This is a genomic window from Loktanella sp. DJP18, assembly GCF_049310965.1.
Taxonomy (GTDB): Bacteria; Pseudomonadota; Alphaproteobacteria; order Rhodobacterales; family Rhodobacteraceae; genus Loktanella.
In genome coordinates this window covers 1-55,449 of sequence record NZ_JBMERN010000008.1, presented here as the reverse complement: position 1 = coordinate 55,449, position 55,449 = coordinate 1, and the positions used below count along the sequence as shown (strand labels likewise).

General features: G+C 64.6%; 59 protein-coding genes and 1 pseudogene (1 of these 60 only partly in view). 48 read left to right on the top strand and 12 right to left on the bottom strand.

Translation table 11 applies throughout. The features are described from left to right. The 15 genes and pseudogenes from ACOI1H_RS03945 to ACOI1H_RS03875 form a co-directional block, all read left to right on the top strand. Positions 1–660, top strand: partial view of a carboxyl transferase domain-containing protein gene (locus ACOI1H_RS03945; protein ID WP_422435421.1) — the final stretch only. 900 nt of this gene lie to the left of the window's left edge; 660 of the gene's 1,560 nt are visible here — the last part of the coding sequence; its start codon lies off the left edge, out of view; its stop codon occupies positions 658–660. A gap of 45 nt (positions 661–705) precedes the next feature. Continuing rightward, complete coding sequence (locus tag ACOI1H_RS03940; protein ID WP_422435420.1) at positions 706–2,619, top strand: acetyl/propionyl/methylcrotonyl-CoA carboxylase subunit alpha; 1,914 nt, start codon at positions 706–708, stop codon at positions 2,617–2,619. Continuing rightward, a complete protein-coding gene (locus ACOI1H_RS03935; protein WP_422435419.1) occupies positions 2,616–3,272 on the top strand; it encodes a glutathione S-transferase family protein in 657 nt (218 codons plus the stop codon). Before ACOI1H_RS03940 ends, ACOI1H_RS03935 begins: the two co-directional genes overlap by 4 nt. 131 nt (positions 3,273–3,403) lie before the next feature. Further along, positions 3,404–3,760 carry an NADH-quinone oxidoreductase subunit A gene (locus ACOI1H_RS03930; RefSeq protein ID WP_422435446.1) on the top strand — a complete coding sequence of 119 codons (357 nt, stop codon included), beginning with the start codon at positions 3,404–3,406 and terminating at the stop codon, positions 3,758–3,760. Next, positions 3,751–4,281, top strand: coding sequence for a NuoB/complex I 20 kDa subunit family protein (locus ACOI1H_RS03925; protein WP_422435418.1), 531 nt, complete (start codon positions 3,751–3,753; stop codon positions 4,279–4,281). Before ACOI1H_RS03930 ends, ACOI1H_RS03925 begins: the two co-directional genes overlap by 10 nt. 9 nt (positions 4,282–4,290) lie before the next feature. Then, positions 4,291–4,923 (top strand): NADH-quinone oxidoreductase subunit C, encoded by a 633-nt coding sequence (locus ACOI1H_RS03920; RefSeq protein ID WP_422435417.1) that lies wholly within the window; start codon positions 4,291–4,293, stop codon positions 4,921–4,923. After that, positions 4,920–5,114 carry a hypothetical protein gene (locus tag ACOI1H_RS03915; RefSeq protein WP_422435416.1) on the top strand — a complete coding sequence of 65 codons (195 nt, stop codon included), beginning with the start codon at positions 4,920–4,922 and terminating at the stop codon, positions 5,112–5,114. Before ACOI1H_RS03920 ends, ACOI1H_RS03915 begins: the two co-directional genes overlap by 4 nt. After that, positions 5,111–6,349, top strand: coding sequence for an NADH-quinone oxidoreductase subunit D (locus ACOI1H_RS03910; RefSeq protein WP_422435415.1), 1,239 nt, complete (start codon positions 5,111–5,113; stop codon positions 6,347–6,349). The genes ACOI1H_RS03915 and ACOI1H_RS03910 overlap by 4 nt, the downstream gene beginning before the upstream one ends. Beyond that, positions 6,346–6,681, top strand: a complete 336-nt coding sequence (locus ACOI1H_RS03905; RefSeq protein ID WP_422435414.1) for a hypothetical protein — start codon at positions 6,346–6,348, stop codon at positions 6,679–6,681. Before ACOI1H_RS03910 ends, ACOI1H_RS03905 begins: the two co-directional genes overlap by 4 nt. A 72-nt stretch (positions 6,682–6,753) precedes the next feature. Further along, positions 6,754–7,983: pseudogene (gene nuoE / locus ACOI1H_RS03900) on the top strand (NADH-quinone oxidoreductase subunit NuoE). 135 nt (positions 7,984–8,118) lie between these two features. Then, entirely contained in the window at positions 8,119–9,150 is a 1,032-nt protein-coding gene (locus ACOI1H_RS03895; protein WP_422435413.1) for a hypothetical protein, read from the top strand. A gap of 3 nt (positions 9,151–9,153) precedes the next feature. Further along, positions 9,154–9,369: a DUF5337 family protein gene (locus ACOI1H_RS03890; protein ID WP_422435412.1), complete on the top strand. Its 216-nt coding sequence runs from the start codon at positions 9,154–9,156 to the stop codon at positions 9,367–9,369. Between the two features lie 56 nt (positions 9,370–9,425). Further along, positions 9,426–10,709 carry an NADH-quinone oxidoreductase subunit NuoF gene (gene nuoF / locus ACOI1H_RS03885; protein WP_422435411.1) on the top strand — a complete coding sequence of 428 codons (1,284 nt, stop codon included), beginning with the start codon at positions 9,426–9,428 and terminating at the stop codon, positions 10,707–10,709. Positions 10,710–10,874: 165 nt separating this feature from the next. Beyond that, complete coding sequence (locus ACOI1H_RS03880) at positions 10,875–10,997, top strand: hypothetical protein (protein WP_422435410.1); 123 nt, start codon at positions 10,875–10,877, stop codon at positions 10,995–10,997. Between the two features lie 15 nt (positions 10,998–11,012). Beyond that, on the top strand, positions 11,013–11,462 hold the full coding sequence (locus ACOI1H_RS03875; protein WP_422435409.1) for a DUF3291 domain-containing protein: 450 nt from the start codon (positions 11,013–11,015) through the stop codon (positions 11,460–11,462). 3 nt (positions 11,463–11,465) lie between these two features. On the opposite strand, the gene ACOI1H_RS03870 is transcribed toward ACOI1H_RS03875, so the two are convergent. Next, positions 11,466–11,645 carry a hypothetical protein gene (locus ACOI1H_RS03870; RefSeq protein ID WP_422435408.1) on the bottom strand — a complete coding sequence of 60 codons (180 nt, stop codon included), beginning with the start codon at positions 11,643–11,645 and terminating at the stop codon, positions 11,466–11,468. A gap of 191 nt (positions 11,646–11,836) precedes the next feature. On the opposite strand from ACOI1H_RS03870, the gene ACOI1H_RS03865 reads away from it, so the two are divergent. The 14 genes from ACOI1H_RS03865 (at position 11,837) to ACOI1H_RS03800 (ending at position 26,140) form a co-directional block, all read left to right on the top strand. Continuing rightward, the gene (locus tag ACOI1H_RS03865) at positions 11,837–12,232 is read left to right on the top strand and encodes a DUF5333 domain-containing protein (RefSeq protein ID WP_422435407.1); all 396 of its coding nucleotides are present in this window, start codon (positions 11,837–11,839) and stop codon (positions 12,230–12,232) included. A gap of 126 nt (positions 12,233–12,358) precedes the next feature. Next, complete coding sequence (nuoG, locus tag ACOI1H_RS03860) at positions 12,359–14,377, top strand: NADH-quinone oxidoreductase subunit NuoG (protein WP_422435406.1); 2,019 nt, start codon at positions 12,359–12,361, stop codon at positions 14,375–14,377. 11 nt (positions 14,378–14,388) lie between these two features. Continuing rightward, entirely contained in the window at positions 14,389–14,763 is a 375-nt protein-coding gene (locus ACOI1H_RS03855; protein ID WP_422435445.1) for a hypothetical protein, read from the top strand. A 22-nt stretch (positions 14,764–14,785) separates the two neighbouring features. Continuing rightward, positions 14,786–15,823 carry an NADH-quinone oxidoreductase subunit NuoH gene (gene nuoH / locus ACOI1H_RS03850; RefSeq protein ID WP_422435405.1) on the top strand — a complete coding sequence of 346 codons (1,038 nt, stop codon included), beginning with the start codon at positions 14,786–14,788 and terminating at the stop codon, positions 15,821–15,823. 2 nt (positions 15,824–15,825) lie between these two features. Beyond that, positions 15,826–16,314 (top strand): NADH-quinone oxidoreductase subunit NuoI, encoded by a 489-nt coding sequence (gene nuoI / locus ACOI1H_RS03845; RefSeq protein WP_422435404.1) that lies wholly within the window; start codon positions 15,826–15,828, stop codon positions 16,312–16,314. Beyond that, positions 16,311–16,712: a carboxymuconolactone decarboxylase family protein gene (locus ACOI1H_RS03840; RefSeq protein WP_422435403.1), complete on the top strand. Its 402-nt coding sequence runs from the start codon at positions 16,311–16,313 to the stop codon at positions 16,710–16,712. Before nuoI ends, ACOI1H_RS03840 begins: the two co-directional genes overlap by 4 nt. Next, the gene (locus ACOI1H_RS03835) at positions 16,709–17,314 is read left to right on the top strand and encodes an NADH-quinone oxidoreductase subunit J (protein WP_422435402.1); all 606 of its coding nucleotides are present in this window, start codon (positions 16,709–16,711) and stop codon (positions 17,312–17,314) included. Before ACOI1H_RS03840 ends, ACOI1H_RS03835 begins: the two co-directional genes overlap by 4 nt. 146 nt (positions 17,315–17,460) lie before the next feature. Beyond that, the gene (nuoK, locus tag ACOI1H_RS03830; RefSeq protein WP_090187326.1) at positions 17,461–17,766 is read left to right on the top strand and encodes an NADH-quinone oxidoreductase subunit NuoK; all 306 of its coding nucleotides are present in this window, start codon (positions 17,461–17,463) and stop codon (positions 17,764–17,766) included. Positions 17,767–17,770: 4 nt separating this feature from the next. Then, complete coding sequence (gene nuoL / locus ACOI1H_RS03825; protein ID WP_422435401.1) at positions 17,771–19,939, top strand: NADH-quinone oxidoreductase subunit L; 2,169 nt, start codon at positions 17,771–17,773, stop codon at positions 19,937–19,939. Further along, entirely contained in the window at positions 19,939–21,480 is a 1,542-nt protein-coding gene (locus ACOI1H_RS03820) for an NADH-quinone oxidoreductase subunit M (protein ID WP_422435400.1), read from the top strand. Before nuoL ends, ACOI1H_RS03820 begins: the two co-directional genes overlap by 1 nt. Before the next feature lie 12 nt (positions 21,481–21,492). Then, a complete protein-coding gene (gene nuoN, locus ACOI1H_RS03815; protein WP_422435399.1) occupies positions 21,493–22,929 on the top strand; it encodes an NADH-quinone oxidoreductase subunit NuoN in 1,437 nt (478 codons plus the stop codon). Beyond that, entirely contained in the window at positions 22,919–23,680 is a 762-nt protein-coding gene (locus tag ACOI1H_RS03810; RefSeq protein WP_422435398.1) for a biotin--[acetyl-CoA-carboxylase] ligase, read from the top strand. The genes nuoN and ACOI1H_RS03810 overlap by 11 nt, the downstream gene beginning before the upstream one ends. A 10-nt stretch (positions 23,681–23,690) precedes the next feature. Next, a complete protein-coding gene (locus tag ACOI1H_RS03805) occupies positions 23,691–24,464 on the top strand; it encodes a type III pantothenate kinase (protein WP_422435397.1) in 774 nt (257 codons plus the stop codon). Continuing rightward, positions 24,461–26,140 (top strand): ribonuclease J, encoded by a 1,680-nt coding sequence (locus tag ACOI1H_RS03800; RefSeq protein WP_422435396.1) that lies wholly within the window; start codon positions 24,461–24,463, stop codon positions 26,138–26,140. Before ACOI1H_RS03805 ends, ACOI1H_RS03800 begins: the two co-directional genes overlap by 4 nt. Before the next feature lie 148 nt (positions 26,141–26,288). On the opposite strand, the gene ACOI1H_RS03795 is transcribed toward ACOI1H_RS03800, so the two are convergent. Together ACOI1H_RS03795 and ACOI1H_RS03790 are read right to left on the bottom strand one after the other, a co-directional pair. Next, positions 26,289–26,903, bottom strand: coding sequence for a hypothetical protein (locus ACOI1H_RS03795; protein WP_422435395.1), 615 nt, complete (start codon positions 26,901–26,903; stop codon positions 26,289–26,291). A 98-nt stretch (positions 26,904–27,001) separates the two neighbouring features. Further along, a complete protein-coding gene (locus ACOI1H_RS03790) occupies positions 27,002–28,654 on the bottom strand; it encodes a DEAD/DEAH box helicase (RefSeq protein ID WP_422435394.1) in 1,653 nt (550 codons plus the stop codon). Between the two features lie 196 nt (positions 28,655–28,850). On the opposite strand from ACOI1H_RS03790, the gene ACOI1H_RS03785 reads away from it, so the two are divergent. Next, entirely contained in the window at positions 28,851–29,276 is a 426-nt protein-coding gene (locus ACOI1H_RS03785; RefSeq protein ID WP_422435393.1) for an OsmC family peroxiredoxin, read from the top strand. Position 29,277: 1 nt separating this feature from the next. On the opposite strand, the gene ACOI1H_RS03780 is transcribed toward ACOI1H_RS03785, so the two are convergent. From ACOI1H_RS03780 to ACOI1H_RS03760, 5 genes are all read right to left on the bottom strand, one after another. After that, complete coding sequence (locus tag ACOI1H_RS03780; RefSeq protein ID WP_422435392.1) at positions 29,278–29,892, bottom strand: hypothetical protein; 615 nt, start codon at positions 29,890–29,892, stop codon at positions 29,278–29,280. A 9-nt stretch (positions 29,893–29,901) separates the two neighbouring features. Then, positions 29,902–30,366 (bottom strand): hypothetical protein, encoded by a 465-nt coding sequence (locus tag ACOI1H_RS03775; RefSeq protein WP_422435391.1) that lies wholly within the window; start codon positions 30,364–30,366, stop codon positions 29,902–29,904. 63 nt (positions 30,367–30,429) lie between these two features. Then, positions 30,430–30,975 carry a GIY-YIG nuclease family protein gene (locus ACOI1H_RS03770; protein ID WP_422435390.1) on the bottom strand — a complete coding sequence of 182 codons (546 nt, stop codon included), beginning with the start codon at positions 30,973–30,975 and terminating at the stop codon, positions 30,430–30,432. Further along, entirely contained in the window at positions 30,972–32,120 is a 1,149-nt protein-coding gene (locus tag ACOI1H_RS03765) for a DNA cytosine methyltransferase (protein ID WP_422435389.1), read from the bottom strand. Before ACOI1H_RS03765 ends, ACOI1H_RS03770 begins: the two co-directional genes overlap by 4 nt. Positions 32,121–32,186: 66 nt before the next feature. Beyond that, on the bottom strand, positions 32,187–33,782 hold the full coding sequence (locus ACOI1H_RS03760; protein ID WP_422435388.1) for a peptide chain release factor 3: 1,596 nt from the start codon (positions 33,780–33,782) through the stop codon (positions 32,187–32,189). A gap of 182 nt (positions 33,783–33,964) precedes the next feature. Here ACOI1H_RS03760 and ACOI1H_RS03755 point away from each other — a divergent pair, with 182 nt between their 5' ends. The 3 genes from ACOI1H_RS03755 (at position 33,965) to ACOI1H_RS03745 (ending at position 36,104) form a co-directional block, all read left to right on the top strand. After that, entirely contained in the window at positions 33,965–34,627 is a 663-nt protein-coding gene (locus ACOI1H_RS03755) for a hypothetical protein (protein WP_422435387.1), read from the top strand. Between the two features lie 145 nt (positions 34,628–34,772). Beyond that, positions 34,773–35,432 carry a hypothetical protein gene (locus ACOI1H_RS03750; protein WP_422435386.1) on the top strand — a complete coding sequence of 220 codons (660 nt, stop codon included), beginning with the start codon at positions 34,773–34,775 and terminating at the stop codon, positions 35,430–35,432. 84 nt (positions 35,433–35,516) lie between these two features. Next, complete coding sequence (locus ACOI1H_RS03745; RefSeq protein ID WP_422435385.1) at positions 35,517–36,104, top strand: hypothetical protein; 588 nt, start codon at positions 35,517–35,519, stop codon at positions 36,102–36,104. Between the two features lie 6 nt (positions 36,105–36,110). Here ACOI1H_RS03745 and ACOI1H_RS03740 read toward each other — a convergent pair whose 3' ends face one another. Continuing rightward, on the bottom strand, positions 36,111–37,112 hold the full coding sequence (locus ACOI1H_RS03740; protein ID WP_422435384.1) for a Hint domain-containing protein: 1,002 nt from the start codon (positions 37,110–37,112) through the stop codon (positions 36,111–36,113). A 149-nt stretch (positions 37,113–37,261) separates the two neighbouring features. On the opposite strand from ACOI1H_RS03740, the gene ACOI1H_RS03735 reads away from it, so the two are divergent. Both ACOI1H_RS03735 and ACOI1H_RS03730 read left to right on the top strand, forming a co-directional pair. Beyond that, positions 37,262–38,041, top strand: coding sequence for an SDR family oxidoreductase (locus ACOI1H_RS03735; protein WP_422435383.1), 780 nt, complete (start codon positions 37,262–37,264; stop codon positions 38,039–38,041). Positions 38,042–38,107: 66 nt separating this feature from the next. Beyond that, the gene (locus tag ACOI1H_RS03730; protein WP_422435382.1) at positions 38,108–39,190 is read left to right on the top strand and encodes an ABC transporter ATP-binding protein; all 1,083 of its coding nucleotides are present in this window, start codon (positions 38,108–38,110) and stop codon (positions 39,188–39,190) included. Between the two features lie 26 nt (positions 39,191–39,216). On the opposite strand, the gene ACOI1H_RS03725 is transcribed toward ACOI1H_RS03730, so the two are convergent. Genes ACOI1H_RS03725 through ccmI form a run of 3 tightly spaced genes read right to left on the bottom strand, consistent with a single transcriptional unit; the run spans position 39,217 to position 41,125 of the window. Then, positions 39,217–39,468, bottom strand: coding sequence for a DUF1289 domain-containing protein (locus ACOI1H_RS03725; RefSeq protein ID WP_422435381.1), 252 nt, complete (start codon positions 39,466–39,468; stop codon positions 39,217–39,219). After that, entirely contained in the window at positions 39,465–39,941 is a 477-nt protein-coding gene (ruvX, locus tag ACOI1H_RS03720) for a Holliday junction resolvase RuvX (RefSeq protein ID WP_422435380.1), read from the bottom strand. Before ruvX ends, ACOI1H_RS03725 begins: the two co-directional genes overlap by 4 nt. Next, entirely contained in the window at positions 39,938–41,125 is a 1,188-nt protein-coding gene (gene ccmI, locus ACOI1H_RS03715) for a c-type cytochrome biogenesis protein CcmI (RefSeq protein WP_422435444.1), read from the bottom strand. The genes ruvX and ccmI overlap by 4 nt, the downstream gene beginning before the upstream one ends. 208 nt (positions 41,126–41,333) lie before the next feature. Between ccmI and ACOI1H_RS03710 the strand changes: the two genes are divergently transcribed. From ACOI1H_RS03710 to ACOI1H_RS03650, 13 genes are all read left to right on the top strand, one after another. Then, entirely contained in the window at positions 41,334–42,578 is a 1,245-nt protein-coding gene (locus tag ACOI1H_RS03710) for a sarcosine oxidase subunit beta family protein (RefSeq protein WP_422435379.1), read from the top strand. Positions 42,579–42,696: 118 nt separating this feature from the next. After that, the gene (locus ACOI1H_RS03705; protein WP_422435378.1) at positions 42,697–43,050 is read left to right on the top strand and encodes a hypothetical protein; all 354 of its coding nucleotides are present in this window, start codon (positions 42,697–42,699) and stop codon (positions 43,048–43,050) included. A gap of 123 nt (positions 43,051–43,173) precedes the next feature. Next, positions 43,174–43,503: a sarcosine oxidase subunit delta gene (locus ACOI1H_RS03700; protein WP_422435377.1), complete on the top strand. Its 330-nt coding sequence runs from the start codon at positions 43,174–43,176 to the stop codon at positions 43,501–43,503. Then, positions 43,500–46,505: a sarcosine oxidase subunit alpha family protein gene (locus ACOI1H_RS03695; RefSeq protein ID WP_422435376.1), complete on the top strand. Its 3,006-nt coding sequence runs from the start codon at positions 43,500–43,502 to the stop codon at positions 46,503–46,505. The genes ACOI1H_RS03700 and ACOI1H_RS03695 overlap by 4 nt, the downstream gene beginning before the upstream one ends. Continuing rightward, positions 46,498–47,064, top strand: a complete 567-nt coding sequence (locus ACOI1H_RS03690; RefSeq protein ID WP_422435375.1) for a sarcosine oxidase subunit gamma — start codon at positions 46,498–46,500, stop codon at positions 47,062–47,064. Before ACOI1H_RS03695 ends, ACOI1H_RS03690 begins: the two co-directional genes overlap by 8 nt. A gap of 79 nt (positions 47,065–47,143) precedes the next feature. After that, positions 47,144–47,743: a superoxide dismutase gene (locus tag ACOI1H_RS03685; RefSeq protein WP_422435374.1), complete on the top strand. Its 600-nt coding sequence runs from the start codon at positions 47,144–47,146 to the stop codon at positions 47,741–47,743. A 69-nt stretch (positions 47,744–47,812) separates the two neighbouring features. After that, positions 47,813–48,784 (top strand): threonine ammonia-lyase, encoded by a 972-nt coding sequence (locus ACOI1H_RS03680; protein ID WP_422435373.1) that lies wholly within the window; start codon positions 47,813–47,815, stop codon positions 48,782–48,784. Positions 48,785–48,845: 61 nt separating this feature from the next. Next, positions 48,846–49,298, top strand: a complete 453-nt coding sequence (locus tag ACOI1H_RS03675; protein ID WP_422435372.1) for a host attachment family protein — start codon at positions 48,846–48,848, stop codon at positions 49,296–49,298. Positions 49,299–49,410: 112 nt separating this feature from the next. Beyond that, positions 49,411–50,313, top strand: coding sequence for an EamA family transporter RarD (gene rarD, locus ACOI1H_RS03670; RefSeq protein ID WP_422435371.1), 903 nt, complete (start codon positions 49,411–49,413; stop codon positions 50,311–50,313). 143 nt (positions 50,314–50,456) lie between these two features. Continuing rightward, positions 50,457–51,797: a LysM peptidoglycan-binding domain-containing protein gene (locus ACOI1H_RS03665; RefSeq protein WP_422435370.1), complete on the top strand. Its 1,341-nt coding sequence runs from the start codon at positions 50,457–50,459 to the stop codon at positions 51,795–51,797. A 59-nt stretch (positions 51,798–51,856) separates the two neighbouring features. Continuing rightward, on the top strand, positions 51,857–53,683 hold the full coding sequence (locus ACOI1H_RS03660) for an ABCB family ABC transporter ATP-binding protein/permease (RefSeq protein WP_422435369.1): 1,827 nt from the start codon (positions 51,857–51,859) through the stop codon (positions 53,681–53,683). Further along, positions 53,680–54,021: a hypothetical protein gene (locus ACOI1H_RS03655; RefSeq protein ID WP_422435368.1), complete on the top strand. Its 342-nt coding sequence runs from the start codon at positions 53,680–53,682 to the stop codon at positions 54,019–54,021. Before ACOI1H_RS03660 ends, ACOI1H_RS03655 begins: the two co-directional genes overlap by 4 nt. A gap of 91 nt (positions 54,022–54,112) precedes the next feature. Then, positions 54,113–55,309 (top strand): multidrug effflux MFS transporter, encoded by a 1,197-nt coding sequence (locus ACOI1H_RS03650; protein ID WP_422435367.1) that lies wholly within the window; start codon positions 54,113–54,115, stop codon positions 55,307–55,309. Positions 55,310–55,449 lie beyond the last annotated feature (140 nt).

Below are 55,449 nucleotides of genomic sequence, written 5' to 3'. Positions count from 1 at the left end.
GATGAATTCAAGGCGCGCTTCGGGGACACGCTGGTCACGGGCTTTGCGCATATCGACGGCTGGCCCTGCGGGATCGTGGCGAACAACGGCGTGCTGTTTTCGCAGGCGGCACAGAAGGGCGCGCATTTCGTGGAACTGTGTTCGCAGCGGCGGATCCCGCTGATCTTCTTGCAGAACATCACCGGCTTCATGGTGGGGCGGGAGTACGAGAATGAAGGCATTGCACGGCATGGGGCCAAGATGGTGACGGCGGTGGCGACGACGGCAGTGCCGAAGATCACACTGGTCGTGGGCGGGAGCTATGGTGCCGGAAATTACGGCATGGCGGGAAGGGCTTACAGCCCGGACTTCATGTGGACATGGCCCACATCGCGCACCGCCGTCATGGGGGGAGAGCAGGCCGCGGGCGTGATGGCCACGGTCAGGCGCGACGCGATGGAGCGGCAGGGACAGGCGTGGGCAGAGGAGGAGGAGGCGGCGTTCAAGCAGCCGATCCTCGATCAGTTCGCGACGCAGTCGGACCCGCTTTATGCCGCTGCCCGGTTGTGGGACGACGGGGTGATCGACCCGCGCGCCAGCCGCGCCGTGCTGGCGCTGTCTCTGGCGGCCAGTTGCAACGCGCCCATCGGGGAGACACGCTTTGGCGTGTTCCGCATGTGACGGTATCTCTGCGAAAAATCAGCGCCCAGTCGCAAAGGTGATCCCATGTTCGACCGCATCCTGATCGCCAACCGGGGCGAGATCGCCTGCCGGATCATCCGCACCTGCCAGCGCCTGGGAGTCGGGACGGTGGCCGTCCATTCCGATGCCGACGCGGGCGCCCTGCACGTACGGATGGCGGATGTGGCGGTGCGGCTGGGGCCGGCCCCTGTCGCGGAAAGCTATCTGCGCGGCGATCTGATCATCGCGGCGGCGCAAGAGATGGGCGCGCAGGCGATCCATCCGGGCTATGGCTTTCTGTCGGAGAACCCCGATTTCGTGGATCAGGTCACGGCGGCGGGGCTGGTGTTCATCGGCCCCTCGGCCGACGCGATCCGCGCGATGGGGCTGAAGGACGCGGCGAAGGCGCTGATGGACCGGGCGGGCGTGCCGGTGGTGCCGGGGTATCTGGGGGCCGATCAGGACGCGGGCGTGCTGGCAGCAGAGGCTGCGAAGATCGGGTTTCCGGTGCTGATCAAGGCGGTCGCCGGCGGCGGCGGCAAGGGGATGCGGCTGGTCACGGAGGCTGGCGGCTTTGCCGAGGCGCTGGACAGCGCCAAGGCCGAGGCGCGGACCGCCTTTGGCAACGCGGATGTGCTGATCGAGAAATACGTGCAGCAGCCGCGCCATATCGAAGTGCAGGTCTTTGGCGACGGCACGGACGCGGTGCATCTGTTCGAGCGCGATTGCTCGCTGCAACGCCGCCACCAGAAGGTGATCGAGGAGGCACCCGCACCGGGCATGACCGATGCGGTCCGTGCCGCGATGGGCGATGCGGCGGTGAAGGCCGCCCGCGCGATCGGCTATGCGGGGGCGGGAACGATCGAATTCATCGTGGATGCCAGCCGCGGGCTGCGCACCGACGGCTTCTGGTTCATGGAGATGAACACCCGGTTGCAGGTCGAACATCCGGTGACCGAGGCGATCACCGGCGTCGATCTGGTGGAATGGCAGTTGCGGGTGGCCAGCGGCGAGCCGCTGCCGATGTCGCAGGACCAGTTGGCCATCAGGGGCCACGCCATCGAGGCGCGGCTTTACGCGGAAGACGTGCCGGCGGGGTTCCTGCCCGCAACGGGCACGCTCGCGCATCTGGCGTTTCCGGCGGATGCACGGATCGACAGCGGGGTCGAGACGGGAAGCGAGATCTCTCCCTGGTATGACCCGATGATCGCGAAGGTGACGGTGCATGGCGCGGACCGCCCGGCGGCGCTGGCGGCGATGTCACGGGCGCTGGCCGGGACAGAGGTGGCGGGGACCGTCACGAATCTGGGGTTCCTGCAACGGCTGGTCGCGGTGCCCGATTTCGTGGCCGGCCACATGGATACCGGGCTGATCGGGCGGACTCCGGGTCTGGCCGAGGCGGTACAGCCGGATGCGGCGCGGCTGGCGCTGGCGGCGGTGGTGGCGGCCGGACTTGACGTAGAGCAACCCTGGCAGGGGTTCGCGCTGTGGCAATCGCTGGGGCAGACGGTTCTGATCGGCGACCGGGTCGTCACGCTGACGGCGGCGGCGGGCGGCTGGGACGTGCGCGTTGACAACGTGACCGTGGCCCTGCGCCGCGACGGGCAGGGCTGGCGTGCGGGCGGCGTGCTGATGCCGGGAGCGATGCGGCACGGCGACGGCGTGACGGTCTTCGGGGCAGAGCCTTTCACGCTGACCTTGCCCGATCCGCTGGCGCGGGGCGGGCAGGGGATGGGCGGCGACGCGGTGCTGTCGCCGATGCCGGGGCTGGTGGCGCAGGTCAGCGTCATGGTGGGCCAGCGGGTCGCTGAAGGCGACCGGATGGTCGTGCTGGAGGCGATGAAGATGGAACATGTGCTGCGCGCCCCCCGCGACGGCGTGGTGGCGCAGGTCGCGGTGGCGCCCGGCGATCAGGTGAAGGCCGGCGTGGCGCTTGTGACGCTTGAGGTCGAGGCGTGATCCGCCTGCACCATTGCCCCGGCACGCGGTCGATGCGCAGCCTGTGGCTGCTGCACGAGATCGGCGTGGACTTCGACCTGAAGGTCTGGCCTTTCGACAGGACCCTGCGCGGGCCGGACTACAAGGCACTGAACCCCACTGGCCGAGTCCCGGCGCTGGAGATGGACGGCGCGGTGATCGTGGAGAGTGGCGCGATTGCAGAAGTGTTGTGCGAACGGTTCTCGCCCGAGGACCTTGGCCGTCCCGCAGGCCATGCGGAGCGGGCGAAGTGGCTGGAGTGGGTGCATTATGCGGAAACCATCAGCCAGCATTGCGCGAACCTGACGCAGCAACACGTTATGCTGCGCGATGACACGATGCGCAGCCCGATCATTATGCAACTGGAAGCAAAGCGTCTGGCGATCACCCTGCGCACTGTGGACGCGGCGCTGACGGGGCGCGACTGGCTGCTGGCGGGCGGGTTTTCCGCCGCCGACATCGGGGTCGGGCAGGCGGTCGAGATGGCGCGCCGCTTTGTCCGGCTGGACGAGCTGGCGCATCTTTCGGACTGGTTTGCGCGGATCACGGCGCGACCCGCGTTTCGGGCCAGCCTGCCGGAGGGCGCGGGGCTGTATGACCGCGACTTCTACGCGCCCTGGACCAAGCCCGAGTGACGCCCGCGACAAAGCGGAGCGGAGCGCCCTGCGTCGGTTGACCCTGCGCAGGCCCCGGTTTAAGTGTGCGACCAGCCGCGCCCGGACGACGCCACCGGATGCCACGCAAAAGGATCATCCCCTTGGACACGATGCTGAACGAATACCTGCCGATCATGATCTTTCTGGGCCTGGCCATCGGCCTTGGCCTGATCCTGATTCTGGCCGCTGCGCTGATCGCCGTGCGGAACCCCGACCCGGAAAAGGTGTCGGCCTATGAATGCGGCTTCAATGCCTTCGACGACGCCCGGATGAAGTTCGACGTGCGCTTCTACCTCGTGTCGATCCTGTTCATCATTTTCGACTTGGAGGTCGCGTTCCTGTTTCCCTGGGCCGTGGCGTTCCAGCACCTTTCGATGACCGCATTCTGGTCGATGATGGTGTTCCTTGGCGTGCTGACCGCAGGCTTTGCATATGAGTGGAAGAAGGGAGCTCTCGAATGGGAGTGATGACCGGAACGCAGGTCGGGCCTGACCGCGAGGTCGCGACGCAGGCGTTGAACAAGGAGCTGACCGACAAGGGGTTCCTCGTCACGTCGACCGCCGACATCGTGAACTGGGCGCGCACCGGCAGCCTGCACTGGATGACCTTCGGTCTGGCCTGTTGTGCGGTCGAGATGATGCACACTTCGATGCCGCGCTACGACCTCGAACGCTTCGGCACGGCACCCCGCGCATCCCCGCGCCAGTCGGACCTGATGATCGTCGCGGGCACGCTGACCAACAAGATGGCCCCGGCGCTGCGCAAGGTCTACGACCAGATGCCGGAACCGCGCTATGTGATCTCGATGGGGTCCTGCGCCAACGGCGGCGGGTATTACCACTACAGCTATTCCGTTGTGCGCGGATGCGACCGAATCGTGCCGGTCGACGTCTACGTCCCCGGCTGCCCGCCGACGGCAGAGGCGCTGCTGTACGGAATTCTTCAGTTGCAGCGCAAGATCCGCCGCACCGGCACCATCGTCCGCTAAGGGGGTCCCATGTCCGAAGCACTCAACGAACTCGGCCAGCATCTGGAAACCCGGCGCAATGATTGCGTGCTGGGGTGGGAGGTCGCGCATGGCGAGCTGACCGTCACCGTCGCCCTGAGCAACATCGTCGGTTTCGTCGATTTCCTGAAGGTCGATCCGGCCTGCCGTTTTTCGTCGCTTGTGGACATCACCGCTGTCGACCATCCGGCACGCCCCAAGCGGTTCGAGGTCGTGCATCACTTTCTGAGCATGTATCAGAACCAGCGCATCCGCCTGAAGGTCGACGTGCGCGAAGAGGACATGGTGCCGTCGATCATCAGCGTGCATCCCTCTGCCAACTGGTTCGAACGTGAAGTCTTCGACATGTTCGGCATCCTGTTTTCCGGCCACCCGGACCTGCGCCGCCTGCTGACGGACTACGGGTTCCGCGGCCACCCGCTGCGCAAGGACTTTCCGACCACCGGCTATACAGAGGTGCGTTATGACGAGGTGCAGAAGCGCGTCGTCTACGAACCCGTGAGCCTTGTGCAGGAATACCGGCAGTTCGACTTCATGAGCCCTTGGGAAGGGGCCGAATACATCCTGCCCGGCGACGACAAGGTTGCACCCGACGGCCACGTCTCGAAAGGACCGGCGAAATGAACTGGTTTGATCCAATGTCAGAACTTGGCGCTCTGCTGACGGGACTAGCTGCAATGCTGTTGGCGTCATGCAGCATTTTTAAAAATTCCGCTGGCCCGAAGGCAGCGCTCTATCGTCGTCAAAGTACTGTGACAGATAATGGATTTAATTCTGATTTAGCTTTCGTAACAGTTTTAGAGGTACGGATATGATGGACGGCGATATCCGCACGAACACCTACGACGACGGGTCCGTCGATGCGCGCACCGGCGAGCAGAAGATCCGCAACTTCAACATCAACTTCGGCCCGCAACACCCGGCGGCGCACGGCGTGCTGCGCTTGGTGCTGGAGCTGGACGGCGAGATCGTGGAGCGGTGCGACCCGCATATCGGCCTGCTGCACCGTGGCACCGAAAAGCTGATGGAAAGCCGGACCTATCTGCAGAACCTGCCGTATTTCGACCGGCTGGATTATGTGGCACCGATGAATCAGGAACATGCCTGGTGCCTGGCGATCGAGCGTCTGACCAAGACCGTGGTGCCGCGCCGCGCCTCTCTGATCCGCGTCCTCTATTCCGAGATCGGCCGCATCCTGTCGCACCTGCTGAACGTCACGACGCAAGCGATGGACGTCGGCGCGCTGACGCCGCCGCTTTGGGGGTTCGAGGAACGCGAGAAGCTGATGGTCTTCTACGAACGGGCCTGCGGCGCGCGTCTGCACGCGGCATACTTTCGGCCCGGCGGCGTGCATCAGGACCTGCCCGACCAACTGGTCGAGGATATCGACACCTGGGTCAAGGGATTTCCGGCGTTTCTGGACGACATCGACGGCCTGTTGACCGAGAACCGCATCTTCAAGCAGCGCAACGCCGATATCGGCGTGGTGACGGAACAGGACATTCAGGACTGGGGCTTTTCCGGCGTGATGGTGCGCGGATCCGGCCTTGCTTGGGACCTGCGCCGGTCGCAGCCCTACGAGTGCTACGACGAGATGGAATTCCAGATTCCTGTCGGCAAGAACGGCGATTGCTACGACCGCTACCTCGTCCGCATGGAGGAGATGCGCCAGTCAGCCCACATCATGCGTCAGTGCTGCGACAAGCTGCGGGTCGAAAAGGGCGAGATCATGGCGCGGGGCAAGATGACCCCGCCGACGCGGCACGCGATGAAGACCGACATGGAAAGCCTGATCCATCACTTCAAGCTGTATACCGAAGGCTTTCACGTGCCCGAAGGCGAGGTCTATGCCGCCGTCGAGGCCCCGAAGGGGGAATTCGGCGTCTACCTTGTGGCCGACGGCAGCAATCGTCCCTATCGCGCCAAGCTGCGCGCGCCGGGGTACCTGCATCTGCAGGCGATGGACTACATCGCGACCGGCCATCAGCTGGCCGATGTGGCGGCCATCATCGGCACAATGGATATCGTCTTTGGAGAGGTCGACAGATGATCACGCGCATTCTGACTGTTACCGCCGTTCTGGCGCTTGCGGCCTGTTCCAGCAATGGCTCTGGCATCAGCCGTCTGGGCAATGACCTGCCGGCCAACCCGGTGCCGCGTGCCACGGCGCAGCCGGCGGTGCTGACCGCCAAGGAACGGCTTGTCGGCGCAATCGAGGCGAACGGATGTGCGCTGACCGCCGACAACGTCGGTGCGGTGCTGACACAGGCCACGATCAGCCGCGAGGAGCTGATCAACCTGACTCCGCAGCTTCAGGCCGAGGGCCGGATCGAAACCGCCGGAGACGGTGCCATCCGCGTGATGAGCGACCGCTGCATCTGACACCATCGCCGCGAGGCATCTGATTCTGCCTGCGCGCCCGTGGCGCGACGACTAGCCCGAAAGACCTGATCCATGCTGCGACACCTTTACCACGACCAGCCCGAAAGCTTCGAGTTCACGCCAGACAACCTTGCCTGGGCGGAAGGTCAGATGACCAAGTTTCCGCAGGGCCGGCAGGCATCGGCGGTGATTCCGCTGCTGTGGCGCGCGCAGGAACAGCACGGCTGGCTGACGCGGCCCGCGATCGAATATGTGGCCCGGATGCTGGACATGGACTACATCCGGGTGCTGGAGGTCGCGACCTTCTACTTCATGTTCCAGCTGCAACCCGTGGGGGCCGTGGCCCATATCCAGGTCTGCGGCACCCTGTCCTGCATGATCTGCGGGGCAGAGGACCTGATCGGCGTCTGCAAGAACAAGATCGCCGCCAAGCCGCACATGCTGTCGGCGGACGGCAATTTTTCGTGGGAAGAGGTGGAATGTCTCGGGTCCTGCGCCAACGCCCCGATGGCCCAGATCGGCAAGGATTATTACGAGGACCTGACCGCAGAACGTCTGGCCGAGATCATCGACGAGATGGCGGCGGGCCGCGTGCCGCTCCCCGGCCCGCAGAACGGACGCTATGCGGCGGAACCGCTTGGCGGTCTGACCAGCCTGAAGGACCATGAGAGCGGCAGGCAACAGTATAACGCGAGCGTGCAGCTGGCGGTCGATATCGGCGACACGATCAAGCGCATCGACGGCACCGAAGTGCCGCTGCTGATGCCTTGGAACGTGTCGCAGTCCGACAGCGAGGCCGACAAGACCGCCGCGCGCGACGATCTGATGGCCCCAGAAGGCCCGGATGGCAAGCAGGGCGGCCGCACGAAGGGCGAAGAGGATGCGCCCCGTGATGTGGGCGATTCCTCGGACGGCGTGTCAGAGACCGAAGGCGAGGCGCGCGGCGTCGCCCGGCCCGGCCGTCCCGAAGAAGGCAGCGTCGCCCCTGCGTCCAGGACCGACACCAAGGCCGAAAGCGGCACGGAACGGCCCGCCACACAGACCGGCGCGGAAGCCCCGGCAGATGCGGTTCCAGAGGCGAAGCCAAACACGCGGTCCGGCCCGCGTGGCGGGCAGGCGGACGATACGTAGCACGATGACGGGATTGGTCCCAGGATCGAGGGCCATCAGCATGACCTCGGCTTTTCCGCCGTTGATCCAGTCGCGGCCCTGACCGAGGCCCAGGCGGATGGGGTGAACAGGCGCTTGAAACTCACGGGCCGCATCCGGCGCGAGGGCTGTATGGCGCTGGCGCAGGGCTGAAATCCCGTCTCGTGCGAAAATCTTTGTGACCTGCGGCAATTGCGCTAACATCCCCTTGGGACTGCCCTTGCGTCGCGCGGGCTGTCCGAACGCAATCTCGTGACAGGCCGATCGGGCCGTCGGACGGAGGGACAGATGAAAGATACCGCACCCAAGGAACAGGGCATCCTGTTGATCGCCGCCGTGTTCGGATTCATCGGCGGGGCCGTGGCCTATGTCGCCTACGGCTGGGGGCTGGCCAGTGCCGGGCTTGTGGCGCTGCTGGTCGCGCTGGTCGTCGCCGTGGCACTGTGGCTGGGCTGGCGCGAGCCCAAGGGCCTGCCGAAGGGCCCGGTCAACCTGGACCCCAAGGCACCGAACCGTGGCGGTGGTGCTGCCCCGACGCAGACGCATGGCGGCGGCGCTGCGCCGACACAGACGCATGGTGCTGATCCTGCGGGCAACACACCACCGGCGGCGACCCCGGCCGCCCGCGGGAACGAAACCGCGGGCGAAAAACGGGCCAGGCCCGTTGCAAGCGCTGCTGCACCGGCCGCTGATGCACCGGCACCGCACGCTGCCGGTGATGCTGCCGCCCAGGGTGGCGCAGGGCGCGGTGACACCGCTGCCGCAGGTCTGAAGCCCTCGGCTCGTCTGGCCGGGCAGGAGGATATGGCCAGTCGCAAGGGGAGCTGGAAATATGACGCCAAGCCGGGCGCATCGGAGGCCGATGCGCGGCCCGATGCCGCGACGGGTGCCACGGCCCATCCGGGTGCCGCCGGTGCATCGGTTGCCGACACGGCAACCCCCGTCGGCGCGATGAACGGCGAGCAGGCGGCGGCGATTGCCGCGCGAGAGGATACGCCCGATTCCGACGGCGACACCACCGCGCCGGATGTGGGCGACAAGCCGCAGATGTTGTCTGCCCCCCGTGAAGGCGGGGCAGACAACCTCAAGGAAATCAAGGGTGTCGGGCCGAAATTGGAGAATACGCTGCACGAGCTGGGCGTCTATCACTTCGACCAGATCGCGGGGTGGTCCGCGACCGAGGTGGCGTGGATGGACAACAACCTGCGCGGCTTCAAGGGGCGGGTCAGCCGCGACGGCTGGACCGAGCAGGCCAAGATCCTCGCCTCTGGCGGAGAGACGGAATTTTCCACGCGGGTCGACAAGGGCGGCGTCTACTAGATCATGGCGGACCGACATGACCAAGAAACGGCACGACAGGGGCGCATCGCCGCTATCGTCATCGCGGCGGCAGGGGTGCTGGCGATGCTGGCCCCCTGGATCGTGGCCCGCACCGGGTTGCCTGCGAAATACGAGATCCTGATGTATCTGGTGTCGATGGCTGCGTTCATTTGGTCACTGGTTGTCACCCTGAGAATCTGGCAGAAGACCCGTCAATAGCGGTGCCCTGGCGCGCCGCTCTCCAGCTTTCAAGGCCCTCGTAAGGAACACTTCCCATGCTGAAAGACCAGGACCGCATCTTTACCAACCTGTACGGGATGCACGATCGTTCGCTGAAGGGCGCACAGGCGCGCGGCCATTGGGACGGGACGAAGGATATCCTGGGCAAGGGTGCGGGCTGGATCGTGGACGAGATGAAGGCGTCGGGTTTGCGCGGACGCGGCGGGGCCGGTTTTCCGACGGGTCTGAAGTGGTCCTTCATGCCCAAGGAAAGCGACGGGCGCCCGTCCTATCTGGTCGTGAACGCCGACGAATCGGAACCCGGCACCTGCAAGGACCGGGAGATCATGCGCCACGATCCGCATACGCTGATCGAAGGCTGCCTGATCGCCAGTTTCGCGATGCAGGCGCACGCCTGCTACATCTACATCCGTGGCGAATACATCCGCGAGAAGGAGGCGTTGCAGAACGCCATCGACGAGGCCTATGCCGCCGGGCTGGTCGGCAAGAACGCCTGCGGGTCGGGCTGGGATTTCGACATCTACCTCGCACACGGGGCAGGTGCCTATATCTGTGGTGAGGAAACAGCCCTTCTGGAAAGCCTTGAAGGCAAGAAGGGGATGCCGCGCATGAAGCCGCCGTTCCCGGCGGGTGCCGGCCTTTATGGCTGCCCCACGACCGTGAACAACGTCGAATCCATTGCCGTGGTCCCGACGATCCTGCGTCGGGGCGGCGCGTGGTTCGCGGGCATGGGCCGGCCGAACAACGCCGGCACGAAGCTTTTCGCGATCTCGGGCCACGTCAACAATCCCTGTGTGGTCGAGGAGGTCATGTCGATCCCCTTCAAGGAGTTGATCGACAAGCATTGCGGCGGCATCCGGGGTGGCTGGAATAACCTGAAGGCCGTGATCCCCGGCGGGTCGTCCGTGCCGTGTCTGACGGCGGACCAGATGCAGGACGCGATCATGGACTTCGACTGGCTGCGCGAACAGCGCAGCGGGCTGGGAACGGCGGCGGTGATCGTGATGGATCAGTCCACCGACATGATCAAGGCGATCTGGCGTCTGTCCAAGTTCTACAAGCACGAAAGCTGCGGCCAGTGCACGCCCTGCCGCGAAGGCACCGGCTGGATGATGCGCGTCATGGAACGGCTGGTCCGCGGCGATGCGAACGTGGCGGAAATCGACATGCTGCTGGACGTGACCAAGAAGGTCGAAGGCCACACGATCTGTGCGCTGGGTGACGCCGCTGCCTGGCCGATCCAGGGCCTGATCCGCAACTTCCGCGATGAAATCGAGGACCGCATCAAGCACAAGCGCGGCATGATCGCGGCAGAGTGATGCCGTTCTGCCGCAGGTGCCGGACGGGCGTAGGCGGCAGGCTCGACTTGTGACAGCAGCGGTTTAGCTGTTTATGTGACGATCGCCCTTGGTGCCGTCCACGCAGTCCGGTGCGGCCGGTCAATCGAACGGCGTGTCATCACAGACCGGATCGAGGATGTTAGCATGATGAAATTCGTGATGATGGCGGCACTGGTCGGCGTGTCCGCCTGTGGCCAGCGCATGGAACCCGCTCCCATGCAGGTCGCACCACCGGCCACCCCGGTTTACGATTCCGGCATGAAGTGATCGCGTGGACGCCTGATGCCGCTCGCAGAGTTGAACATCGGGCGTCTTATCGCCCCCACCGACGACCCGCGCGTCGCGGAATTCATGGGCGCGCTTGACCGGATCAACGGGCTGGGCAAACGGATGCCGGGCTTCGTGTGGATGATGGAAGGGTCGGGAGAGCCGGGGACCGGCAACACTGACGCCAAGATCGACGGCGATCCGCAGTTGGTCAGCAACCTGACGGTGTGGCAGGATATCCCGAGCCTGCACCGTTTCGTTCACCACACCCTTCACGCCCGGTTCATGGCGCGGCGGCGCGAATGGTTCGAGATGCTGGCCGACCAGCACTTCGACATGTGGCACGTGGCGGAGGATCATCGCCCGACACTGGGCGAGGCGCTTGCCGTGCTGGACCTGCGCCGCCGCCAAGGTGACACGGCGCAGGCGTTCGGCTGGGACTGGGCAAAGGCCAATCTGGTCTGAGCGTCAATCCTTCAAGGTCTTTTTCAAAGTGTCCTTGTCGCTTTCGGGCATGTTTTCGGTCACATGCTCTGATGTATCCGTGGCGTGGTCATCGTGGGTCTGGCCCGTCTTCTGAAACTTTTTCGTCTGGTGTTCTGCCGTGCTGGCCGTCTCGGACAGGTCGGTCTTTTGGGTGTCAGTCATGGCGTGCTCCTCCTCTGGATGATGACAAAACGCGGCGTCGGAGGAGCGGGTTCCTGTGTGCGTGGTCGTAGAACAAGCAAGACCATGCGCGGCTAGACACAAACCCGTGCCGGTTATTGCATAACCGTGCGCCCGTGCCGATGTTGCGGGCTAAAGGGATGACAAGGTCCCTCGCGACAGGAGCAGAAGAGATGCACAAGATACTGATGACCGCCGCGTTGCTGGCCGGCGCATTGACCGGCACGGCACAGGCCGCAGGGTTGAAGGACGAGGCGGAAATCCGCAACGGCCTGCTGGTGGTCGGCATGGCCTATGAGATCAGCGAGAAGTGCGAGAGCATCGATGCGCGCTGGATCGCCGGGGCCTCGACCCTGCTGAACCTGAAAAGCCGGGCGCGGCAACTGGGCTACTCCAATGCCGAAATCGATGCCTATGTCGACGACAAGGTCGAGAAGGCGCGACTGGAGGGGATCGCCCGCGCGCAGCTTGTGCAACTTGGCGTGACACCGGGGGTCGAGGAGACCTATTGCACCGTCGGGCGCGACCAGATTGCCAAGGGCACCGGGGTCGGTCGGCTGCTGCGCTAGGCCGCAGCCGTCCGGCGTGAAAAAAGCGCGCTGGCGTCTGGCATAGGGCGGGCCAAAGGGTTAGAACGCCCTCCAAACGCCCGGTCGTGCGCGACAGGGCAATGGGTCCGGAAGCCGGAGGCGTTCATGTCCGATCTGCGCAAAATCAACATCGATGGTCAGGTGATCGAGGTCGAGGGGGCGATGACGCTCATTCAGGCCTGCGAGATCGCGGGCATCGAGATCCCGCGCTTCTGCTACCACGAACGGCTGTCCATCGCGGGCAACTGCCGCATGTGCCTGGTCGAGGTCGTGGGCGGGCCGCCCAAGCCGACCGCATCCTGTGCCATGCAGGTCAAGGACCTGAGGCCCGGCAAGGACGGAGAACCACCGCTGGTCAAGACCAACTCTCCGATGGTCAAGAAGGCCCGCGAGGGTGTCATGGAATTCCTGCTGATCAACCACCCGTTGGATTGCCCGATCTGCGATCAGGGCGGCGAGTGCGACCTTCAGGATCAGGCGATGGCCTATGGCGTGGATTTCAGCCGCTTTCGCGAGCCGAAGCGCGCGACCGAGGACCTGAACCTGGGTCCGCTGGTCGAGACCCACATGACGCGCTGCATTTCCTGCACCCGCTGCGTCCGTTTCACGACCGAGGTGGCGGGCATTCATCAGATGGGCCAGACTGGCCGCGGCGAGGATGCGGAGATCACGTCCTATCTGGGCGAAACGCTGTCCAGCAACATGCAGGGCAATATCATCGACCTGTGCCCGGTGGGCGCGCTGGTCAGCAAGCCTTATTCCTTTACCGCCCGCCCGTGGGAGCTATCCAAGACCGAATCCATCGACGTGATGGACGCGCTTGGCAGCAACATCCGCGTGGACACCAAGGGGCGCGACGTCATGCGCATCCTGCCGCGCAACCATGACGGCGTGAACGAGGAATGGATCAACGACAAGACCCGCTTCGTCTTTGACGGCCTGCGCCGTCAGCGTCTGGACACGCCCTATATCCGCGAGCACGGCAAACTGCGCAAAGCCGACTGGCCCGAGGCGCTGGCCGCCGCCGCCGCCGCGATGCAGGGCAAGAAGATCGCCGGACTGGTCGGCGATCTGGCCCCGGTCGAGGCGGCCTTTGCCCTGAAGCAGCTGATCGAAGGGCAGGGCGGTCACGTCGAATGTCGCACCGACGGCGCGCAGTTGCCCGCCGGCAAGCGCGGTGCCTATGTCGGGACCGCGACCATCGCGGACATCGATCATGCGGACAAGATCCTGCTGATCGGTACCAATCCCCGCGCCGAGGCACCAGTCCTGAACAGCCGCATCCGCCGGTCGTGGTCGCGCGGTGCCGACGTGATCCTTGTCGGCGACGCTGTCGATCTGACCTACGATTACGAACACATGGGCACCGACCGCGCGGCGCTGGCCCATTTGGCCGACCTCGACATGACATCGCTGGCCGACAAGAACTGCCTCGTGATCGTGGGCCAGGGCGCGCTGACCGGCGACGACGGTGCCGCCGTTCTTGCCACCGTTCAGGGCATCGTCGCGAAGTCGAACGCGAAACTGCTGATCCTGCACACCGCCGCGTCGCGCGTCGGTGCGATGGATGTGGGGGCCGTGACCGAGGGCGGCATGACCGCCGCATTGGACGGGGCGGACGTGGTGTTCAACATGGGCGCGGACGAGATCGAGGTGCCGGCCGGCCCCTTCGTGATCTATCAGGGCAGTCATGGCGACCGGGGCGCGCACCGCGCCGACATCATCCTGCCTGCCGCCGCCTATACCGAAGAAAACGGTGTTTTTGTGAACACCGAAAGCCGCCCGCAACTGGCCCTGCGCGCCAGCTTTCCGCCGGGACAGGCGAAGGAGAACTGGGCGATCCTGCGCGCACTCTCGGCAGAGATCGGGTCGGTTCTGCCCTTCGATTCGCTGGCGGCCCTGCGCCGGACGCTGATCGCGGCGCATCCGCATCTGGGCCAGATCGACGTCGTGGCGGAAAACGAGGCCGCGTCGCTGGACGAAGGCACGCTTGGCAGCGGCAATTTTTCTAGTGCAGTCAAGGATTTCTACCTGTCGAACCCGATCGCCCGCGCCTCGACCCTGATGGCGGAGTTGAGTGCCAACGCGAAGATGCGCGTCACGGACAAGATCGCGGCAGAGTGACGGGCGTGCGGATGGGCCTGCTGGCGACGTCGCTGCTGGCCGGCTGTGCCGGCGGCCAGGCCACGGATGCGCCGCAGCGGCCGACATATCTGGGGGTCAAGACCAGCTTGCTGGACGGCGATCTGGTGAACTTCGACGTGGCGCTGACCGGGGCTGCAACACCCGAAGCGGTGGAGACATACGCGCAGTGTGCGGCGGCACAATATGCGTTGATCAGGGGTTACAGTTTTGCGCGTCTGGTGCGCACCAACGTGACCGAAGAGGGTGGCACTTGGCGCGCGGATGCTGTTTACACCATCTCGCCGGACCTGCCGCCTGGATTGGCCACCATCGACGCGGTGGTCACGGTTGCGGATTGCGGCACGTCGAGCATACCGACGGTCTGAGGACGAAGGGTCAGAGAGAACTATGGTCAACTTCTTCACCACGACGAACACGGGCAATGTCCTGCTGATCCTGGCGCAGTGCCTGCTGCTGCTGGTCCCGTTGCTGCTGGCGCTGGCCATGCTGATGTATGCGGACCGCAAGGTCTGGGCGGCCGTGCAGATGCGCCGAGGCCCCAACGTCGTCGGCCCCTGGGGGCTTCTGCAGTCCTTTGCGGATTTCCTGAAGTATATCGTCAAGGAGATCGTGGTGCCTGCTGGTGCCGACAAGGCGGTCTATTTCATCGCTCCGCTGCTGGCCTTCGTGCTGCCGGTGATTGCCTGGTCCGTGATCCCCTTCAACGACGGCTGGGTGCTGTCAGACATCAACGTCGCCATCCTCTTCGTCTTCGCCGTCTCCTCGCTGGAAGTCTACGGCATCATCATGGGCGGCTGGGCGTCGAACTCCAAGTATCCGTTCCTGGGATCGCTGCGCTCTGCGGCGCAGATGATTTCGTATGAAGTCTCGCTGGGCCTCATCATCATCGGCATCATCATCTCTGCGGGTTCGATGAACTTCGGCGACATCGTAGAGGCGCAACGCGGCGCTGGCCTGCTGTCGTGGTTCTGGGTCGCGCATTTTCCGATGCTGTTCCTGTTCTTCATCTCGGCGCTGGCGGAAACCAACCGCCCTCCCTTCGACCTGCCAGAGGCGGAATCGGAACTGGTCGCGGGCTATCAGGTCGAATACTCGTCCACCCCGTTCCTGCTGTTCATGATCGGCGAGCTGATGGCCGTCGTGCTGATGTGCGCACTGGTGTCGCTGCTGTTCTTTGGCGGCTGGCTGTCGCCGATCCCCGGTCTGCCCGACGGCATCCTGTGGATGGTGCTGAAGATGGCACTGTGCTTCTTCATGTTCGCGATGGTGAAGGCCATCACCCCGCGCTATCGCTACGACCAACTGATGCGGATCGGCTGGAAGGTCTTCCTGCCGCTGTCCCTTGGCTGGGTCGTGCTGATCGCGTTCCTTGCAAAATTCGAAGTCCTTGGCGGGTTCTGGGCCCGCTGGACTTGGGGAGTTTGAAAATGGACTACGCCCGTTCCGCGAAATACTTTCTGCTGTCGGATTTCTGGAAAGGCTTCGGTCTGGGGATGAAGTATTTCTTCGCCCCCAAGGCGACCGTGAACTATCCGCATGAAAAGGGGCCGCTGTCGCCCCGGTTCCGCGGTGAACACGCCCTGCGCCGCTATCCAAACGGCGAGGAACGCTGCATCGCCTGCAAGCTGTGCGAGGCGATCTGCCCGGCGCAGGCGATCACCATCGACGCCGCCCCGCGCACCGACGACGGCAGCCGCCGCACGACGCGCTACGACATCGACATGACCAAGTGCATCTACTGCGGCTTCTGCCAGGAAGCCTGTCCGGTCGACGCGATCGTCGAAGGGCCGAACTTCGAATTCAGTACCGAGACGCGGGAAGAGCTTTACTACGACAAGGAAAAGCTGCTCGCCAACGGCGACCGCTGGGAATCCGAGATCGCCCGCAACCTCGAACTTGACGCGCCTTACCGATGAGCGACGCAAGAAACCCTTTCGAGGTCATGATGACGCTGGGACAGGACTGGGTGAAACAGCTCAATCCTGCGATGGAAACCTTTACGTCCAAGGGTATGGAGGCACTTTGGCCGACGATGCCCAAGGAGATGATGGAGACATTCTTTGGCAAGGGATTGAACCCGGACGGGCTTGACGCCAAGACGCGGCTGCTGATGACGCTGATGGGTCTCACGGTCATGGGTGCACAGGCCGAGGCGCAGTTGCGCCTGACCGTGCGCCATCTGGTCGAGGCCGGGGCCACGGAAAAGGAAGTCGCGGAGACGATTGCGATGGCTGCGATGTTCGGTGGCGTGCCATCGATGCAGAAGGCGATGGAAATCGCCAATGACGTGATGAAGAAGGACCCGCAGGCATGACTCCTTTCGTTTTCACCTTCTACCTGTTCGCCATCAGCACGATCATGGGCGGCCTGATGACCGTCCTGTCGCGCAATCCCGTCCATTCGGTCCTGTGGCTGATCCTGGCCTTTCTGTCGTCGGCGGGCCTGTTCGTCACGCTGGGTGCGGAATTCGTCGCGATGCTGCTGATCATCGTCTATGTCGGTGCCGTCGCCGTGCTGTTCCTGTTCGTCGTCATGATGCTGGACGTGGACTTTGCCGAGCTGAAGGCCGAGATGTCCCGGTATCTGCCGCTGGGCCTGCTGATAGGGGTCGTGGTGCTGATGCAGTTGGCCATCGCGGTCGGCGCGTGGAGCTTTTCTGACGGGATCGACACGCGGTTGCTGGCCCCGGTGCCGGACAGCTACAACACCACCGGCCTCGGGCTGCTGATCTATGATCGCTACATCATCCTGTTCCAGCTGGCCGGGCTGATCCTGCTGGTGGCGATGATCGGGGCGATCGTGCTGACGCTGCGCCACCGGGTCGATGTGAAACGCCAGAACGTCATGGCGCAGATGCATCGCGATCCCAAGCTCGCGATGGAATTGAAAGACGTGAAACCGGGACAGGGCCTGTAGGGGCTGCCCGTCTGAAAGGAACTTTGACATGTCGAACACCACAATCGTCGTCATCATCGTCGTGCTGATCGTCGTCTTCGGCGGCGGCTACACTTTCTTCGGCTAAGACCAATACGAAGGGCGAAACGCCCAGAGGGACCAAAGGCATGATCGGACTGGAACATTATCTTGTGGTGGCGGCGGCGCTCTTCGTCATCGGCATCTTCGGGTTGTTTCTCAACCGCAAGAACGTGATCATCCTGCTGATGAGCATCGAACTGATGTTGCTGGCGGTGAACATCAACTTCGTCGCGTTTTCTAGTTTCCTGGGCGATCTGGTGGGGCAGGTGTTCACGCTGTTCGTGCTGACCGTCGCCGCCGCAGAGGCCGCGATCGGTCTTGCGATCCTTGTCTGCTTCTTCCGCAACCGCGGGACCATCGACGTTGAAGACGTCAACGTGATGAAGGGCTGAAGTCATGGAAACGATCATCTTGTTCGCACCGCTTGTCGGTGCCCTGATCTGCGGTTTCACCTGGCGCATGATCGGCGAGAAGGCGGCCCAGTGGGTTGCCACATCGCTACTGTTCCTCGCCGCGTTCCTGTCGTGGGTCGTGTTCCTTGGCTTCGATGGCCAGACGCAGGACATTCAGGTTCTGCGGTGGATCGAAAGCGGGTCGCTGTCGGCCGACTGGGCGATACGCATGGACCGGCTGACCGCGATCATGCTGATCGTCATCACGACGGTCTCGGCGCTCGTGCACCTCTATTCCTTCGGCTACATGGCGCATGACGACAACTTTTCCGACGGCACCCCCTACCGCGCCCGGTTCTTTGCCTACCTGTCCTTCTTCACCTTCGCCATGCTGATGCTGGTGACGGCGGACAACCTGATCCAGATGTTCTTTGGCTGGGAAGGTGTCGGCGTCGCGTCCTACCTGCTGATCGGGTTCTACTACCGCAAGCCGTCGGCCAATGCTGCCGCGATCAAGGCCTTCGTGGTCAACAGGGTCGGTGACTTCGGCTTTGCGCTGGGGATCTTCGGGTTGTTCTTCCTGACCGAATCCGTGAAATTCGCCGACATCTTTCCCCAGATGCCAGAGATCGCGCAGACGCAGATATCTTTCCTGTGGGCCGACTGGAACGCCGCCAACCTGATCGGCGTGCTGCTGTTCATCGGTGCGATGGGCAAGTCGGCGCAGCTGTTCCTGCACACCTGGCTGCCGGACGCGATGGAAGGTCCGACCCCCGTGTCGGCGCTGATCCACGCCGCGACGATGGTCACCGCAGGCGTATTCCTGGTCTGCCGCATGTCGCCGCTGTTCGAATACGCGCCAGAAGCCAAGCAGATGATCGTGTTCATCGGCGCATCGACCGCCTTCTTTGCCGCGACAGTCGGTCTGGTGCAGACCGACATCAAGCGCGTCATCGCCTATTCGACCTGTTCGCAACTGGGCTATATGTTCGTGGCCGCCGGTGTCGGGGTCTATTCCGTCGCCATGTTCCACCTGCTGACGCATGCCTTCTTCAAGGCCATGCTGTTCCTTGGGGCCGGTTCGGTCATCCACGGGATGCACCACGAACAGGACATGCGGAATTATGGTGGGTTGCGCCACAAGCTACCCTATACTTTCTACGCCATGCTGATCGGCACGCTCGCGATCACCGGCGTCGGCATCCCCTTGACCCACATCGGGTTCGCCGGCTTCCTGTCCAAGGACGCCGTCATCGAAAGCGCATGGGCCGGCGGCACCGCCTACAGTTTCTGGCTGCTGGTCATCGCGGCGCTGTTCACCAGCTTCTACAGCTGGCGCCTGATGTTCATGACCTTCTTCGGCAAACCGCGCGGCGATCACCACACGCATGACCACGCGCACGAAAGCCCGATGGTCATGCTTGTCCCGCTGGGCGTGCTGAGCCTCGGTGCCGTATTCTCTGGCATGGTCTGGTACGGGTCGATGTTCGGAGAGAGCGAGAAGGTCGCATCCTTCTTTGCCATTCCGGCCGCGGGCGAGGTCCATGCCGAGGAGGGCGCGCCAGCAACCGATGAGGCGCAGGGCGAAGGTCCGGCGGAAGCCTTGGAGCAGGTCACCGAAGGCGACGCCAGTGGTGCAGTCGAGGCGATCACCGCCGAAGGTCACGCCGGCGACGATCCCGATACCGAAGGGCATCACTTTGCCTTTGGCGGCGCGCCCGGCGACGGTGCGATCTTCATCGGGCCTGACAATCACACGCTGGATGGCGCGCACGAAAGCCCGGTCTGGGTGAAGGTCAGCCCCTTCGTCGCCATGCTGATCGGCTTCCTGACGGCCTATCAGATGTATATTCGCCGTCCTGACCTGCCGGCCAAGCTGGCCGCGAACCAGTCGCACCTGTACCAGTTCCTGCTGAACAAGTGGTATTTCGACGAGCTCTACGGCTTTCTCTTCGTGCGGCCCGCGTTGGCCATCGGCCGTTTCCTGTGGAAACGCGGCGATGAAGGCACCATCGACGGCGGGATCAACGGTGTCGCCCTCGGGATCGTGCCGTTCCTGACGCGCGCCGCCGGTCGGATGCAGTCCGGTTATCTGTTCACCTACGCCTTTGCCATGGTGGCGGGCATCGCGGCCCTGCTGACCTGGGTCACCCTGACCGGAGGGGCCAACTGATGGGCAACCTGCTCTCGCTCACCACCTTCATTCCGCTGATCGGGGCCGCCATTCTGGCGCTTTTCCTGCGCGGTAACGACGTGGCCGCCCAACGAAACGCCAAGTGGGTCGCGCTCTTTGCCACCTCTGCCACCTTCCTCATCTCGCTGTTCATCCTGTTCCAGTTCGACCCGTCCGATACCGGCTTCCAGATGGTCGAAGAGCGGGCGTGGCTGCTGGGCCTGAATTACAAGCTGGGTGTGGACGGGATTTCCGTTCTGTTCGTCATGCTGACGACGTTCCTCATGCCGCTGGTGATCGGGGCCTGCTGGGGCGTCGACACGCGCGTCAAGGAATACATGATCGCCTTCCTCGTGCTGGAAACACTGATGCTGGGCGTGTTCATGGCGCTGGACCTGATCCTGTTCTATCTGTTCTTCGAGGCCGGGTTGATCCCGATGTTCCTGATCATCGGCATCTGGGGTGGGGCAAACCGCATCTACGCCAGCTTCAAGTTCTTCCTCTACACCTTCCTCGGGTCCGTGTTGATGCTGGTCGCGATGGTGGCGATGTTCTCGATCGCGGGGACTACGGACATCCCGACGCTGATGACCACGACCTTCCCCTTTGCCCACCTCACGGTGCTGGGCATCAACATCGTCGGCGGCGTGCAGACGCTGATGTTCATCGCCTTCTTCGCGAGCTTCGCCGTGAAGATGCCGATGTGGCCGGTCCACACTTGGCTGCCGGATGCCCACGTCCAGGCCCCGACCGCCGGATCGGTCGTGCTGGCCGCGATCCTGCTGAAGATGGGCGGCTACGGCTTTCTGCGGTTCAGCCTCCCGATGTTCCCGGTCGGGTCAGAGGTGATGGGGCCGCTGGTGCTGTGGCTGTCGGCCATCGCCATCGTCTACACTTCTCTGGTCGCCCTCGTGCAGCAGGACATGAAGAAGCTGATCGCCTATTCGTCGGTGGCACACATGGGTTTCGTCACGATGGGCATCTTCACGGTGAACCAGCAGGGACTGGATGGCGCGATCTTCCAGATGATCAGCCACGGTTTCATCTCGGGTGCGATGTTCCTCTGCGTCGGCGTGATCTACGACCGGATGCACACGCGTGACATCGACGCTTACGGCGGCCTCGTGAACCGGATGCCGGCCTATGCGATGATCTTCATGTTCTTCACGATGGCCAACGTCGGCTTGCCCGGCACCTCGGGTTTTGTCGGGGAGTTCCTCGTGCTGATGGGCATCTTTCAGGTAAATACCTGGGTCGCGGTCGTCGCCACATCCGGCGTGATCCTGTCGGCGGCCTACGGCCTGTGGCTTTACCGCCGGGTCGTCATGGGCGACCTCATCAAGGAGGCGTTGCGGTCCATCACCGACCTGTCCCGCCGCGAGCGGATGATCTTCGCACCGCTGGTCGTCATGACCTTGTTGCTGGGGGTCTACCCGAGCCTTGTGACCGACATCATCGGCCCCTCGGTCAGTGCGATGATCGGTCAATACGACACCGCGCAGGCGGCCTACGAGGCAGCCTCTCAAGTTGCCGCGAATTAAGGAAACGGACCCATGATTTCTGCCGATATCCAGACCGTCCTGCCGGAAATCACCCTGTCGGTCTATGCGATGGTGGCGCTGCTGGCCGCAGTCTACACGGTAAAGGACGGGGCTGCGTCCCTGCTGGTCTGGCTGACGTCCGGTGTCTTCGTGCTGATGGCGACCTGGATCGCCTCGGGGCAGGGTTCCGCCGTGCCGGCCTTTGACGGCATGTTCGTCTCCGACGGCTTCTCTCGGTTTGCCAAGATCACGATCCTGCTGTCCGCCGCCGCCGTTCTGGTGATGAGCGAGCACTACATGGCCGCCCGCAACCTGCTGCGGTTCGAATACCCGCTGCTGGTCGCGCTGTCCGTCGTCGGCATGATGGTGATGGTCAGTGCAGGCGACCTGATGACGCTCTACATGGGGCTGGAACTGCAATCGCTGGCGCTTTACGTCGTCGCCTCCCTGCGCCGCGATTCCGTGAAATCGACCGAAGCCGGGTTGAAGTATTTCGTGCTGGGCGCGCTGTCGTCGGGCCTGCTGCTGTATGGTGCGTCGCTGGTCTATGGCTTTACCGGCACGACGCTGTTCAGCGGCATCATCCTGGGCGTCCAGGATCAGCCGTCGCTGGGGCTGCTGTTCGGCCTCGTGTTCCTGATTGCGGGCCTCGCGTTCAAGGTTTCTGCCGCGCCCTTCCACATGTGGACGCCCGACGTCTACGAAGGTTCACCCACGCCGGTCACCGCCTTTTTCGCCACCGCCCCCAAGGTCGCGGCGATGGCGCTGTTCGCGCGGCTGATGTTCGACGCCTTCGGCGGCATCACCGGCGACTGGCAGCAGATCGTCGCGTTCCTGAGCGTCGTGTCGATGTTCCTCGGGTCCATCGCCGCGATCGGGCAGCGCGACATCAAGCGGCTGATGGCTTATTCGTCCATCGCGCACATGGGATACGCCCTGATGGGGCTGGCCGCCGGCACCGCGTTCGGCGTGCAGGCGATGCTGATCTACATGGCGATCTACGTCACGATGAACGTCGGCACCTTCGCGTTCATCCTCGGCATGCAGCGCGACGGACAGCCGGTGACGGATGTGCAAAGCCTGCGGATGTACGCCAAGGACCAGCCGACCCGCGCGCTGGCCATGCTGGTTCTGATGTTTAGCCTGGCGGGTGTGCCGCCGATGGTCGGCTTCTTCGGCAAGCTTTACGTCCTGCGCGCCGCCTATGATGCGGGGCTGGCCTGGCTGGCAGTGGCCGGCGCGATAGCGTCGGTCATCGGTGCATTCTATTACTTGCGCATCGTCTTCTACATGTATTTCGGAGAAGAGCAGGACAAGCTTGATGCGCCGAACCAGCCGATCCTGACGGGCTTCCTGCTGGCCTCTGCCGCCGTCATGGTCTTTGGCGTCGTGAACCTGTTCGGCATAGAGCCGATTGCGGCTGCCGCCGCCGCAGCCCTTGTCAACTGATCCGACCACACACACCCTCTGGCCAGAGGGTGTGCTGTGCCGTCACCTGACATCCGTCGACTCGACCATGGCCGAGGCGGCGCGTCTTGCACCGACGCTTGAGGCCCCGACCTGGATCGTCGCGGATGCGCAGACCGGTGCGCGGGGGCGGCGGGGCCGTGACTGGCAGACGCCTGCGGGCAATTTCGCCGCGACCCTGATCTACCGGCCGAACTGCACCGCCCAGCAGGCGAGCCTGCGATCCTTCATGGCCGCCGTCGCCCTGTTCGAGGCGCTTGCGATGTATGTCGACCGGACCAAACTGTCGCTGAAATGGCCCAACGACGTGCTGCTGAACGGCGGCAAGGTCGCAGGCATCCTGCTGGAGACCAGCGGGCAGGGACCTTATGTCGACTGGCTGGCCATCGGCATCGGCGTGAACCTCGCCCATGTGCCGCAGGGCGTCCGCGAAGCGGCCTTCCCGCCTGTCAGCGTCACGGGCGAGGGTGGGCCAGAGGTCGCACCCCTGGACTTCCTGGTCCGGCTCGCCAATGACTTTTCCACGCAAGAGGCGAAGCTGTGGGAGTTCGACTTCGACATCATCCGCGCCGACTGGCTGCGCCACGCGGCACGGCTGGGCGAGGTCATCACCGCCCGCACCGCGCGGGATGAGATCACCGGCACGTTCGAGACCATCGACAACGACGGAAACCTCGTGCTGATCACGCCGGAGGGGCCACGCGTCATTCCCGCCGCCGACATCTATTTCTAAGAGGGCATCCATGCTTCTGGCCATCGACTGCGGCAACACGAACACCGTGTTCTCCGTCTGGGACGGGACGCGGTTTCTGGCGACCTGGCGGACCAAGACCGATTGGCAGCGTACTGCGGACCAGTATTTCGTGTGGCTGACGGCGCTGATGCAGTCCCAGAAGGTGGACGTCCGGATCGACGAGGTCATCGTCAGCGCGACGGTGCCGCGTGTCGTCTTCAACCTGCGCGTCCTGGCGGACCGCTACTTCAATTGCCGGCCGATGGTCGTTGGCAAGCCGGACTGCAAGTTGCCGACCGGGCCGCGTGTCGATCCCGGCACGGCCGTCGGCCCTGACCGGCTGGTGAACACCGCCGGAGCCTTTGACCGCCACGGCGGCAACCTGATCGTGGTGGACTTCGGCACGGCGACGACGCTGGACGTCGTGGACGACGACGGTGCCTATGTCGGCGGCGTGATCGCCCCCGGCGTGAACGTGAGCCTGGAGGCCTTTCACATGGCCGCCGCGGCGCTACCTCATGTCGATGTGACCCGACCGGACCGCGTGATCGGCACGAACACCGTGGCCTGCATGCAGTCCGGTGCGTTCTGGGGTTACATTGGCCTCGTGAAAGAGATAACCGCACGGATCAAAGCCGAACGCGGCCGAGAGATGACCGTCATCGGGACCGGTGGACTGGCCTCACTCTTTGCCACAGGCGACCAATTATTTGACCGGGTCGAGGATGACCTGACGATGCACGGGCTGACCGTCATCCACCAATACAACAAGGACCATACATGAGTGCTGCAAAAGCAAACGACCGGCTGATCTACATGGCGCTTGGCGGTGCCGGAGAGATCGGCATGAACTGCTACGTCTACGGCTACGGCCCGAAGGGTAAGGAACGCCTGATCGTCGTCGATCTGGGCGTGACATTCCCGGACATGGACGGCACGCCGGGCGTCGACCTGATCTACCCCGACATCAGCTGGTTGCGCGACAGGCGCGCGCAGATCGACGGCATCTTCATCACCCACGCGCACGAAGACCATGTCGGCGCCGTCGGCCTGCTGTGGCAGCAGCTTGGCGCGCCGATCTATGCGCGCAAGTTCACCGCCAACATCGCCCGGCGCAAGCTGCAGGAACACGGCCTGTCGGACAACACCGTCACGGTCGTCGAACCCTATCCGGCGGTGATCGACTGCGGCCCGTTCAAAGTGTCCTATGTCCCGATCAGCCACTCCATCCCCGAAAGTGCGGGTCTGGTGATCGATTCGGCCGGTGGCCGGATCGTGCATACCGGCGACTTCAAGGTGGACATGACGCCCGTGGTCGGCGACCCGTTCAACGCCGCCGTCTGGGAAGAGATCGGTCGCGTCGGCGTCAAGGCGCTGGTCTGCGACAGTACCAACATCTTCTCGCCCCACGCGGGCCGGTCAGAGGTCACCATCGGCCCGGCGATCACCGAACTGATGCAGAACGCCGCCGGCATGGTTGCCGCGACGACCTTCGCGTCCAACATCGCCCGATTGAAGACGCTGGCCGACGCCGCCGTGGCGGCTGGCCGGAAGGTCTGCCTGTTGGGCCGGTCGATGAATCGCATGGTCGAGGCGGCGAAGGAAACCGGCCTGCTGACCGATTTCCCCCATACCGTGCCCCCGGAAGAGGCGCAGAACTTGCCCCGCAACCAGTTGATGCTGCTTGTCACCGGATCGCAGGGCGAACGCCGCGCGGCCTCTTCGCAACTCAGCCAAGGCAGCTATTTGGGGCTGAACCTGAAGGAAGGGGACACGTTCCTCTTCTCATCCAAGACCATTCCCGGCAACGAGAAGGGCGTGATCCGCATCATGAACCAGCTGAGCGAGCTGGGTGTGGACATCGTCGACGACAATGGCGGCAAGTATCACGTCTCTGGTCACGCGAACCGCCCCGATCTGGAAACCATGCACGCGCTGATCAAGCCGCAGTTCCTGATCCCGATGCACGGCGAACACCGCCACCTGCGCGAGCATGTGAAGGTGGCCGGTCTGACCGGCCTGCCGGGGATCGTGGCCGTGAACGGCATGATGATCGACCTCAGCGGCAACCAGCCCACTGTGGCCGAATATGTCGAGACCGGGCGCACCTATCTGGACGGATCGGTCCAGATCGGCGCGATGGACGGCGTGGTGCGCGACCGCATCCGCATGGCGCTGAACGGCGTCGCGGTGGTCACATTGATCATCGACGAAAACGACGAGCCGCTGGGCGACCCTTGGGTCGAGATCTCGGGCCTGGCCGAAACCGGCCGGTCCGACGCGGCGCTGGCCGAGGTGATGGAGGCGGATCTGGCGCAGTTCATCGGTCGCGCCGATGCCAAGACGATCCGCGACGACGTGAAGCTGGAGAAAGAGCTCAAGAACATCGCGCGCCGCTCTGCCCAGGGCGAGATCGGCAAGAAGCCCGAAGTCATCGTGGTGATCAGCCGCCTCGGCTGAGCCAGACCGATCAGCAAGTAAAGGCGTCGTCCTCACGGGCCGGCGCCTTTTTTGTTTCGAGGTCTTCTATTCTTCTGGTCGGAAATATCCCGGGGGTATGTGGGCCGCGCCCCCATGTCGTCCGCGCACTGCCGTCCGCTGGGAAATCCTATTCGGAACAGACGTAGACCGCGCCACCAACGGCGACCGCCGTCACCGCCGCAGCGCCGATCGCGACAGGCGCACCGACCGCCGTGACCGCACCGGTCGCCGCCGTCCCGAGCGTGCTGCCGACGGAGGCGCCGGTTCCCGACAGCACCACCGCCCCGGAACTGTGCGTCACCTTGCTGAGCGTCGATGTGCCTGTGCCGAGGATCGTGCCGACGATGGCCCCCGTGGCCGAGGTGAGGGCGTCCTTCGTGCCATTCACCTTCGTGCAGATTCCGCCCGAGGAGCAACGCCCGCGGAAATTGCGCGGACCGGGCACCAGCAGGTAGCCCGCGTCGTCGTCGGCGTATTGCAGACACATGTCGTCCACAGGCTCGATCTGCGACAGCAGGGCAAAGACCTCCTCGCTCGTGCAGGTGCGCTGGTGGCCGGTCACCCAGTCGAAGGATCGGGCAGGAAAGTTCAGCAGACGCTCGCGCCGGGTGGTCGGTGCGGGCGAGACGGTCAACGTCTCGGTGTCGATCTGGAGGTCGATCGATTCGACAGTGCTTGCGCAGACGTCGGCCAGGGCCGGCGTTGCCAGCAAGGCCATTGGTATCAGAAGGAATTTCAACATGGGGCGCGCAGTCATCCTGTTTTCACCTGATGGTGCCGTGCGTGCCGGCTCGCGTCGACCCCGCACGGGTCACATCGGCGGGAGGATGCGCAGCGGGGTCAGGCCCCGCTGCGTTCCGCAAAGCTTTTCGCGATGAACTCGGGAGTGTCGTCACCCATGCCGACGACGTTGTCCTGACGGCCACCAGAGCGGTCGTTGCCGCGTCCACGGCCGCCACGATCGCCGTCGGCCCGGTCCCGCGGCTCCTGATCGCGTCCACCGCGATCGTTGGAGGCGCGGTCGGGCGAGGGACGCTCGTTGCGATCCGGTGCGGGCCGCTCACGGTCCCCACCGGTCCGCTCGCCACCGCGAGGGCGGCGATCGCTACGGGCGGGGCGGTCTTCACGCTGGGGCTGTGCGACCGGTTCAGGCGAAGCTGTTTCGGCAACCGGGGCAGCCTCTGCCTCTTCGGCGACCTCTGCCGGCACCTCGGCCACGGTCGCCTCTACCACGGGCGTCGGGGCTGCATTGCGGGGACCACGGGTCCGCTGGCGGCGAGGCTTGACCTCGCGCGGGGCATCGACGTCGTCAATGGGTGCCGTGGTCGTCGGCGGCGTCGCGGCCCCCATCGGGTTGTCGAGGCGCGGAATGGCGTTCTGCACCAGACGTTCGACATCGGCCAGGTTCTTTTCGTCACGCGGCGCGCAGATCATGATCGCGGTGCCGGTGCGGCCGGCGCGACCCGTGCGGCCGATGCGGTGTACGTAATCCTCTGCATGGCTGGGCACGTCGAAGTTGAACACATGCGTGACAGCAGGAATATCAAGGCCACGGGCGGCCACGTCCGAGGCGACGAGAAACCGGATCGACCCGTCGCGGAACCCGTCAAGGGTGCGGGTCCGGTGCGACTGGTCAAGATCGCCGTGGATCGGTTCGGCGTTCATCCCGTGCTTTTTCAGTGACTTGGCCACCACGTCCACATCGGACTTGCGGTTGCAGAAGATGATCGCGTTGGAGCAGGCGTCGCCTTCGGCGGCGATCAGGCGGCGCAGCAACTCGCGCTTTTCAGCGTCGGCCTTGGTCTTGTGGGTGCCCTGGAACATCACCACGCCCTGCTTGATGTTCTCGCCGGTGGTGGCGGCGCGGGCCACCTCGATCTTGGCGGGATTGGACAGGAAGGTGTTGGTGATCCGCTCGATCTCGGGTGCCATCGTGGCCGAGAAGAACAGCGTCTGCCGGGTGAAGGGCGTCATCTGGAAGATGCGTTCGATATCCGGGATGAACCCCATGTCGAGCATCCGGTCGGCTTCATCCACGACCATGATCTTGACGTCCGAGAGGATCAGCTTGCCACGTTCGAAATGGTCGATCAGGCGACCGGGGGTGGCGATCAGCACATCGACGCCCTTGTCGATCAACTGGTCCTGTTCCTTAAAAGAGGTCCCGCCGATCAGCAATGCCTTGGTCAGCTTTGTATATTTTGCATAGGCGTTGAAGTTTTCCGCCACCTGTGCGGCGAGTTCGCGGGTCGGTGCCAGCACGAGAGAGCGTGGCATCCGCGCGCGGGCGCGGCCCCGGCCCAGCAGGGTGATCATTGGCAGCGTGAAACTGGCGGTCTTGCCTGTCCCGGTCTGGGCGATCCCAAGCACGTCACGGCCTTCCAAAGCGGGGGGAATGGCGCCCGCCTGGATCGGTGTCGGAATTTCATACCCGGTGTCGATGATTGCCTTGAGAACCTTGGGGTCAAGGTTGAGGTCGGAAAACTTAATCATGGAGCCCTTTCGCAGATGCGGCTTTGTGTGGCCGCAGAACTGCGCGGCCCGCCCGACCAGATTGCCGAGGCGTTCGACTGGCCTGCCGTTACGCCTTTGTCGGGCAATCGTCAAGGTTTACGGCGACCGGACTTGCAGCCGGGAACAGCCCGGGTGCCCGCCGCGTTGGGACAGGATTGTTTTGAAAGGACACGACATGATCAGGAAGCATGGCACGGCAAACTGGCAGGGCACGCTGAAGGACGGGACCGGCAAGGTCTCGACCCAGACGCAAGCGCTGACGGATCATCCCTACGGCTTCAAGGCGCGGTTCGAGGATGGTCCCGGCACCAACCCGGAAGAGCTTGTGGGTGCGGCCCATGCCGCCTGTTTTGCAATGGCGATGGCGCTGAACCTTGGCGAGAAGGGCTATACCGCCGATGCGATCGACAGCAAGTCGACCGTGTCGCTGGAAGAGGTCGATGGCGGCTTTGCCGTGACGAAGGCCCATATCGAAGTCACCGCGACCATTCCCGGCATCTCGGACGACGAGTTTCAGGAAGTCGCACGCGCTACGGAAAAGGGCTGCCCGATCAGCAAGCTGCTGAATGCAGAGATTACGATGGATGCGACGCTCGCGTAGATCATCCCGGAACCGTGTCGTGCATCGCTGGCGCATAGCCTGCCTGCAACACGGCCACGAGGGGGGCAGGGGTTAGGACGATCACCTCTGTCCCCTTTTTCATGTCTGCAGGCGCGCCGTAGCCGTCAGGCGTCCATGGCAGGGCAGCACCCGCGCGGACCAGATGCGGTCGATCCTGCCACAGGATCAGGGTGCCATCGGGCAATTTGCCACAGTCGGCTCGGTGTCGTCGCTGTCGGCGATCTGGTGCCAGGCGCGCAGCATGCAGGGCAGCGTCGATCTGCTGGGCCGTGACGCGCTCGCCGGTCGCCGCGGTCCAGGCGTCCTGAAACCGCATGTAGGCCGTGCGACGACACCGGGCACAGGGGCGGTGACCGGCGGCAAGGGCTGTCGCCTCGTCCAGAAAGAACAGTTCCGTCCATGTGCGGCCGGTCATCACCCGTCGGCGCAGGCCTTTCCAATCCAGAGTGCAGCAGATCCACGCCTTGTGAGTCCAGCGCGCGCGGCCGAGCGTGCGGTCGTCGCGGTGCAGGATGCCGCGATTGCCCGTCAGGGTGCCGCGGGCGGAAAGAGCGACGATCTCTTGCGTCGGCAAGACGCGATTCTGCAGGGGCATGACGACACACTATCGGATCGTATCCGCTTCTGCCAGCACGCGTGCAAAAGCCTCTGCCGGGACCGTGCCGTCATATCGACCACGCAGGCCCCAGGCCCGCAGCGGCAGACCGGTGACGGCGGCCGTGCGAAAGGCACGCTCGCTTAACGTGATGATGCCGACCTCTGCCGGTTGGCAGCCGTCGATGCAATGCGTCAGGCGTCGGTCATGGGCGGTGTAGACGAGGGGGATGTCGCCGGAGGTCATGCGGTCGATGGCCGGGCCATTGGCGTCCCGCCGCCGCACATCGGTCAGCACACCGTAGGCGCGTCCGTCGGCACCCATGATGACCACTGGTCGGGCGGCCATCAGGCCGTCGCCGTCCGGGCTGCGGTGGATTTCGCGTTCATGGGTCATGAGGGTCGTCGTGCCGCGCCAGTCATCGTAGCCTCGCAGCACCTCTGCGTCGATCGGGACGCAGGCAGAGAGAATCACGATGAGGGCAAGCCAGCGTATGCTCCGACACTCGCGCAGAAGGATTAACCCCTCGTAAAGGCGTCAGGACAGAAACGTCTCGTGATAGGCGATCAGCCGGTCGAAATGTGCCTGAAGCGAGCGTTTCAGGTGGCGTTCGTCCTTTACCGTCTGGATATAGTCCACCAGCGACAGATACTGCGCGATCTGGCGCGGCAGCCGTTGGGCCGGGCGCAGACGATCCCGCCGCTCGTCCTCTGCGATGACCTGCACGATCTGCGGGTCCGGCAGGTCGGCGGACAGGTCCACGGCGCTGACCATCGCGCGGCCGTTCATCAACTGATGCTGCGCATCGAAAGTCGCGAAAAGGAACGCCTCGATGCCCGGAATCAGCGCGGCGTCGGTGACGGGCCAGGCTTTGACGTAGGCGATTTCCCAGACGTCGATCATGCGATTGGCGATGATGTCGGACCGCGCCGATGTCAGGTGCCGCCGCACGCGGCTGCGGATGCCGTCGACCGATTGGCCTACATAGATGGGCACACCGTCGAGGTCGCAAAGCGCGTAGACCCCGATCCGATCCGTCAGGTCGCGGATTGCACGGGCGCGGTAGGTCTTGGGGTCGATCACGCCACCGCCCGGACGCGGGCACTGTGGCGCAGAATCGGCTGAAACAGATGGGTGTCGAGGTGCCTGACCACCGGCACCGCAACGCCGTCGCCGGACAGGCGGTAGGCATCGTTGAAGCGCGTCGGCAAGCGGTAGGTGTCGGGCAAGCCCATCAGGCGCGCCGCCTCGCGCGTGGACAACAGACGCGCGGCGATCTGTCCGTCGCGAATGATGAGCACGGTCTGCCGCGACGACCCGCCGCCGGGGGTGCGCAGGCAGCCGGCGATTCCGTCGAACCGCACCTCGGCCCGCTGGACGGTGCCGCCGTCGCCTGACGGGCGGCCGCGCTTGTAGACCATGCCGATGTGCAGGCCGCCCGCGTCGGCCGCGTCCAGCACGCGGGCGCTGTGCGACGGGGCCATCAACGACAGCAGGCGGTCGTGATCCACCCGCAGAGTGGCATCGAAGGTGTTGGTGTCGATCAGGTCGGCCAATGCGGCATCGGGCTTGGCCGGTTGCGGCAGCGACCACCAGAGCCAGGCTTGCTGCAACGCGCGCGGCAGGCGGGCATGGGCGGCACGGATGCGGTCGGAGTGGAACGCGGCCTGCGCGCCGTCCAGCGTCAGACCGTCGGGCAGGGCCAGCCCGTCGCGGACGGCAATGACGAAAACCCGCGGGCGGCTTTGCGGCAGGAAATGGCGGGCGTCGATCTCCAACGCGCCGCAGCGATAGCCGCAGTCGGCAAAGGCGGCGACGACAGCCTGAAAGTCGCGTCCGCCGTGGCTGGACAGCAGACCGGTCACGTTCTCGAACGCAAGGACACGGGGGGCGAAACCGGCGTCGCGGGCTGTCTTGATGTGTCGGATCCACGCAAAGAAGGTGGACGACCGCGCACCCGCCAACCCCGTGCGATGGCCTGCCAGGCTCAGATCCTGACACGGGCTGGACGCCCAGTAAAGGTCGATGGATTGTTGCAGCTGGTCCGCATCCAAGGCGGCGATGTCGCTGTGGATCAACCCGTCCGTGCCCCAATTCTCGCCGTAGGCGGCGCATTTCGACGCGTCGATGTCATTGGCGAAGGCCAGGTCCCAGCCGCCCGACAGCGCCGCCCGAACCATGCCCGCACCCGCGAAGAATTCGGCATAGCGTGGGCGGTGGGCGGTCATGTCAGTCCTTTCGGCTTTCGAACAGAATAGGAACACACGCGGGTCCGGACAAGCCCGTTCCGCGGGTCACACCATCATTTCCTTGGTCGCCGACAGGCGAATGTCGGGATAGTCGCGGCCAACACGGTCGATGTCCCATTGCAGACGGGTCAGGAAAACCGTGTCGCCATCATTGTCCAAGGCGATGTGCTGTTTGTTGGCGGCGGCGAATTTCTCGACTGCATCCTTGGGGCCATGGACCCAGCGGGCGGACGTGAACTGCGATCCCTCGAACCGGACGGGCAGGCCGTATTCCAGCTCGATCCGGCTGGCCAGCACCTCGAACTGAAGCGCCCCCACAACGCCCACGATGAAGCCCGACCCATAGGTCGGCTTGAAGACCTTGGCGGCGCCTTCCTCGGCGAATTGCATCAGCGCCTTTTCAAGATGCTTGGCCTTCATCGGATCGCCTGCCCGGGCGGTCTGCAACAACTCCGGCGCAAAGGACGGGATGCCCGTGACCTTCAGGTTCTCGCCTTCGGTCAGGGTATCGCCGATGCGGAGCTGCCCATGGTTGGGGATGCCGATGATGTCGCCGGCCCAGGCTTCCTCTGCCAACTCGCGGTCGGCGGCCAGGAACATGACGGGGTTCGTGACGGCCATCTGCTTCTTGCTGCGCACATGGGTCAGTTTCATGCCGCGCTCGAAGTGGCCCGATGCCATGCGGACGAAGGCGACGCGGTCGCGGTGCTTGGGGTCCATGTTGGCCTGCACCTTGAAGACGAAGCCGGTGACGGCGGTCTCCTCGGGGGCGATCTGGCGCGGCTCTGCGCGCTGTGGCTGCGGTTCCGGGCCATAGGTGCTGATGCCCTGCATCAGCTCCTTGACGCCAAAGGAGTTGATCGCAGACCCGAACCAGATCGGCGTCATGGTGCCCGCCAGCATCGCGTCACGGTCGAGCGTTGGCATCAGCGCCTTCGCCATCTCGATTTCCTCAAGGAAGATGCCCAGCAGGTCGGCCGGAATGAGGTCCTTGAGTTTCGGGTCGGACAGCCCGCTGATCCGCACGGACTGCGCCACCTTGTTGCGGTCTGCGCGGTCCATCAGGTCGAGGCGGTCGTTCAGGATGTCGTAGGTGCCGATGAACTCGCGCCCCTTGCCGATCGGCCAGCTTGCCGGTGTCACGTCGATGGCGAGGTTTTCCTGAATCTCGTCGATGATCTCGAAGGTATCGCGGCTTTCGCGGTCCATCTTGTTGCAGAACGTCAGGATCGGAAGGTCGCGCAGGCGGCATACCTCGAACAGCTTCTGCGTCTGGGATTCCACGCCCTTGGCCCCGTCGATCACCATGACAGCGGCGTCCACGGCGGTCAGCGTGCGGTAGGTGTCCTCGGAGAAATCCGAGTGGCCGGGGGTGTCGACCAGATTGAAGCGGTAGCCGTCGAAATCGAACGACATGGCAGAGGCCGAGACGGAGATTCCCCGGTCCTTTTCCATCTGCATGAAGTCGGATCGCGTGCGCCGTGCCTCGCCCTTGGCGCGGACCTGTCCAGCCATCTGGATGGCACCGCCATAAAGCAGGAATTTCTCGGTCAGGGTCGTCTTGCCGGCGTCGGGATGCGAGATGATCGCAAAGGTCCGGCGGCGGGCGATCTCAGCGGGCAGGGCAGGGCGATTTGTCATGCCTGACGCCTTATCCTGCGGCCGCCCCAAGGGCAATGCGGGTCCGGATTGCAAAGCGGTTTGAGGTTGCGACGCCTGTCCGGCGGACGTGGACCCTGCGCGCAGCCCCTCGTAATTGAAGTTGCAGGAATCAATCCATGAATTAAGGTGCTGTCCAGATTTGAATTTCAAAGGGTGTCATCATGAAGATACTTGCTTGCGCTGCCACGCTGGCATTTCTGGCGGCCTGTGGCGGGTCCGGAACCGACATGACGCCGGTGGTCCCGACCTCTCTTGGCGCGCCTACCTTCGAGCAATTCCGGTCCGATGTCATAGAGGTTCAGGCCGGCCTCGATCGGATCAGGGGCTATCAGCCGACCACAGTAGCCAATCTTCCGACCCCAGGAACTTCGACATTCACCGGCGGGGCAACCATCATCGCAAAGCAGGGCAAGGCGCAATATTATCTGATCGGTAAGTCGAGCCTGACCGTGAACTTCGCAAATGAACGCGTCATTGGCACGGCAACGGGTTTTCGCGGCTACAACAGCGCCAACCGAGGCATCTTGGCCCCCGGCAAACTGACCTATTCCGGTGGTCAGATCGACACGGCAACCAATCCGGTTGAATTGAGCTTGTCTTATCAGGGCAGCCTCGATGCGGGCGGCGACACCATCGCCATGCAGGGCGACGCGGTGGGTGGGTTCTGGGGCAACCGCACGAGCGGTGCCATCCGCACGCGGGGCATCACGGCGGTCAGCGGCACGGTCGGGTCGGCCGTGGATCAGGCAGGCGCGCCCAACATGACTGCGACCGTCAACGGCAAGACCGCGATCGTGGATTTCATTATCACAGGTGAAAATTAAAATTAAGCGCGGATCAGCCGGCTAGGGATGCCGGCTGATATCCGATAGCAATCGACCGCCTTTGCCTAGCACTTCTTACGCGCTGGATGCTTCCATCCAAGGCCCCCGCACCCTGCGGGGACCACCTTTTGTGGAGGATCCTGCCGTGATCTCTAAACTGCGTATGACATTCTGTGTCGGTGCCTTGGCCGCGCTTGCGGCCTGCGGTGGCACCACCGTGCCGCTGCCGGGCAATTCCGCAGCCTTCCCCGGCGACAACCTGCTGCCAGCGGGCGGGTCCGGTCGGTTGTCGTTGTCGGAAATCCAGACGGTGGCCGGAAAGCTGGCACCGGGATACAACGCCGCCAGCGTGACGCCGAAGGCGGCCGTGCCGGTCAGCGGGTCGTCGAACTACCTGGGCTACGTAGCGGGTGATCTGACGGCCGCCAACCGCGTGCCGGTCAGCGGGCTTGCCCAGGTCGGCGTGAACTTCGGCACAAACCGCGTCGGCGGCACCATCGGCAATTTCGTCGATTCGCAAGGCACCGATCTGGGCGGCACTCTGGCGATCCGCAACGGTGTGCTGAACCGCAATCTGAACGCATCGCAGGTGTCGATCCTGGGCGATGTCGGCGGCACGCTGACCTATGGCAGCCAGACAATCGGCGTCGACGGCCGGATCACGGACGGCAGCGGTCGCAACGGCGGCTTCAAGGGATCGTCCGGTCAGTACATCGGGTTTCCGATGGAGGGCAACATCTCGGTCAACGGCCGGCCGGGCGGCACATTCGGGCTGAACGGCGTGCTGGGTCGCACCTCGCGCTGATCGTCTCGCCGCCACAGGCTGCCGGACTGGAACAGGGTTAAGGATATCTTAACCCTGTTCTTCCAGTTTCAGCGGATGTCCGGGGTGGAGAATATTGCAATGCGGATCTTCGGTCTTTGTGTCCTCATGGCCCTGTCTGGGTGTGGCGGTGGGGGCGGAGGCGATGTCGCGGGTCGTCCGAGCCCGGGGCAGTTCGACGACCTCCTGGACGGCACGCCAATCAGCCCTCCGGCCAGCCTGCCGGTGTCTGGACGGGCGCATTACGACGGCTACATGCGGGCCAACCTGCCGACGGGCGTGGATGGGGCGCGGGCGCAGTACCTTGCCGACCTGACGCTCGACGTGAATTTCGGAGCGGGATTCGACCAGATCCGCGAGCAGGCCACAGGGTTCGAAACCGCCGACCGCAGCACCCTGGCCGGTGCGCTGGTGATCACCAACGGCAACATCTACCGCGATACCGATGCGGCGGTCGCCTACAGCTTTGACGGCGATGTCGATGGCGCGCTGACCGGGCCGCGCGGCACCTATGTCATCGACGCCACGCTTGAAGGCGAGTTCCTGGCGCAGGGCCAGACGGCGGCCAGAGGGCTTGTGTTCGGGGACATCGCCGGTCCTGCCGGGCAGGACATCTTCGACGGCACCTTTGCCGGGACGCGGCGCCCCGACTAGATTAGGTCAGTCAGAAGAGGCGCGGCGCAGTAGCGCCACGGCGTCACCGGCGCTCAACATCGATTCCCGCACCTCGTAGTCGAGGTGGTGCCGATGCGCATGACCGCGCCGCACGCTGTCGTCCAGATGATCGGGCAGGGCGGCGCGGGTGCGCGGATCGATCAGCAGGGATTCGGCAGCGATCCCTTCGGCATAGATGATCTGGTGCTGGTCAAAGAGCAGTTGGAAATAGTCGACGAATCCACCGTCCCGCTGAAACACCGTGTCGCCGTTGATCAGGTGGCGGACCTTGACCAGAACCTCGTGCCGCCCGGCCCCCAGCCGGTCCTGCCGCTGATAGACGAATAGGCGGTGATCGGGCGACAGGACAAGATCGTTGGCATTGTGCAGCGCCCCTTTGCGGATCACGACCGGAGCGAAATCGCCCACGGCGCGCAGGGTCGTCGCACCGATCCAGCGCACGACCTGCGGTCCGTCGTCGCGGGTCAGCACACGGTCGCCGACGCGAACATCTTCGATCGGCACCTGCGCCCCCGAGGCCATCGTGATCCGCGTGCCCCGCGTGAACGACACGCTTGCCACTTCGGCAAAGCGCGTCGTGGCGATCTGGCGATCGACGCCGACCAGCCGGTAAGGGTGGTTGGGCAGCAGATTGGCAAGCGGCAGCATATAGACCGCCTCCACCCCGCCGGACACGACCTCGACCAGTACGAGAGCCTCGTAGGTCTTGCCGTCGGTGGCCATCAGGGTGATGCAGCAGTCGAGGTAGACGTCGCTGCCGATCATGCCGACCTGTCCACCCGACGCGATCCGGAACGTGCCGCCGTCCCCCTCTGCCGCCAAGGCCAGAGCCAGCGGGCGCGCGACGGGCGACAGTTCGTAGATGTCGTCCATGATGAGTTCGTCGGCAAAGGCCAGAGCTTCGCCAAAGGCGACACCGTCGGTGACGCGGAACGCGTCGGACGGCAGGACCTGGACGCTCTGGAATTGCCGGTTCGTGTCTGACATGAAATCTCTTTGCAACACCGGCGCACCTTAAAGGCCATGGCCCGCGCGTCAATGCCGGCACATCCGATCTATGATCTCCGATGGTTAACGCTATGTTAATGCAAATTGCCAGTGCGACATCCCTGGCTGGTCTTAAGGAGAGTCTTACGATGGATCTGCGATTGAAGGGAAAGACGGCGCTGGTCTGCGCGGGATCGCGGGGGCTGGGCCGGGGCTGTGCTGCGGCATTGGCCGAGGCAGGCGTGGATCTGGTCCTGAACGCGCGGGGCAACGAGGCGCTGGAGGCTACGGCCGAGGCGATCCGGGCCGACTGGGGGGTAAGCGTGACGACGGTGGCCGGTGACGTTGCCGACCCCGACGACCGCGCGCGGTTGCTGAATGCGGCGCAGGGCGTCGACATCCTGGTCACCAACGCGGGGGGGCCGCCGCCAGGCCTGTGGTCGGACTGGGACCGCGACGATTTCATCAAGGCGCTGGACGCCAACATGCTGACGCCCATCGCGCTGATGAAGGCCTTGCTGCCCGGCATGATCGACCGGGGCTGGGGGCGGGTGGTGAACATCACCTCGGGTTCCGTCAAGGCACCCATTGCGCAGCTTGGCCTGTCCAATTCTGCGCGGGCGGGCCTGACGGGCTATGTCGCCGGCACCGCGCGGCAGGTGGCCCCGTTCGGCGTGACGATCAACAACCTGCTGCCCGGCATCCATGCCACAGACCGCGCCGACGCATTGGACGGAAACGTTGCGCGCGCGCAGAATATCAGCCTGGAGGACGCCCGCGCGCAGCGGGTGGAGACGATTCCGGCGCGGCGCTATGGTGACCCCGCGGATTTCGGAGCGATGTGCGCCTTTCTGTGTTCCGACCGTGCCGCTTTCATCGTCGGCCAGAACATCCTGCTGGACGGCGGGGCAATCAACGCGACCTTGTGACCTGTCGTCTTGTTCTTGGTGAGGGAGCTTGATAGTCCAACGCTGACTATTTTGCTGGACTAATACATGCCCACGCCCCCCCGCCTCGAGATCGTGCAGATTGCCAAGAGCTTCGACGGCCAGCGGGTCGTCGATGACGTCAGCCTGAGCGTCATGCCGGGTCAGGTGACCTGCCTTCTGGGGCCGTCGGGTTGCGGCAAGTCCACGACTCTGCGGATGATCGCGGGCGTGGAGCAGCCCGATGCGGGAGAGATCCGCGTCGACGGGCATGTGATCTGCGGCGACGGCGTGAACGTGCCGCCAGAGCAACGGTCCATCGGACTGATGTTCCAGGATTTCGCGCTATTTCCGCATCTGAGCGTGGCGCGCAACGTGGCCTTTGGGTTGAAGATGGACCGTGGTGCCGCCCGCCGGCAGGTCGAGGATCTGCTGGCCAAGGTCGGCATGGGCCGCCACATCGACCGTTACCCGCACGAGTTGTCGGGGGGTGAACAGCAACGGGTCGCACTGGCGCGCGCGCTCGCACCGCGTCCCAAGGTCATGCTGATGGACGAGCCGTTTTCGGGCCTAGATGACCGTCTGCGTGACGATATCCGGGACGAGACGCTGGACGTGCTGAAGGCCGAAGGCACCGCCGTGCTGCTGGTCACGCACGAGCCCGGCGAGGCGATGCGCATGGCCGACGAAATTGCGCTGATGCGCGACGGGCGGATTGTGCAGCGCGGCGCGCCCTACAACATCTACAACACGCCGGTCGACCGCAAAGCGGCGGCTTTCTTTAGCGATATCAATGTTATAAGGGGTGAGGTTCATGGAGCTCTAACCGATACGCCCTTTGGTCAGTTCCTTGCGCCGGGCGTCCCTGACGGCACGCCGGTCGACATCTGCATCCGTCCGCAGCATCTGAAGATCGACTTCGACCGCGCAGGGCGCGGACCGCATCCGACGCAGATGGAAGGCACGCCGGCGCGTGGGATCGTCCAGCGGGCGCGGTTCATGGGGTCCGAGTCACTGGTGGAATTCCGGATGGACTACGACGGAACGATCCTGCGCGCGCAGATCCCATCTGTGTTCCTGCCAAAGCCCGGCACGCCACTCTGGATCATGATCCGGCGCGACCGGTGTTTCGTGTTTCCGACGGCGGCCTGAGGCGGGACAGAAAGACTTTTCCGGATTCAGTTGTCCTTGTCTGTAAGATCCCTTGCGATACGCGCCGCGCGTCCGCCGCGTCGCTGGGTGATCTGTCCCGACCGCGTGGGCAGTTCGGCCATGACAGCACGTCGCGCCTCTGGCGTCATGCGCGACCAGGCCCCGATTTCGTCGATGGTGCGCAAACAGCCTGTGCACAGCCGGCTGGCGGGGTGGATCACACAGACCTTCACGCAGGGGCTATCGATCTCGTCGCGTTTCCAGATCGCGTCGGTCATGGGTTGGCCTTCATGTGGCGGATGCGGTCCAGCGCGCCTTGCAGGATATAGGCGGCGGCCACGTGATCGATGACTTCGGCGCGACGCTTTCGCGACGTATCCGCCTCCAGCAGCGCACGGGTGGCGGCAACGGTGGACAAACGTTCATCCCAAAAGGTGATGGGCAGCGGCGTCAGCCGTTCGAGGTTGCGGGCAAAGGCGCGGGTGGTCTGACAGCGCGGACCTTCGCTGCCGTCCATGTTCAGCGGCAGGCCCAGCACCAGCCCGGTGATCTGCCGCCGGTCGCACAGGTCCAACAGCGCCGCCGCGTCCAGACCGAATTTCTTGCGCTTGATCGTCTCGAACGGGGTTGCCACGCCGCGCAGCACGTCCGACACGGCGACGCCGATGGTGACGGTGCCAAGGTCCAGTCCCGCCAGCGCGCCGAACGCCGGCACGGCATCCAGAAATGCCGGGACGTCTTCGCGGATCATTCGGAGATGCCTGCGGATTGTGCAGCTTTCGCAAGGGTTTGCAGGGCGATGTTGTCACCGGCGAAGGCCGATTGCGCCTCTTCATAGATAGTGCGGGCGTCGTCAGCGCGGCCCAGCACGCCGTAGGCCGCGATCAGTCGCGCCCAGTCTGACACCGGGCCGCCATCGGTCGCCAGGCGGTCGGCCAACTGGTTGACCATGCCACCGATCATCGCCTGACGGTCCTCTTCGGTCATGTCCTCGGCCGCGGCGACGGCGGCGGCATCGGGGCCGCGCATCTCGGGCAGGGTGTATTCGACACCGGCACGCATCGCCGCATCCTCGATCTGGGTGCGGGCCAGTTCGGCGTGAAACGACGTGTCGCCGCTGTCCACGATCGGTCCCCAGAACCGGAATGCGATGTCGGGACGGCCCGTCTGGTTGTAAAGCGCGCCCATGTAATAACGTCCCGCGATGCTCGCCTCGTCGCGCGCCAGCAGGTCGCGGGCGATGACCTCCGCCTCGGGCGAGATGGTGCCGTTCGCGGCGGCGACCAGCAGGTCGATCATGCGCGCCAGGTCGTCCGGCGTGGCTTCGTCACCCTGCAACGCGACGGCGCGTTCCTGTGCGCGGGCGGCGGCGGCGTAGTTGCCAAGACGTGCTTCGTGCAACGCCAGCAGCGTCCAGCCTTGCAGGTCGTCGGGCCGTGTCGGGACGATGGCGCGCAGTTGCGCGATCTGTTCGCGGTAGTCGGCGGGCGCATCGGCAACGGCGGGCGGCGGCGGGGCGGCGGCTTCGAGCGCGGCCTGGTCGGGGCGGCTCTCGCGCATCGCCTCGGCCTGTTGCAGGCGCGCTGCAAGAGGTTGGTCCGGGTCGCCGGGTGCGCCGACAGACAGATAGGTCAGACCGCCCAGACCCAGCAGCAGCAGGGTGACGACACCCGCGACAGCGCCGCTGGCCCAGCGTGGTGCCGTGCCGGTCACCTGAGTCGTGCGGCTGACGGCCAGCAGGCGGCGCGCGATTTCGGCGCGGGCGCGTTCGGCGTCATCCGCGTCCAGCACGCCGCGTTCGACATCGCGGTCGACCTCGGCCAGTTGCCCCTTGTAGATTGCAAGCTGGGGGTGTTCGGCATCGTCGCCGGCGGGGCGCAGCAAAGGCGCGGCCAGCAGGGACGCGACGACAAGCGTCATGACGATGCAGATCATCCAGAACACAACTCTACCCCCGGTTTGCGCCCTACTTAAGGGGCGCGGACCCTGCTGGAAACCCCGCATGGCCGCACCTGCGACGGGCCACCGCAGGAGGATGTCGCAAAACCCGGCTCTCTTGCCGCTGTCGGTATCCTGTCGTAAGTCCCGAGGGTTCAGGAAAGGCGGGCAGACCGCCCTCGTGGCCTTGAAGGATTCGCTCCCGATGAAACGCTATTCCGCCTTTGCCATCGCCCGTGAAGCGTTCCGGCAGCATACCGGCTGGACCCGGGCCTGGGGGCAGGCGGAACCCAAGCCGCGCTATGACGTGATCGTCGTGGGGGCGGGCGGACATGGCCTTGCGACCGCCTATTACCTGGGTAAGAACTTTGGCATCACGAATGTCGCGGTGCTGGAAAAGGGCTGGCTGGGGGGCGGCAACACGGGGCGCAACACCACGATCATCCGCAGCAATTACCTTCAGGACCCGTCAGCCGCGATCTACGAAAAATCCCGCAGCCTGTACGAGACGCTCAGTCAGGATCTGAACTACAACGTGATGTTCAGCCCGCGCGGCGTGATGATGCTGGCGCAGACCCAGCACGAGATCCGCGGCTATCAGCGCACGGCCCATGCCAATGCCTTGCAGGGCGTCACGACCGAATGGATCGGACCCGCCCGCGTCAAGGAGCTGTGCCCGATCATGAACATCGACGGCCCGCGCTATCCGGTGCTGGGTGCGCTGTGGCAGGCCCGTGGCGGCACGGCGCGGCACGACGCGGTGGCCTGGGGCTATGCACGGGCCTGCGCCGACATGGGCATGGACATCATCCAGCAGTGCGAGGTGACAGGTGTGACGACCGAAGCGGGCCGCGTCACCGGCGTCAACACGACACGCGGCGACATCAGATGCGACAAGCTGGCGATGGTCGTGGCCGGCCATGCGTCGGTCCTGGCGCAGAAGGCCGGGTTTCAGTTGCCGATCGAAAGCGTCGCACTTCAGGCCCTGGTCAGCGAACCGATCAAGCCCTGCATGGACGTCGTCGTGATGGCCAACACGGTCCACGGTTACATGTCGCAGTCCGACAAGGGCGAAATGGTGATCGGCGGCGGCACGGACGGCTACAACAACTACACACAGCGCGGTAGCTTTCATCACATCGAAGAGACGGTGCGCGCGCTGGTCGAGACGTTCCCCATCGTGGGGCGGTTGAAGATGCTGCGCCAGTGGGGCGGGATCGTGGATGTGACGGGCGACCGGTCGCCCATCCTGTCGACAACGCCGGTGGAGGGCATCTTCGTCAACTGCGGTTGGGGCACCGGCGGATTCAAGGCCATTCCAGGGTCGGGTTGGGCCATGGCAGAGCTTGTGGCCAAGGGTCATTCACCCCTGACCGAGGAATTCAGCATGAACCGTTTCCGGCATGGCAAGTTCATCGATGAAAGCGTTGCCGCCGGGGTGGCGCACTGATGCCACGTGCCTGTTTCCACGATCAGGCGGATTGGCGCCGCGATCTTCACGTAACCGGGAACCAGCACCCGGAGCGCGACGTTAAATCGCTAAGTCACCCTATGCAGGAGTTTTCGACATGTCGGACCGCAACACCAACCTGGATCCCAACCGGGACCCGAACCGTCCCAACACCACGAACATTCACAACAACAGCACACCGACCAAAGAGCGGCGCAGCGGCAGCTCCGCGCTTATCATCGGTGTGGTCATCGTCGTGCTCGCCCTGTTGGCGTTCCTGTTTCTGGGTGATGACGATGTCGCGCCCGCAGTTACCGAGACCGACATCGGTGCTGCAGAGACGGTCGAACCCATCGAAGACACGGCTGTCGAGGCCGGCGCTGTCGTGGATGATGTTGCCACAGGTGCCGCTGACGTGGTCGACGACGCCGTCATCGCACCTGCTGAAACGACCGAGGTTCCGGCCGAGTAAATTTCGGCTGACGACACGACTGGCTACTCAGCCCGTCCTGACCCGCGCCGATCTGGCCGCCTGCTCCCTTCCCGGGGCGGGTGGCCTTTTTGCGTTCCGACACGCTGCATCGAAGGTTCCCTCATGCTGATCCTGCACTGCCCCCATTGCGACCGGATGGTCGATGAAACCGATCTGCACGCGGGTGGAGAGGCGCATCTGAAACGCCATGGCCCCGGATCGGAGGCGGAGGCCTTCGAGAATTACCTTTTCATGCGCGAGAACCCGAAGGGTCTCCATTTCGAGCGTTGGCGGCATGTCTATGGCTGCGGCAAGTGGTTCCTGGCCGCCCGCGATACCGCGACACTGGAGGTCTATGGGACCTATGCTGCGCAGACAGGGGAGCCGCCGCAATCCATTCGCGATGCGATCAGTGCAAAAGTGCCTGGCTGGCGCTGGGGGAGGTTCCAATGAGACTGCGCACCAACGGGCGGCTGGTCGCCAAGAACCGGCCCGTGCATTTCACCTTCAACGGTAGGCGGATGCAGGGCTATGCGGGCGATACGCTGGCCTCTGCGCTGCTGGCCAACGATCAGGTTCTGGTTGGCCGGTCATTCAAGTATCACCGCCCGCGCGGGTTGGTCGCGGCCGGGGCGGAAGAACCGAACGGGCTGGTCGAACTCGGGCGCGGTGACCGCCAGGAGCCGAACGCCCGCGTGACGCAAGTGGACCTTTACGACGGGCTTGTCGCCCGCAGCCAAAACCACCGGCCCAGCCTCGAGTTCGATGTGGGCGTGATCAATTCAAAGGTGTCGCGCTTCTTGCCGGCGGGATTCTACTACAAGACCTTCATCCAGCCGCGCGCTTTCTGGAAGCATGTCTACGAGCCGATCATCCGCCGGTCGGCGGGTCTGGGGGCGGCACCGGAAACCGGCGACGACCACACCTATGAACACTTCAATGTCACGGTGGACGTGTTTGTGGTCGGTGGCGGCATCGCCGGTCTGGCCGCTGCGCTGGCCGCCGGTCGCGCCGGCGCGCGGGTGCTGCTGGTGGAACAGACGGCGCAGTGGGGCGGGCGTGCGGTCGTGGACGGCCCGACCATCGACGGACGGTCCGCGCAAGACTGGGTCAACGCCACGCTGGGTGAACTGCACGGCCTGCCCAACGTCGACATGCGTGTGCGGTGTCAGGGGGCCGGGGTCTTTGACCACGGCTATGCGCTGGCGCATGAACGGCTGACCGATCACGCGCCAAGACAGCGCGGCCCGCGCCAGCGGCTGTGGCGCATCCGGGCGGGGCAGATCGTCACCGCCACGGGTGCGATCGAGCGGCCATTGTCCTTTGCCTACAATGACGTGCCGGGCGTTCTTCTGGCGGCTGCGTTGCGCGACTACGTCGTGAACTTCGGCGTCGCCGTGGGTGAGCGCACGGTGATCGTGACCAACAACGACGACGCCTACCGCACCGCGCTGGCGTTGCATGCCGCAGGCCTGGAGGTGCCGGCGGTGATCGATGCGCGTCCGCAGGCGAAGGGCGAATTGCCCGAACAGGTGCGCGCGCTGGGCATCCGCGTCCTGACGAACAGCGCCATCGGTGCGGTCGAGGGTGGCAAGCGCGTCACCGGCGTCAGCGTCTGCGCGCAGGACGGCATCGGCGGGCAGACAGAGGCCATCGCCTGCGATTGCGTCGCCATGTCGGGCGGTTGGTCGCCGGTCGTGCACCTGTGGTCCCATTGCGGCGGCAAGCTGGTCTGGGACGCGGCGCAAGCGATGTTCCGCCCCGACGCCGACCGCCCGCCGCTGGGTGCCAAGGGCGAAGGCTTCGTGACGGCCGCCGGCATCGCCAATGGTCACCTGTTCACGGCCGAGGCGATTGCCGACGGTTTTGGCGCGGGGCGCAAGGCTGCGGCCGCAGCCGGTCTGACCAGGAAGCCCGGTCAGGCCCCGATGGGCGACGATGCGGCAGAGGATCCGATGGTCCCGGTCTGGATCATGCCCGCCAAGGCTCCCTACGATCTGCGCGCCAAGATGTGGCTGGATTACCAGAACGACGTGAAGGTCAGTGACGTGCAACTAGCCGCACAGGAAGGGTTCCAGTCCGTCGAACACGCCAAACGCTATACCACGCTGGGCATGGCGACGGATCAAGGCAAGCTGAGCAACATCAACGGGCTTGCGGTGCTGTCCGACGCGTTGGGAACGGCGATCCCGCAGGTCGGCACGACGACATTCCGCCCGCCCTACACGCCGCTACCCTTGGCCGCGATTGCGGGTGTGGCCCGTGACGCGCTGTTCCAGCCGATCCGCAAGACGCCGATCTACGACTGGCACGACGCGCAGAACGCTGACTTTGAACCCGTCGGCCAATGGCGCCGGCCCTACACCTATCCGCGCGGCGAGGAGAGCCTGCACGATGCGGTCGCCCGCGAGGTGACGAACACGCGCGAGAATGTCGGCCTGCTGGATGCCTCCACCCTGGGCAAGATCATCGTGAAAGGGCCGGACGCGGGTCGTTTTCTGGACATGATGTATACCAACATGATGTCGAACCTGGGCGTCGGGAAATGCCGTTACGGGCTGATGTGTTCGGAAAACGGGTTCCTGATGGACGATGGCGTCGTCGCCCGTCTGGATGACGACACCTGGCTGTGCCACACGACGACCGGCGGGGCCGACCGCATCCATGCCCACATGGAAGACTGGCTACAGTGCGAATGGTGGGACTGGCAGGTCTATACCGCCAACGTGACAGAGCAGTTCGCGCAGTTCGCCGTCGTCGGGCCGAAGGCCCGACAGTTGCTGGAGGGCATCGGCGGCATGGCACTGTCCAAGGACGAGCTGCCCTTCATGCAGTGGGCCGACGGCCAGCTCGGCGGCTTCGATGTCCGCGTGTTCCGCATCAGCTTTTCCGGCGAGTTGTCATACGAGATCGCGGTTGCGGCGGGGCAGGGTGCGGCATTTTGGGAGCTGCTGGTGAAGCATGGCGCACCGCTGGGCGCGATGCCTTACGGAACCGAGGCGCTGCACGTCATGCGGGCCGAAAAAGGCTTCATCATGATCGGGGACGAGACCGACGGCACCGTGATCCCGCAGGACCTGAACCTCGACTGGGCGATCAGCAAGAAGAAGGACGATTTCCTGGGCAAGCGCGGCCAGATGCGCACCCACATGCAGGACCCGGACCGCTGGAAACTGGTGGGGCTGGAGACGCTGGACGGATCGGTGCTGGCAGACGGGGCCTATGCCGTCGATGTCGGCGACAACGCCAACGGTCAGCGGAATACCCAAGGCCGCGTGACCTCGACCTACCATTCGCCAACGTTGAAGCGGGGCATCGCGATGGGACTGGTCAAGCGCGGACCGGACCGGATGGGCGAGGTGATCAGCTTCACCAAGGAGGGCGGCGGCACGGTCGAGGCGCGGATCTGCGATCCGGTGTTCTACGACAAGGCAGGAGAGAAGCAGAATGTCTGAACCCATCACCGCCCTGCGGGCGCGCGAAACGCACGGCTCCGTCCAGATCAGCGACGCGGGCCTGCGCGGCATGATCACCCTGCGCGGCGATCTGTCGAAGATGAAGGCCGTCTGCAAGGACTTCGGCGTGGCCGTGCCGGGGATGCGCGAGGCGCTGTTCAAGAGTGACGCGGGTGTGCTGTGGATGTCGCCGGACGAACTGCTGATCCTGCTGCCCTACGGCGATGTCCCCGATGCGCTTGGAAAGATCGCCAAAGCGCAAAAAGGCCAGCATCATCTGGCGGTCAACGTGTCCGACGCGCGGGCGTTGCTGCGGGTGGAGGGGCCGTTTGCCCGCGAGGTCATCGCGAAGCTGGCCCCCGTCGATCTGCATGCCGATGCCTTTGCCCCTGGTCAGGTGCTGCGCACGCGGCTGGGCCAGATCGCGGCGGCGTTCTGGATGACGGATGCGCGGACCTTTCATGTGATCTGCTTCCGGTCTGTCGCCGACTATGCCTTCGACCTGCTGGCGGCCTCGGCCGACGCGGGGCCGGTCGGGCATTTCGCACGCGGAACCTGACCCAGTTTCAGGGGTTGACCCGGTGAGCAATCGCGCTTCCATTCGCGCGGACGAACCACAATAGAAAAGGGGTCACATCATGGCTTTCGAACTTCCCGATCTTCCCTACGCCCACGACGCGCTGGCATCCAAGGGGATGTCCAAGGAAACGCTGGAATATCATCACGATATTCACCACAATGCCTATGTGACCAACGGCAACAAGGCGATTGCGGGGACGGAGTGGGACGGCAAGTCCCTCGAGGAGATCATCAAGGGGACTTACGACCCCCAGGCGGTCGCACAGTCCGGCATCTTCAACAACATCAGCCAGCTTTGGAACCACAACCAGTTCTGGGAGATGATGACGCCCGACGACAGCAAGATGCCGTCGGAGCTGGAAAAGGCGATCACCGACAGCTTCGGGTCCGTCGACAAATTCAAGGAAGACTTCGCTGCTGCCGGCGGTGGTCAGTTCGGGTCCGGCTGGGCTTGGCTGGTTAAGGACACGGACGGCGGCCTGAAAATCACAAAGACCGAGAACGGTGTGAACCCCGTCTGCTTTGGCCAGACAGCCCTTCTGGGCTGCGACGTGTGGGAACATTCCTACTACATCGACTTTCGCAACAAGCGGCCGGCATATCTGACGAACTTTCTCGACAACCTCGTTAATTGGGAAAACGTCGCCAGCCGGATGTAATCCGCATTGCGACTGATCTAGAACAGGCCCGTGCCCTCAAGGCGCGGGCCTTTTGCCGTGGAGACTGCCATGATCCTGCCGACCCCCGACCAGATCGCCGATGACGCGCGCGATCTTGCTGTCGATACGATCCGCACGCCGGTGCTGTCCCTGACCTCGGACCGGTGGCGCGGCATCCTGCCGGACGCCGCCAGCGTCACCGTCAAGTTGGAGTTGTTCCAGCAGGCGGGATCGTTCAAGGCGCGGGGTGTACTGCTGGGCATCCGCGGTCTGGACGCGGTTCAGCGCAGGGTCGGCGTCGTCGCAGCCTCTGGCGGCAATCACGCACTGGCGGTGTCCTGGGCGGCGCAGGCGGCGGGCGTCAGCGCCCGCATCGCCATGCCTGCGACGGTCGATCCCCTGCGCATCGACGGCTGCCGCGCGATGGGCGCAGAGGTGACGCTGTGCGATGACATGCCCGCCGCCTTTGCCGAGATGGACCGCGTCGTCTCACAGGAAGGTCGCGCGATCCTTCACCCTTTCGACGGCGCACACATGACGCTGGGGGCCGCGGTCTGCGGGGCGGAGTATCTGGCACAGGCCCCGCACATCGACACCTTCGTGATCCCGGTGGGCGGTGGCGGATTGATCGGCGGCATGGGGGCTGCGCTGAAGCAGCACAACGCGGACGCGCAGGTCATCGGTGTCGAGCCCGAAGGGGCCGACAGCATGACGCGCAGCCTTGCGGCGGGGCATCCCGTGGCGCTGGACCGGATCGCGACGATTGCCGACAGCTTGAGCGCGCCACGGGCGATGCCTGAGAGCTTTGCTGTGGCGCAGGCGGTGGTGGACCGGATGGTGCATGTGACCGACGCGGCAATGCGCCGTGCGATGGGCCAGTACATGGACGTGCTGCGCATTCTGGCGGAACCGGCCTGTGCGGCCTCGCTCGCAGCGATCTGCGGACCATTGCGCACCGATCTGGCGGGGCGTCATGTGGGGATCATCGCCTGCGGGTCCAACGTCTCGGTCGCGCGGTGGCAGGCGCTGATGGCCGGGTAGCGCGGAACAAAGCCCACGCGCTTTCCGTTGGTCCGTCGCATAAACCCGAAGGAGAATCGCAATGACCACGATCAAGAATGGCACATGGGTCGTTGTCGCAGATGGCGAAAAGGCCCTGTTCCTGCGCAATGTCACCGATGGCGAGAATCCGAACTTCGAGGTCATCCGCAAGGAAGAGCAGGACAACCCTAAGGACATCGACCAATCGGCCAACCGGCCGGGCCGTGTCGGGCAAAGTCACGGATCGGCGGTGTCCGCCTATGACGATACCGACTGGCACGAACTGGCCAAGGAACGTTTCGCCGCCGATCTGGCTGACATCCTGTATGAGCGCGCCCACAAGGGGAAATTCGACAGCATCGTGCTGGTCGCCGCCCCGAATGTGCTGGGCGAATTGCGCAGCCAGTTGCATCAGGAGGTCACGGACAAGGTCGTCGGCGAGATTTCCAAGACCCTGACCAATCACCCGATCGACGAGATCGAGAAGATCGTCAAATCCAACCTCGCCGCCTGATCCGCCGGGCTGAGGCGACAGGGGCCGTCCCGGCGGGGCGGCCCTTTTTGCGTCTTGCGGTCGGGGCACGACTGGGACCACATGGGCGCGACGATGCAAGGACTGCCCCGACATGCTCATGACTCCCGATGCCAAAGGCATCCTCGCCCTGACCGGGGCCTGCACGATCTGGGGTCTGTCGCCGCTGTATTACCACCTTTTGTCCCATGTTCCGCCGCTGGAGGTGCTGTGCTACCGCACGATCTGGTCCCTGATCTTTTTTGCCGGCCTGTTGGCGGCGCAGGGCCGGTTGGGGCAGGTGAAAGCGGCTTTGCGGGACCGGCGGACCCTTGCGGTGATTGTCGCTGCGGCAGTGATGATCTCGCTCAACTGGTTCGGGTTCATCTACTCGATCTCGGTCGGCAATGCGCTGGAGGCGTCGCTGGGCTACTACATGTTTCCGCTGGTCGCGGTCGTGCTGGGCTGGCTCGTCTTTCGCGAAAGCCTGAGCGTGGCGCAGATCGCCGCCGTCCTGCTGGCCGCGTTGGCGGTCGTGGTGCTGACGGCCGGACTGGGGGTCGCGCCGTGGATGGCGCTGGCGCTGGCGGGGACCTTTGGGGCCTACGGCGTGCTGAAGAAGGGCCTCGATCTGGGTGGCGTCGTGTCGGTGACGGCAGAAGTCGCGGTGCTGGCCCCCTTAGCGCTGCTGTGGTTGATCCTGCGGGGAACCGAGGTCGGGGTCCATGCGGTCGATTGGTCCGACATGGCGCTGCTGACACTGTCGGGCATCATGACCGGCCTGCCTCTGATCCTGTTCAGCTATGCCGCGCGGCGCGTGCGGCTGTCGACCGTGGGGCTGGTTCAATATCTGAACCCGACGCTTCAATTCGGCTGCGCGGTCCTGTTCTTTGGCAATGTGCTGACGCCCTGGCACGCGGCTGCGTTTCCGATGATCTGGGTGGCGCTGGCGCTTTATTCCTGGTCTTCGGTTCGCGCGGACATGTCTGCACGCAAAAGGGCACGGCAACCGGCGTGAGCATCGGCCGTGTTATGCCGGCACCATCCGCAAGGCCCACGAGACCCTTGACGCAGGCAAACCCTTGCTGCTGCCGCCGGATTCGGCCAGCGTAGTCACAAGGAGCCTGCCTTGACGGCGGCTTGGCCATCCGGGGGGATGACATGGGGCGAAATACGGCACGTCTGGCGGGTGGCGCTGCGGCTGCGGCGATCCTTGCGGTGATCGTGATCGCCTTGTTTCCGCGTCTTTCACCCGACACGGATGGCACCGCACCGGACACGGTGCCGACAGACACGACGGCAGCGGCAACAGTGCCTGTCGAGCCGGAGGCCGTGGTCGCCGCCGGGCCGAAGGTCGATACCTTCTTGTTGGGACCGGACGGTGTGGCCGTCATTGCCGGTCATGGCACGCCGGGGGCCAAGATCACGCTGCTGCTGGAAGGGGCACCGCTGGCCGAAGTGCAGGCGGATGCCTCCGGCAGCTTTGCCGCGACGGCCGATGTGACGGCCTCGGACACCCCCCGGAGCCTGACCTTTGCCGAAAACGACGCCGCACCCACCGGCGATGTCGTGCTGGTGCGGCCCGGCACCGGCACGCCGGCGCCGGATGTCGCAACCGCAGCGGCCAAAACCGATGCGCCAGCCCCGGCACAGGCTGCCGGTGCCGACGATGCGGGCGGGTCGCCGGATGTCGCCGTCGCATCGGCGGATCAGACCTCTGGTGACGGCGTGTCCGACCCGGCCACAAGAGTGGTCGAGGGGACCGGGTCCGCCGCTGCGACGACTGCCAATGACGCGCCCGCAACCGTGACGGATGAAGCGGCCGCGCCTGACACATCGGTGGTCATTGCGCAGACCGGAAATGGCGCAGCCGACACAGCGTCCGGACCCGCCGCCGTGACGCCCGAAGAGACGGCATTCGACGACACGGCATCCGACGGCACCGCGACCAATGATACGGTGCCCCAGCTGGCCGCGCCCACCATCGTCGTCGATGCGGAAGGTGCGCGGGTTCTGGGGCAGGGGCCGCAGGTCATGGACCGCGTCGCACTCGATGCAATCACCTATGACGCGACAGGGGCGGTGCAACTCGCGGGACGCGCGCCGGGCGAGCGCACGTTGCAGGTCTATGTCGACAACCGGCCCGTCACGACCGGCCCGGTGGGGATTCAAGGCGACTGGCGGCTGACCTTGCCGGGCGTCGATCCCGGCACCTATACGCTGCGCATCGACGAACTGGCACCCGACGGCAGCGTCGCCAGCCGGGTCGAGACGCCGTTCAGGCGCGAAGCGCCAGAAGACGTTGCGGCCCTGCAAACCGGTGACGGCGGCCTGACGGTGACGACCCAGACGGTGCAGCCCGGCAATACGTTGTGGGCGATTGCCCGCGAAAATCTGGGTGAAGGCATCATGTATGTCCGCGTGTTCGAGGCGAACGCCGATCAGATCCGCAACCCGGACCTGATCTATCCGGGGCAGGTCTTCGTCATACCGGATCGCTAGGATGCTGGCATCCGGGATCGCGGTTGCCTAGTTAGGGCTATCCATTCCGAAGGAATCCCATGCGCCGCCTGTCCAAGACCGCCGCCAATTTCGACCCCGACGCCCGGATCGAGGGCTTGAACGTCATCCGCCGCGTGGCCCCCTATCTGTGGCCGAAGGGCGACCGGCGGACGCAGGTGCGTGTCGTGTCGGCCATTTCGGTCCTGCTGCTGGCCAACGCCATCGCGGTCGGCACGCCCTTTCTTTACAAGGCCGCCGTCGATGCCCTGGCCGGCGAGGCGCGGGACGAGACCTGGCTGATCGCCTTCGGCGCGGTCTGGCTGACGGTGATTTACGGACTGTCACGGTTGGCGACGACCGGCCTGACACAGTTGCGCGACGTGATCTTTACCCCCGTCGGGCAGCGGGCGCTGCGGACCCTGGCGCTGGAGACGTTCACGCATATCCACCGTCTGTCGATGCGCTATCACATCACGCGCAAGACCGGCGGGCTGTCCCGCATCATCGAGCGCGGCGTGAAGGGCGTGGATTTCCTGATGCGGTTCCTCATCTTCTCGATGGGACCGCTGTTGTTGCAGCTCATCATGATCTCGGTCGTGTTGTTCTTCAATTTCGACGTATGGTACATGGTCGTCGTGGTGGTGACGATCGCGCTATACGTCTGGTTCACCTTCACCGTGACCGAATGGCGGGTGAAGATCCGCAAGGTGATGAACGATCAGGACACGGACGCGAGCCAGAAGGCCATCGACAGCCTGCTGAACTTCGAGACGGTGAAGTATTTCGGAGCGGAGAAGTGGGAGGCCGGGCGCTATGACGGCGCGATGCGGCTGTATGAGACCGCTGCCGTGCGGACAAACTACAGCCTCGCCTTTCTGAACTTCGGCCAGTCGCTGATCATCACGGCGGGTCTGGTGATCGTCATGGTCATGGCCGCCCTTGGCGCGCAGGCAGGGACGCTGACGGTCGGCGATTTCGTCATGGTCAACGCCTACATGATCCAGATCACCATGCCGCTGAACTTTCTCGGCACGGTCTACCGCGAAATCCGGCAGGCGCTGATCGATATGGGCGATATGTTCAATTTGTTAGAGCAACCTGCCGAAGTGAACGACAAACCGGGCGCGGATGTTCTGAAGGTGCAAGGCGGGCGGATCGAGCTGTCCGATGTGTCCTTTGGATACGACGCCGCGCGACCCATCCTGAAGGGAGTCGACCTCGACGTGCTGCCGGGGCAGACCGTCGCCATCGTCGGATCTTCCGGGTCCGGCAAGTCGACCATCGGGCGCCTGCTGTTCCGGTTCTACGATGTGACGGGGGGTGCGGTTCGAATCGACGGGCAGGACGTGCGCGACGTGACACAGGAAAGCCTGCACGCCCAGATCGGCGTGGTGCCGCAGGACACGGTGCTGTTCAACGACACGATCCACTACAATATCGCCTACGGTCGCCCCGATGCGTCAGAGGCCGACATTCGAGAGGCGGCGCGGGCCGCCAATATACACGACTTCATCATGTCGCTGCCCGATGGCTACAATACGACCGTGGGCGAACGCGGGCTGAAGCTGTCGGGCGGCGAAAAGCAGCGCGTCGGCATCGCGCGGACCCTTTTGAAGAACCCGCCGATTTTGCTGCTGGACGAGGCGACTTCGGCTTTGGATACGGACACGGAACGCGAAATTCAGCGCGAACTGCGTGCAATGGGACAGGGCCGCACGGTCATTACCATTGCGCACCGCCTGTCCACCATTCAGGACGCCGACCGCATCGTGGTGCTGGAAAACGGTGAGATCGTGGAGACCGGGACCCATGAAGTGCTTTTGTCCACCGGCGGACGTTACGCGCATCTGTGGAACCGGCAAAGCGAGGAAGAAGAGGCTGCGTGACGAAGGACTATCCCGAAACGCCGGATGGGCGGTATTTCGTGGCGAAGGGGCGGCTGTGGCGCAAGACCGACCCGGCCCTGGACGACACCCTACGCCGTGCCGCAGTCAAGGCGCTGATGCAGGCGCGCCGCGCGGTGGGGCAGGCTGCAACAGAGGCCGAGACACGGGCCGCCCGCGACCGGGTCGATGCGGCAAAGCGTGATCTGGGCGAACGCGGGCCGGTCTGGTGGGAAGATGGCGCGCCTGACGAGGGCGGCAGGCATCCGAAAAACACCTCCTACGCCGATTGGTGGGCCGGGTTGGACACCGCGACGCGGGGCCGTGGCGACGTGCGCTGACGCACAGTCGTCCAACGCAGCATCGCGCATTGCCAGTCTGCTGCACCGGGCATAGTTTGCCGCCACATTTATCCAGATCAGGCCGCAAACGATGTCCCTTTTCCGCATGGCCCTGATTCTGGGCCTACTCTCTGCCGTTGGCCCGTTTGCCATCGACATGTATCTGCCCGCAATGCCGGCGCTGGCCGCCTCGCTTGGCGTGAACGAGACGGCGGCGCAGCTGACGCTGACCAGCTATTTCGTGGCTTTCGGGCTGGCGCAACTCGCCTACGGCCCTTGGTCGGACCAGGCAGGGCGCAAGCGGCCGCTGTATGCGGGGCTTGCGATCTTCATCCTTGGCAGCATTGCCGCGGCGATGGCCCCGACGATCGGCGCGCTGGTCGCGGCGCGCGCGGTGCAGGGGATCGGCGGGGCTGTGCTGATGGTCGTGCCGCGCGCGGTGATCCGCGATACGGCGACCGGCGCCGCCGGCACGAAGATGATGGCGATGGTCATGCTCGTGATTTCGGTTTCGCCCATGCTGGCCCCCTTGGCGGGGTCGGGTCTGATCCAGCTGGGCGACTGGCGGCTGATCTTCTGGGTCCTGGGCGGAGCGGCGGTCCTGGCGTTGCTGATCACCGGATTTGCGTTGCCTGAAACCCTGCCCGCCGACCGCCGTCAAAGGATTCATGTCGCATCGCTGTGGACCAGCGCCAAGGTGTTGTTGTCCGATCCGGTCTTCATGGGGCTGACGTTCATCGGCGGCTTCGGTATGGCAAGCTTCTTCGTCTTCATCGCATCGGCCTCGTTCGTCTATGTCGACCAGTTCGGGCTGACGCCGACCGGGTTCAGCCTGGCCTTCGCGGTCAACGCCGTGGGCTTCTTTGCCGCGAGCCAGGCGGCGGGTCCGCTGGGCGAGAGGGTGGGCATCGTCACGCTGATGCGGGCCGGCGTCATGGGCTTTGCGGGCTTTGCCGTGGCGCTTCTGGCCTTGGTGCTGGCCGGGTTCGTGTCGCTTTACCTGATCATCGCGCTGCTGTTTCTCGCCAACGCCTGCCTCGGCCTTGTCATCCCGACGACGATGGTCATGGCGCTGGACGCCCACGGTCGCATTGCGGGCCTTGCCAGCAGCCTTGGCGGTACCCTGCAGATGGTTGCGGGCGGCGTGATGATCGCACTGACCGGCCTGTTCTTTGACGGCACGGCCCTGCCGATGGTCGCGGCCATCGCGCTGTGCGCCGTGGCGGCGCTGGGACTGGCACTCTTGACGCTGGGCCGGGTGGCGGTCGCGCCGACGGCGGCTGGCTGAGCGCCATTCGACATCGAACACTTCCCGGATTGACGAAGCCCTGTTGGGACCTATCGTCACAAATCTGTCATGTATCCTTTGCCGGGATTAATTTCACTATATTCCGAGTCCTGCGGAAGCCGAATTTGTTGACTTGACGG

Bases quoted from the DNA above. Each gene is read 5' to 3' on its own strand.
- ACOI1H_RS03940 (WP_422435420.1), top strand. From the start codon at position 706: ATGTTCGACCGCATCCTGATCGCCAACCGGGGCGAGATCGCCTGCCGG.
- ACOI1H_RS03930 (WP_422435446.1), top strand. From the start codon at position 3,404: ATGCTGAACGAATACCTGCCGATCATGATCTTTCTGGGCCTGGCCATC.
- ACOI1H_RS03925 (WP_422435418.1), top strand. From the start codon at position 3,751: ATGGGAGTGATGACCGGAACGCAGGTCGGGCCTGACCGCGAGGTCGCG.
- ACOI1H_RS03920 (WP_422435417.1), top strand. From the start codon at position 4,291: ATGTCCGAAGCACTCAACGAACTCGGCCAGCATCTGGAAACCCGGCGC.
- ACOI1H_RS03915 (WP_422435416.1), top strand. From the start codon at position 4,920: ATGAACTGGTTTGATCCAATGTCAGAACTTGGCGCTCTGCTGACGGGA.
- ACOI1H_RS03910 (WP_422435415.1), top strand. From the start codon at position 5,111: ATGATGGACGGCGATATCCGCACGAACACCTACGACGACGGGTCCGTC.
- ACOI1H_RS03905 (WP_422435414.1), top strand. From the start codon at position 6,346: ATGATCACGCGCATTCTGACTGTTACCGCCGTTCTGGCGCTTGCGGCC.
- ACOI1H_RS03895 (WP_422435413.1), top strand. From the start codon at position 8,119: ATGAAAGATACCGCACCCAAGGAACAGGGCATCCTGTTGATCGCCGCC.
- ACOI1H_RS03890 (WP_422435412.1), top strand. From the start codon at position 9,154: ATGGCGGACCGACATGACCAAGAAACGGCACGACAGGGGCGCATCGCC.
- nuoF (WP_422435411.1), top strand. From the start codon at position 9,426: ATGCTGAAAGACCAGGACCGCATCTTTACCAACCTGTACGGGATGCAC.
- ACOI1H_RS03880 (WP_422435410.1), top strand. From the start codon at position 10,875: ATGATGAAATTCGTGATGATGGCGGCACTGGTCGGCGTGTCCGCCTGT.
- ACOI1H_RS03875 (WP_422435409.1), top strand. From the start codon at position 11,013: ATGCCGCTCGCAGAGTTGAACATCGGGCGTCTTATCGCCCCCACCGAC.
- ACOI1H_RS03870 (WP_422435408.1), bottom strand. From the start codon at position 11,645: ATGACTGACACCCAAAAGACCGACCTGTCCGAGACGGCCAGCACGGCA.
- ACOI1H_RS03865 (WP_422435407.1), top strand. From the start codon at position 11,837: ATGCACAAGATACTGATGACCGCCGCGTTGCTGGCCGGCGCATTGACC.
- nuoG (WP_422435406.1), top strand. From the start codon at position 12,359: ATGTCCGATCTGCGCAAAATCAACATCGATGGTCAGGTGATCGAGGTC.
- ACOI1H_RS03855 (WP_422435445.1), top strand. From the start codon at position 14,389: ATGGGCCTGCTGGCGACGTCGCTGCTGGCCGGCTGTGCCGGCGGCCAG.
- nuoH (WP_422435405.1), top strand. From the start codon at position 14,786: ATGGTCAACTTCTTCACCACGACGAACACGGGCAATGTCCTGCTGATC.
- nuoI (WP_422435404.1), top strand. From the start codon at position 15,826: ATGGACTACGCCCGTTCCGCGAAATACTTTCTGCTGTCGGATTTCTGG.
- ACOI1H_RS03840 (WP_422435403.1), top strand. From the start codon at position 16,311: ATGAGCGACGCAAGAAACCCTTTCGAGGTCATGATGACGCTGGGACAG.
- ACOI1H_RS03835 (WP_422435402.1), top strand. From the start codon at position 16,709: ATGACTCCTTTCGTTTTCACCTTCTACCTGTTCGCCATCAGCACGATC.
- nuoK (WP_090187326.1), top strand. From the start codon at position 17,461: ATGATCGGACTGGAACATTATCTTGTGGTGGCGGCGGCGCTCTTCGTC.
- nuoL (WP_422435401.1), top strand. From the start codon at position 17,771: ATGGAAACGATCATCTTGTTCGCACCGCTTGTCGGTGCCCTGATCTGC.
- ACOI1H_RS03820 (WP_422435400.1), top strand. From the start codon at position 19,939: ATGGGCAACCTGCTCTCGCTCACCACCTTCATTCCGCTGATCGGGGCC.
- nuoN (WP_422435399.1), top strand. From the start codon at position 21,493: ATGATTTCTGCCGATATCCAGACCGTCCTGCCGGAAATCACCCTGTCG.
- ACOI1H_RS03805 (WP_422435397.1), top strand. From the start codon at position 23,691: ATGCTTCTGGCCATCGACTGCGGCAACACGAACACCGTGTTCTCCGTC.
- ACOI1H_RS03800 (WP_422435396.1), top strand. From the start codon at position 24,461: ATGAGTGCTGCAAAAGCAAACGACCGGCTGATCTACATGGCGCTTGGC.
- ACOI1H_RS03795 (WP_422435395.1), bottom strand. From the start codon at position 26,903: ATGTTGAAATTCCTTCTGATACCAATGGCCTTGCTGGCAACGCCGGCC.
- ACOI1H_RS03790 (WP_422435394.1), bottom strand. From the start codon at position 28,654: ATGATTAAGTTTTCCGACCTCAACCTTGACCCCAAGGTTCTCAAGGCA.
- ACOI1H_RS03785 (WP_422435393.1), top strand. From the start codon at position 28,851: ATGATCAGGAAGCATGGCACGGCAAACTGGCAGGGCACGCTGAAGGAC.
- ACOI1H_RS03780 (WP_422435392.1), bottom strand. From the start codon at position 29,892: ATGCCCCTGCAGAATCGCGTCTTGCCGACGCAAGAGATCGTCGCTCTT.
- ACOI1H_RS03765 (WP_422435389.1), bottom strand. From the start codon at position 32,120: ATGACCGCCCACCGCCCACGCTATGCCGAATTCTTCGCGGGTGCGGGC.
- ACOI1H_RS03760 (WP_422435388.1), bottom strand. From the start codon at position 33,782: ATGACAAATCGCCCTGCCCTGCCCGCTGAGATCGCCCGCCGCCGGACC.
- ACOI1H_RS03755 (WP_422435387.1), top strand. From the start codon at position 33,965: ATGAAGATACTTGCTTGCGCTGCCACGCTGGCATTTCTGGCGGCCTGT.
- ACOI1H_RS03740 (WP_422435384.1), bottom strand. From the start codon at position 37,112: ATGTCAGACACGAACCGGCAATTCCAGAGCGTCCAGGTCCTGCCGTCC.
- ACOI1H_RS03735 (WP_422435383.1), top strand. From the start codon at position 37,262: ATGGATCTGCGATTGAAGGGAAAGACGGCGCTGGTCTGCGCGGGATCG.
- ACOI1H_RS03730 (WP_422435382.1), top strand. From the start codon at position 38,108: ATGCCCACGCCCCCCCGCCTCGAGATCGTGCAGATTGCCAAGAGCTTC.
- ACOI1H_RS03725 (WP_422435381.1), bottom strand. From the start codon at position 39,468: ATGACCGACGCGATCTGGAAACGCGACGAGATCGATAGCCCCTGCGTG.
- ruvX (WP_422435380.1), bottom strand. From the start codon at position 39,941: ATGATCCGCGAAGACGTCCCGGCATTTCTGGATGCCGTGCCGGCGTTC.
- ccmI (WP_422435444.1), bottom strand. From the start codon at position 41,125: ATGATCTGCATCGTCATGACGCTTGTCGTCGCGTCCCTGCTGGCCGCG.
- ACOI1H_RS03710 (WP_422435379.1), top strand. From the start codon at position 41,334: ATGAAACGCTATTCCGCCTTTGCCATCGCCCGTGAAGCGTTCCGGCAG.
- ACOI1H_RS03705 (WP_422435378.1), top strand. From the start codon at position 42,697: ATGTCGGACCGCAACACCAACCTGGATCCCAACCGGGACCCGAACCGT.
- ACOI1H_RS03700 (WP_422435377.1), top strand. From the start codon at position 43,174: ATGCTGATCCTGCACTGCCCCCATTGCGACCGGATGGTCGATGAAACC.
- ACOI1H_RS03695 (WP_422435376.1), top strand. From the start codon at position 43,500: ATGAGACTGCGCACCAACGGGCGGCTGGTCGCCAAGAACCGGCCCGTG.
- ACOI1H_RS03690 (WP_422435375.1), top strand. From the start codon at position 46,498: ATGTCTGAACCCATCACCGCCCTGCGGGCGCGCGAAACGCACGGCTCC.
- ACOI1H_RS03685 (WP_422435374.1), top strand. From the start codon at position 47,144: ATGGCTTTCGAACTTCCCGATCTTCCCTACGCCCACGACGCGCTGGCA.
- ACOI1H_RS03680 (WP_422435373.1), top strand. From the start codon at position 47,813: ATGATCCTGCCGACCCCCGACCAGATCGCCGATGACGCGCGCGATCTT.
- ACOI1H_RS03675 (WP_422435372.1), top strand. From the start codon at position 48,846: ATGACCACGATCAAGAATGGCACATGGGTCGTTGTCGCAGATGGCGAA.
- rarD (WP_422435371.1), top strand. From the start codon at position 49,411: ATGCTCATGACTCCCGATGCCAAAGGCATCCTCGCCCTGACCGGGGCC.
- ACOI1H_RS03665 (WP_422435370.1), top strand. From the start codon at position 50,457: ATGGGGCGAAATACGGCACGTCTGGCGGGTGGCGCTGCGGCTGCGGCG.
- ACOI1H_RS03660 (WP_422435369.1), top strand. From the start codon at position 51,857: ATGCGCCGCCTGTCCAAGACCGCCGCCAATTTCGACCCCGACGCCCGG.
- ACOI1H_RS03650 (WP_422435367.1), top strand. From the start codon at position 54,113: ATGTCCCTTTTCCGCATGGCCCTGATTCTGGGCCTACTCTCTGCCGTT.